The sequence below is a fragment of the Labrys monachus genome, assembly GCF_030814655.1.
Lineage (GTDB): Bacteria > Pseudomonadota > Alphaproteobacteria > Rhizobiales > Labraceae > Labrys > Labrys monacha.
Genome location: NZ_JAUSVK010000001.1, coordinates 1,814,389 through 1,871,358, shown reverse-complemented (window position 1 = coordinate 1,871,358; position 56,970 = coordinate 1,814,389). Strand labels below are relative to the sequence as shown.

At 67.1% G+C, this 56,970-nt stretch carries 50 protein-coding genes (1 of these 50 only partly in view); 18 read left to right on the top strand and 32 right to left on the bottom strand.

Features of this window, described 5'->3' with window-relative positions; genetic code table 11:
- A protein-coding gene (locus J3R73_RS08480; RefSeq protein ID WP_307425008.1) for an NAD(P)-dependent alcohol dehydrogenase crosses the window boundary here: on the bottom strand, positions 1–720 show its 5' portion. The gene continues 333 nt to the left of window position 1, outside the view; only the first 720 of its 1,053 coding nucleotides appear in the window; its start codon is at positions 718–720; its stop codon lies off the left edge, out of view.
- Between the two features lie 510 nt (positions 721–1,230).
- Between J3R73_RS08480 and J3R73_RS08475 the strand changes: the two genes are divergently transcribed.
- The gene (locus J3R73_RS08475; protein ID WP_307425005.1) at positions 1,231–3,099 is read left to right on the top strand and encodes a sigma-54-dependent Fis family transcriptional regulator; all 1,869 of its coding nucleotides are present in this window, start codon (positions 1,231–1,233) and stop codon (positions 3,097–3,099) included.
- A 75-nt stretch (positions 3,100–3,174) separates the two neighbouring features.
- On the opposite strand, the gene J3R73_RS08470 is transcribed toward J3R73_RS08475, so the two are convergent.
- From J3R73_RS08470 to J3R73_RS08460, 3 genes are all read right to left on the bottom strand, one after another.
- Complete coding sequence (locus tag J3R73_RS08470) at positions 3,175–3,528, bottom strand: helix-turn-helix domain-containing protein (protein WP_307425003.1); 354 nt, start codon at positions 3,526–3,528, stop codon at positions 3,175–3,177.
- A complete protein-coding gene (locus J3R73_RS08465; RefSeq protein ID WP_307425001.1) occupies positions 3,509–3,796 on the bottom strand; it encodes a BrnT family toxin in 288 nt (95 codons plus the stop codon). The genes J3R73_RS08470 and J3R73_RS08465 overlap by 20 nt, the downstream gene beginning before the upstream one ends.
- Before the next feature lie 118 nt (positions 3,797–3,914).
- The gene (locus J3R73_RS08460) at positions 3,915–4,958 is read right to left on the bottom strand and encodes a beta/alpha barrel domain-containing protein (RefSeq protein WP_307424998.1); all 1,044 of its coding nucleotides are present in this window, start codon (positions 4,956–4,958) and stop codon (positions 3,915–3,917) included.
- A 384-nt stretch (positions 4,959–5,342) separates the two neighbouring features.
- On the opposite strand from J3R73_RS08460, the gene J3R73_RS08455 reads away from it, so the two are divergent.
- Positions 5,343–6,155 (top strand): DeoR/GlpR family DNA-binding transcription regulator, encoded by an 813-nt coding sequence (locus J3R73_RS08455; protein ID WP_307424995.1) that lies wholly within the window; start codon positions 5,343–5,345, stop codon positions 6,153–6,155.
- A gap of 116 nt (positions 6,156–6,271) precedes the next feature.
- Here the strand turns inward: J3R73_RS08455 and J3R73_RS08450 are convergent, their stop codons facing one another.
- Complete coding sequence (locus J3R73_RS08450; RefSeq protein ID WP_307424992.1) at positions 6,272–7,405, bottom strand: Gfo/Idh/MocA family protein; 1,134 nt, start codon at positions 7,403–7,405, stop codon at positions 6,272–6,274.
- A 196-nt stretch (positions 7,406–7,601) separates the two neighbouring features.
- Here J3R73_RS08450 and J3R73_RS08445 point away from each other — a divergent pair, with 196 nt between their 5' ends.
- From J3R73_RS08445 to J3R73_RS08425, 5 genes are all read left to right on the top strand, one after another.
- Complete coding sequence (locus J3R73_RS08445) at positions 7,602–8,951, top strand: ABC transporter substrate-binding protein (RefSeq protein WP_307424990.1); 1,350 nt, start codon at positions 7,602–7,604, stop codon at positions 8,949–8,951.
- Between the two features lie 4 nt (positions 8,952–8,955).
- Positions 8,956–9,879, top strand: a complete 924-nt coding sequence (locus tag J3R73_RS08440; RefSeq protein WP_307424987.1) for a carbohydrate ABC transporter permease — start codon at positions 8,956–8,958, stop codon at positions 9,877–9,879.
- The gene (locus tag J3R73_RS08435; RefSeq protein WP_307424985.1) at positions 9,876–10,709 is read left to right on the top strand and encodes a carbohydrate ABC transporter permease; all 834 of its coding nucleotides are present in this window, start codon (positions 9,876–9,878) and stop codon (positions 10,707–10,709) included. The genes J3R73_RS08440 and J3R73_RS08435 overlap by 4 nt, the downstream gene beginning before the upstream one ends.
- Before the next feature lie 225 nt (positions 10,710–10,934).
- Positions 10,935–11,744 (top strand): sugar phosphate isomerase/epimerase family protein, encoded by an 810-nt coding sequence (locus J3R73_RS08430; protein WP_307424982.1) that lies wholly within the window; start codon positions 10,935–10,937, stop codon positions 11,742–11,744.
- 28 nt (positions 11,745–11,772) lie between these two features.
- The gene (locus tag J3R73_RS08425; protein ID WP_307424979.1) at positions 11,773–12,855 is read left to right on the top strand and encodes an ABC transporter ATP-binding protein; all 1,083 of its coding nucleotides are present in this window, start codon (positions 11,773–11,775) and stop codon (positions 12,853–12,855) included.
- 250 nt (positions 12,856–13,105) lie between these two features.
- On the opposite strand, the gene J3R73_RS08420 is transcribed toward J3R73_RS08425, so the two are convergent.
- The 11 genes from J3R73_RS08420 to ehuR all read right to left on the bottom strand — a co-directional run bounded on the left by J3R73_RS08420 (position 13,106) and on the right by ehuR (position 25,450).
- Entirely contained in the window at positions 13,106–14,488 is a 1,383-nt protein-coding gene (locus J3R73_RS08420; RefSeq protein ID WP_307424977.1) for an aspartate aminotransferase family protein, read from the bottom strand.
- An 11-nt stretch (positions 14,489–14,499) separates the two neighbouring features.
- Positions 14,500–15,996, bottom strand: a complete 1,497-nt coding sequence (locus J3R73_RS08415) for an NAD-dependent succinate-semialdehyde dehydrogenase (RefSeq protein WP_307424974.1) — start codon at positions 15,994–15,996, stop codon at positions 14,500–14,502.
- Positions 15,997–16,207: 211 nt separating this feature from the next.
- A complete protein-coding gene (ehuA, locus tag J3R73_RS08410) occupies positions 16,208–16,990 on the bottom strand; it encodes an ectoine/hydroxyectoine ABC transporter ATP-binding protein EhuA (RefSeq protein WP_307424971.1) in 783 nt (260 codons plus the stop codon).
- Positions 16,987–17,679: an ectoine/hydroxyectoine ABC transporter permease subunit EhuD gene (ehuD, locus tag J3R73_RS08405; protein WP_307424969.1), complete on the bottom strand. Its 693-nt coding sequence runs from the start codon at positions 17,677–17,679 to the stop codon at positions 16,987–16,989. Before ehuD ends, ehuA begins: the two co-directional genes overlap by 4 nt.
- 13 nt (positions 17,680–17,692) lie before the next feature.
- Entirely contained in the window at positions 17,693–18,358 is a 666-nt protein-coding gene (gene ehuC, locus J3R73_RS08400) for an ectoine/hydroxyectoine ABC transporter permease subunit EhuC (RefSeq protein ID WP_307424967.1), read from the bottom strand.
- A 332-nt stretch (positions 18,359–18,690) separates the two neighbouring features.
- Complete coding sequence (ehuB, locus tag J3R73_RS08395; RefSeq protein WP_307424964.1) at positions 18,691–19,557, bottom strand: ectoine/hydroxyectoine ABC transporter substrate-binding protein EhuB; 867 nt, start codon at positions 19,555–19,557, stop codon at positions 18,691–18,693.
- A 71-nt stretch (positions 19,558–19,628) separates the two neighbouring features.
- Entirely contained in the window at positions 19,629–20,648 is a 1,020-nt protein-coding gene (gene doeB, locus J3R73_RS08390) for a N(2)-acetyl-L-2,4-diaminobutanoate deacetylase DoeB (protein WP_307424962.1), read from the bottom strand.
- On the bottom strand, positions 20,645–21,826 hold the full coding sequence (gene doeA, locus J3R73_RS08385) for an ectoine hydrolase DoeA (RefSeq protein WP_307424959.1): 1,182 nt from the start codon (positions 21,824–21,826) through the stop codon (positions 20,645–20,647). Before doeA ends, doeB begins: the two co-directional genes overlap by 4 nt.
- On the bottom strand, positions 21,823–22,827 hold the full coding sequence (eutC, locus tag J3R73_RS08380; RefSeq protein WP_307424956.1) for an ectoine utilization protein EutC: 1,005 nt from the start codon (positions 22,825–22,827) through the stop codon (positions 21,823–21,825). The genes doeA and eutC overlap by 4 nt, the downstream gene beginning before the upstream one ends.
- Positions 22,824–23,777: a hydroxyectoine utilization dehydratase EutB gene (eutB, locus tag J3R73_RS08375; RefSeq protein WP_307437207.1), complete on the bottom strand. Its 954-nt coding sequence runs from the start codon at positions 23,775–23,777 to the stop codon at positions 22,824–22,826. The genes eutC and eutB overlap by 4 nt, the downstream gene beginning before the upstream one ends.
- A 182-nt stretch (positions 23,778–23,959) precedes the next feature.
- On the bottom strand, positions 23,960–25,450 hold the full coding sequence (gene ehuR, locus J3R73_RS08370) for a MocR-like ectoine utilization transcription factor EhuR (protein WP_370879871.1): 1,491 nt from the start codon (positions 25,448–25,450) through the stop codon (positions 23,960–23,962).
- Positions 25,451–25,514: 64 nt separating this feature from the next.
- Between ehuR and J3R73_RS08365 the strand changes: the two genes are divergently transcribed.
- Together J3R73_RS08365 and J3R73_RS08360 are read left to right on the top strand one after the other, a co-directional pair.
- Entirely contained in the window at positions 25,515–25,994 is a 480-nt protein-coding gene (locus J3R73_RS08365) for an Lrp/AsnC family transcriptional regulator (protein ID WP_307437204.1), read from the top strand.
- A gap of 71 nt (positions 25,995–26,065) precedes the next feature.
- Positions 26,066–27,097, top strand: coding sequence for a LacI family DNA-binding transcriptional regulator (locus J3R73_RS08360; protein WP_307424953.1), 1,032 nt, complete (start codon positions 26,066–26,068; stop codon positions 27,095–27,097).
- Between the two features lie 345 nt (positions 27,098–27,442).
- On the opposite strand, the gene J3R73_RS08355 is transcribed toward J3R73_RS08360, so the two are convergent.
- The 6 genes from J3R73_RS08355 to J3R73_RS08330 form a co-directional block, all read right to left on the bottom strand.
- Positions 27,443–28,825, bottom strand: coding sequence for an FAD-dependent oxidoreductase (locus J3R73_RS08355; RefSeq protein WP_307424950.1), 1,383 nt, complete (start codon positions 28,823–28,825; stop codon positions 27,443–27,445).
- A gap of 48 nt (positions 28,826–28,873) precedes the next feature.
- Positions 28,874–30,109 (bottom strand): LVIVD repeat-containing protein, encoded by a 1,236-nt coding sequence (locus tag J3R73_RS08350; protein WP_307437203.1) that lies wholly within the window; start codon positions 30,107–30,109, stop codon positions 28,874–28,876.
- A 157-nt stretch (positions 30,110–30,266) separates the two neighbouring features.
- Positions 30,267–31,289 (bottom strand): sugar ABC transporter substrate-binding protein, encoded by a 1,023-nt coding sequence (locus tag J3R73_RS08345; protein ID WP_307424947.1) that lies wholly within the window; start codon positions 31,287–31,289, stop codon positions 30,267–30,269.
- A 175-nt stretch (positions 31,290–31,464) separates the two neighbouring features.
- Positions 31,465–32,514, bottom strand: a complete 1,050-nt coding sequence (locus J3R73_RS08340) for an ABC transporter permease (RefSeq protein WP_307424944.1) — start codon at positions 32,512–32,514, stop codon at positions 31,465–31,467.
- A 134-nt stretch (positions 32,515–32,648) separates the two neighbouring features.
- Positions 32,649–34,166 (bottom strand): sugar ABC transporter ATP-binding protein, encoded by a 1,518-nt coding sequence (locus tag J3R73_RS08335; protein WP_307424941.1) that lies wholly within the window; start codon positions 34,164–34,166, stop codon positions 32,649–32,651.
- A 231-nt stretch (positions 34,167–34,397) separates the two neighbouring features.
- Complete coding sequence (locus J3R73_RS08330; protein WP_307424938.1) at positions 34,398–36,494, bottom strand: oxidoreductase; 2,097 nt, start codon at positions 36,492–36,494, stop codon at positions 34,398–34,400.
- A gap of 97 nt (positions 36,495–36,591) precedes the next feature.
- Here J3R73_RS08330 and J3R73_RS08325 point away from each other — a divergent pair, with 97 nt between their 5' ends.
- Positions 36,592–36,864 carry a hypothetical protein gene (locus tag J3R73_RS08325; RefSeq protein WP_307424935.1) on the top strand — a complete coding sequence of 91 codons (273 nt, stop codon included), beginning with the start codon at positions 36,592–36,594 and terminating at the stop codon, positions 36,862–36,864.
- 4 nt (positions 36,865–36,868) lie between these two features.
- Positions 36,869–37,705, top strand: a complete 837-nt coding sequence (locus J3R73_RS08320; protein ID WP_307424933.1) for a sugar phosphate isomerase/epimerase family protein — start codon at positions 36,869–36,871, stop codon at positions 37,703–37,705.
- Positions 37,706–37,731: 26 nt separating this feature from the next.
- On the opposite strand, the gene J3R73_RS08315 is transcribed toward J3R73_RS08320, so the two are convergent.
- The 6 genes from J3R73_RS08315 to J3R73_RS08290 all read right to left on the bottom strand — a co-directional run bounded on the left by J3R73_RS08315 (position 37,732) and on the right by J3R73_RS08290 (position 43,661).
- Positions 37,732–38,142, bottom strand: a complete 411-nt coding sequence (locus tag J3R73_RS08315; protein WP_307424931.1) for a GlcG/HbpS family heme-binding protein — start codon at positions 38,140–38,142, stop codon at positions 37,732–37,734.
- 355 nt (positions 38,143–38,497) lie between these two features.
- Positions 38,498–39,271: a hydroxypyruvate isomerase family protein gene (locus J3R73_RS08310; protein ID WP_307424928.1), complete on the bottom strand. Its 774-nt coding sequence runs from the start codon at positions 39,269–39,271 to the stop codon at positions 38,498–38,500.
- A gap of 24 nt (positions 39,272–39,295) precedes the next feature.
- A complete protein-coding gene (gene otnC, locus J3R73_RS08305; protein WP_307424926.1) occupies positions 39,296–39,931 on the bottom strand; it encodes a 3-oxo-tetronate 4-phosphate decarboxylase in 636 nt (211 codons plus the stop codon).
- Complete coding sequence (gene otnK / locus J3R73_RS08300; RefSeq protein ID WP_307424923.1) at positions 39,928–41,184, bottom strand: 3-oxo-tetronate kinase; 1,257 nt, start codon at positions 41,182–41,184, stop codon at positions 39,928–39,930. The genes otnC and otnK overlap by 4 nt, the downstream gene beginning before the upstream one ends.
- An 88-nt stretch (positions 41,185–41,272) precedes the next feature.
- The gene (locus J3R73_RS08295; protein ID WP_307424921.1) at positions 41,273–42,058 is read right to left on the bottom strand and encodes a FadR/GntR family transcriptional regulator; all 786 of its coding nucleotides are present in this window, start codon (positions 42,056–42,058) and stop codon (positions 41,273–41,275) included.
- A 157-nt stretch (positions 42,059–42,215) separates the two neighbouring features.
- Positions 42,216–43,661 (bottom strand): mannitol dehydrogenase family protein, encoded by a 1,446-nt coding sequence (locus J3R73_RS08290; protein ID WP_307424918.1) that lies wholly within the window; start codon positions 43,659–43,661, stop codon positions 42,216–42,218.
- Between the two features lie 443 nt (positions 43,662–44,104).
- Between J3R73_RS08290 and J3R73_RS08285 the strand changes: the two genes are divergently transcribed.
- The 7 genes from J3R73_RS08285 to J3R73_RS08255 all read left to right on the top strand — a co-directional run bounded on the left by J3R73_RS08285 (position 44,105) and on the right by J3R73_RS08255 (position 51,926).
- Positions 44,105–45,574, top strand: coding sequence for an ABC transporter substrate-binding protein (locus J3R73_RS08285; RefSeq protein ID WP_307424915.1), 1,470 nt, complete (start codon positions 44,105–44,107; stop codon positions 45,572–45,574).
- 119 nt (positions 45,575–45,693) lie between these two features.
- Entirely contained in the window at positions 45,694–46,827 is a 1,134-nt protein-coding gene (locus tag J3R73_RS08280; RefSeq protein ID WP_307424912.1) for a carbohydrate ABC transporter permease, read from the top strand.
- The gene (locus J3R73_RS08275; protein ID WP_307424910.1) at positions 46,824–47,876 is read left to right on the top strand and encodes a carbohydrate ABC transporter permease; all 1,053 of its coding nucleotides are present in this window, start codon (positions 46,824–46,826) and stop codon (positions 47,874–47,876) included. Before J3R73_RS08280 ends, J3R73_RS08275 begins: the two co-directional genes overlap by 4 nt.
- 8 nt (positions 47,877–47,884) lie before the next feature.
- Positions 47,885–48,934, top strand: a complete 1,050-nt coding sequence (locus tag J3R73_RS08270; RefSeq protein ID WP_307424907.1) for an ABC transporter ATP-binding protein — start codon at positions 47,885–47,887, stop codon at positions 48,932–48,934.
- Positions 48,935–49,189: 255 nt separating this feature from the next.
- Positions 49,190–49,906, top strand: a complete 717-nt coding sequence (locus J3R73_RS08265) for an FkbM family methyltransferase (RefSeq protein ID WP_307424903.1) — start codon at positions 49,190–49,192, stop codon at positions 49,904–49,906.
- A 53-nt stretch (positions 49,907–49,959) separates the two neighbouring features.
- Complete coding sequence (locus J3R73_RS08260; protein ID WP_307424901.1) at positions 49,960–50,403, top strand: MarR family winged helix-turn-helix transcriptional regulator; 444 nt, start codon at positions 49,960–49,962, stop codon at positions 50,401–50,403.
- A complete protein-coding gene (locus tag J3R73_RS08255; protein WP_307424898.1) occupies positions 50,400–51,926 on the top strand; it encodes an MDR family MFS transporter in 1,527 nt (508 codons plus the stop codon). The genes J3R73_RS08260 and J3R73_RS08255 overlap by 4 nt, the downstream gene beginning before the upstream one ends.
- Before the next feature lie 718 nt (positions 51,927–52,644).
- On the opposite strand, the gene urtE is transcribed toward J3R73_RS08255, so the two are convergent.
- From urtE to urtB, 4 genes are all read right to left on the bottom strand, one after another.
- On the bottom strand, positions 52,645–53,340 hold the full coding sequence (gene urtE / locus J3R73_RS08250; RefSeq protein WP_307424895.1) for an urea ABC transporter ATP-binding subunit UrtE: 696 nt from the start codon (positions 53,338–53,340) through the stop codon (positions 52,645–52,647).
- A 1-nt stretch (position 53,341) separates the two neighbouring features.
- Positions 53,342–54,103: an urea ABC transporter ATP-binding protein UrtD gene (gene urtD, locus J3R73_RS08245; RefSeq protein ID WP_307424891.1), complete on the bottom strand. Its 762-nt coding sequence runs from the start codon at positions 54,101–54,103 to the stop codon at positions 53,342–53,344.
- A 117-nt stretch (positions 54,104–54,220) separates the two neighbouring features.
- A complete protein-coding gene (urtC, locus tag J3R73_RS08240; protein ID WP_307424889.1) occupies positions 54,221–55,363 on the bottom strand; it encodes an urea ABC transporter permease subunit UrtC in 1,143 nt (380 codons plus the stop codon).
- Positions 55,360–56,952, bottom strand: coding sequence for an urea ABC transporter permease subunit UrtB (gene urtB / locus J3R73_RS08235; protein WP_307424886.1), 1,593 nt, complete (start codon positions 56,950–56,952; stop codon positions 55,360–55,362). Before urtB ends, urtC begins: the two co-directional genes overlap by 4 nt.
- Positions 56,953–56,970: the final 18 nt, after the last annotated feature.

Here is a 56,970-nt window from a genome sequence, read left to right as displayed (position 1 = left end):
CAGCGCCAGCACGGCCTCGACCTCGTTGCCATCGGCCTTGACCAGTTCGTCGGCACCGACCTTGCCCGCCAGCGCCAGCGAGGCGTCCGACTTGTCGACGACGATGATGTCGGCGGCGCACATCGCCTTCAGGCACTGGATGCCGATATGGCCGAGGCCGCCGGCGCCGATGACGACGCAGCGCTCGCCCGGCAGCAGGTGGCGCGTCGCCTTCTTCACGGCGCGATAGGCCGTGAGGCCGGCATCCGAATAGGGCGCGACGTCCTTGGGCGCCAGCGTGCGCGGCAGCGCGACGATGTTGCGCTCCGACGTGCACAGATATTGGGAATAGCCGCCATTGCTGTCGAGGCCCGGAAACGTGCCGGGGCCGTGCATGTCGAAGCCGCGGCGGCAGGCGAGGCAGGTGCCGCCCGAGATCTTCGGGTGCACGATCACGGGATCGCCCACCTTGATGCCCTCGACCTCCTTGCCGACCTCCTCGACCCAGCCCGCATTCTCGTGCCCCATGATCAGCGGTAGCAGCCTGTCGCCGGTCGGATCCATATGCGGCTTCCACACGCCCTCGATGATGTGGAGGTCGGTGCGGCACACCCCGGCGCCGCCGATGCGGACGATGACGTCGGTCGATTTCGCGATCCTGGGATCGGGAACGTCCTGGAGCGTGACCCAGCGGTCGGCGCCGAGCGTCTCGTCATACTGGTTCAGGACCTGTGCCTTCATGGTGCTCTCTCCCGCAGCGGGCGGAATGCCCGGATTGTTTTCGGGAGATGCTGCACGCGGCGTGCCATCCGCGAAAATCGCGCCATTTCAATGTGTTGCGGAACATGATGTCTAGGGAAGGCGTAAAGCGGCTGGACAATGCTGTTCACGACATTGTCCAGATTCTGGTCATTGCCATTTCGGCGAAGAAGAGGAGACTGAGGGGAAAGCTATCATGCGCGAAATTCCCCCGGGCGCCGGATCTGCAGAAAACGACGCGATTTCCTTCTCCCGGTGCGGGAGAAGGTGGCGCGCAGCGCCGAATGAGGGTCTGAACTTCGACGGTTCGAGCGTGACGATCGAGCTATCCGCGTCGACGTTTTAGGCCCTCATCCCCCTGCCGGTACCCCATGCATTTCCGAAGGAAATGCGGAGTCCCGACCGGGAGAAGGGAGCCGGTGCTGCAAACCTGACGCAAGGGACGGAGCGTCCGCGCTCCCTGAACAAAAACAGCCTATCCCAGGAGGATCCATGCAGCCGCTGTCGAACATCGAGCGTGCCCGTTCCGCCCTGGAGGAGGGCCGGCGCATCCCGTCCGGCGCGCTGTCGTCGCTCGTCGCTTCGAGCTGGGAGCGTTGCCGCGATCTCGGCCTCGATCCGGGCATCGAGCCGCGCGACGTCGTCGTTCCCTTCCCGCTGGTGCAGCGCCTGCGCGAGGAGCACAGCGGCCTTCGGAGGCTCGCGCTGGCCGAGATGCAGCTCCTGCATGCCCAGATCGCCGGATCGAACTTCCTGATCGCCTTCGCCGATCCGGACGGCGTGGTGCTGGACACCATCAGCGACCAGCATTTCGCCGACAGCCGCAGCGGCCGCTCCATCATTCCGGGCAGCGCCTGGGGCGAGGCAGAACGGGGCACCAACGCCCTCGGGCTCGCCGTCCGGCAGCGCGAGCCCGTGGCGATCTACGGGCGCGAGCATTATTTCCGCAGCCACGGCCATCTCAGCTGCATGGCCGCGCCGATCCTCGATGCCGGCGGGCAGCTGGTGGGCTTGCTCGACGCCTCCTGCTCCCACGAGGCCCGCCAGCAGCATACCCACGCCCTCGTGCGGATGGCGGCGGCGCAGATCGAAAATGGACTGATCTATCAAGAACGGTCGAATCTCTTCATCTTCGCCTTCCATCCGCGCGCCGAATATCTCGATACCCTCTCGGCCGGCCTGATCGCGGTGTCGCGCGACGGCGCGGTCTCCTCGCTCAACCGCCCCGGCCAGGCCATGCTGGCCGGGCTTCCCGCCGCCGCCGGCTGCCATTTCGAGGATCTCTTCGAAGGCCGCTTCGGCGCAGCGATGGACGGGCTGCTCGACGGCGGCGTGGTGCGCATCCGCGACCGGGCCGGCAGCGCCGTCTTCATGGTCTGCCGGCAGATCGGCGCCCGCGCCCCGGCGGCGGATCTGCCGGGGCGCGGGCGCCTCCCGCCCGGGCCGGCGCCGGCGGCCGCCCCGCCGGCCGCGCCCGGCTTCGTCTGCCTCGATCCTGCTTTGCGCCGCACGATGGAGGGCCTCGCCGACGCGACGCGGATGCGGATGCCGGTCCACATCTGCGGCGAGACCGGCACCGGCAAGGAGCTGATGGCGCGCCATGTCCATGCGGTGAGCGGCCGGCGGGGCGAATTCGTCGCGCTCAATTGCGGCGCCCTGCCGGAGACACTGTTCGTCTCGGAGATCTTCGGCCATGAGCGCGGCGCCTTCACAAATGCCCGCCAGGACGGCGCGCCCGGCCTCGCCCGCCTCGCCGACGGCGGCACGCTGTTCCTCGACGAGGTCGCCGACATCCCGGCCCCGGCCCAGACGGTCCTGCTCCGCTTCCTCGACAGCATGGAGATCCGCGCCGTCGGCGGCCAGAAGACCCGCAAGGTCGACGTGCAGATCGTATCGGCCACCAATGCCGACCTCGCCGCGCTGGTCAGGGAGCGGCGGTTCCGGGCCGACCTGCTGTTCCGTTTGAACGCCTTCACCCTCGCTTTACCCCCGCTGCGCGAGCGGCAGGATTTCGCCGCCGTGGTCCGGCACCTGATGCAGGCGATCGCGCCCGAGGCGGCGATCACCGATGCCGCGATCGAGCGCCTGCGCCGAGGGCCGTGGCCGGGCAATATCCGGGAATTGCAGGCGACGCTGCAGCGCGCCTATCTTCGCGGCCGCATGACCTTCGTCGACGAGGACGCCCTCGACCCCGGCGACGCGGAGGACCAGGAGGCCTGCGACGCCTGCGCCGGCCACCCGCTCAACCGGATCCGTTGCCGGGAAATCCGCGCCGCCTATACCACCGCCGGCAGCAACATCGCCGTCACCGCGCGTACGCTCGGATTGTCGCGCACGACCGTCTACAAGCATGTGCGATAGGCGAGCCGGCCGTCCATTCCATGTCGTAGGGCGCCGACCCCGCATACGGATTCCCTCAGTGGGAATACCGCCGTATCAGGCCGTCAGCGCGTCATCGACGGCCTTCGGATTCTTCTCGATCACCTTCAGATAAGCGAGAGCGACCGAATCCGGCTTGAACCGTCCCTGCTCCCAATCCCTGAGCCGGGAGGGATTGATGTGAAAACGCTTGGCGAACTTGTCCTGGCTCAGCCCGGTCGCCTCGCGAATCTTTCGTACCGAGCGGCCGAGGCGCCCTCGTTCGAGTTCATCGTCAGTCAACGGGGGATTATCGGCATCACCCAACGTGTTTTGCTCGATTTCCCGGGGTGTCATGGCATCGAGACGCGCCTCGTCCTCACCGGAGAGGATGATCGGGGCCGGGCCGGGCCTATATCGGACGATCGCCATAGCTGCGTTCTTCCCTGGCGTTGGCGCGACGTGCCGAGATAATCCGGCAAACGTCGCCACGGAGCGTGAAGACCACCGTGAACAGGCGATCCTGGATGAGCCCGACAGCCTTGAAGCGGATCTCTCCATCGCCGGGACGCGATGCGTCAAACTCGATCCGATTCGCGTCTTCAAAGATACGAACACCGAACTCAAAGGAGATGTGGTGCTTGGCTCTATTTGCCGCCGCCTTCACATCATCCCATTCGAACTCGGCTGGTTCGTTCATGCATGAATACGGGAATCCCGCACACCCATCAAGAGATATATATGGCGGATCGGTTCGACCGCGAAGCCGAAAGCGCAACTCCGGGACGTCGGCGACGTCCCGGGCCTGCCGACAGGCCTCAGGCGGCCTTCAGCTTCGTCGCATGCTGGAGGGGCGCTTCGGTGATGATGTTGTCGTCCTCGAAGCTGCGGGCCGGCTTGATCGACTGCTTCTGCAGCTCGCCGTGATAGGCGCGCACCGCTTCCTCCGGCCCGACGGTGCCGTCCGCGACCTGCCGCATCAGGGAGACCATGGCGAGCGGATCTTCGGCCAGGTTGATCTTGCGTCCGAACAGAGCGAGACGGGCGCCATGCTTCTCCGACTGGTGGACCAGTTCGAACGTGTCGCGCGTCGTGCCCGCGCTGCCGCCGAGCACACCGACGATGATGCTGGAATCATAGCCAGCGAGCTCTTCCAGCGCCTTGGGGCCGTTGAACGGGATCTTGAGGAATTGCGGCCGGTCCGCCTTCATCACGCCGGCGAGCGAACGCAGGATGCAGTCATTGACGAACTCGCCGATCTTGTCCCGCTCGATGCCCGATTCGACGTTCGGATTGAAAACCTCGTAGAAATATTTGAATCCGACCTTGGCGGCTTCCTCACGGAACTGGGAGAACGCTTCCAGGGAGCGCATATCGGCGTCGAGATCGTTGACGAAGGTCAGCGAATAGAGGCCGAGATCGGTACCGGTCACCGGCGCGCCGGCCATCGGCGTATCCGTGCCGTACATCACGCGCGACAGGTTGGCGGTGCGGAACGGGCGGGAGGGATGCTTCACATAGGCCTGGTGGCGCACGCCGCCCCAGCAGTCGGTGGCGTCGTTGGCGCGGATGGCGGGCTTGACCACGCTGTCGCGGAAGACGCCGCGCTCATGCAGGGCTTCCAGATTGGCGGCCGAGACCAGCATGATGTCGACGATGTCCTGCTCGACGACGGCCTGGATGTTGTCGAGGAATTCGGTGCGGGTGCGGTAGCGCTCCCAGGTGCCGTCCTTGTTGCGCTTCGGCCCGAGACCGTTGACGCCCGATCCCATATCGGCGTCCTTGGCGTCGGCGATGATGAAATCGGACTTCCGGTATTTGCCGGCGCGGATATTGGCGAGTTTGGTATCCAGGCGGGTCACGAGACGTTTCCTCTTCGAGCAGGATTGTTGCGGGGCTTGCGGCCCGTGCGGACGCAAGGCACTTCCCTTTCATACCATACGCAAAAGATTTCAATCCAGCGCAAATGTGCGCAGAGACGCGAAAAATCAGAGGGGGGATTCGGATCGCGCGTTGATCACTCCGAGCGGCGGGGGCGTCGGGCTGGCCGCGGCCGTGGCCTTTTCATTGCAAGACATACCAATTATTGTCATTTATCTTCAGGTTCGAACCGAAGCCGGATCGACACCGGCCGGCGAGCGACCGAAGCGAGGATGGATGAAGCAGGGGTGGACAGTCGATCGGGAGGCGGGACGCGCCTGCGCAGGAGCCGGGCGAGGCCGGCGCGAGCCTCGGAGGCGGCGCTGATGGAGAGCCCCGCCAAGCGCGCCGAGCCCATTCCCGCGATGCGCCGCGCCATGATCCTGGAGCGCATCAAGAAGAACGGCGTCGCGTCGATCGTCGAGCTCGCCGAAGACATCAACGTCTCGCCCTCCACCGTCAGGCGCGATCTCGAAAAGCTCACGGACGAGGGCTATCTGGAGCGCACGCATGGCGGCGCGCTGCTCGTCCGGCCGCTGCAGGCGACATTCGAGCGCGAGCCGATCCTCAACGCCCATCTCAACCGCGACCAGAAGCGCGCCATCGGCGCCGAGGCGGCCCTGCGGCTGAACACGCGCGAAAGCGTCATCTTCGACAGCAGCTCGACCGTGATGGAAGCCGTGCGCGCCGCCGCGACGCGCGATCTGTCGCTCACCGCGGTGACGAACAGCCTCGACATCGCCGGGCTCTGCGCCAGCGTCCCGGCCTGGCGCGTCATCCTGCCGGGCGGCAGCCTGCGCGCCGGCTCCCGCATGATCGTCGGCGAACCCGGCGAGAGCTTTCTCACCACCATCCATGCGGATCTGTGCCTGATCGGCGCCTTCGCGGTGACGGGCAGCCTGCTGACCGACGCGTCCCTCGAGGTCGCCGGCATCAAGCGGGCCATGATCCAGTCGGCCCGCCGCACCATCCTTTTGGTCGACAGCTCGAAATTCCAGGCGCCGGGCTTCTGCACCTTCTGCCAGATCTCCGAGATCGACGAGGTGATCACCGATGACGGCATCGGTGCCGACGATCTTTCCGGCCTGCGGGCGAGCAACGTCAAGCTGACCGTCGTTCCCGTCTCCGCCTCGCCGTGACGGCGGCGCGGGGCGGTCACCGATCGCCTCGTCTTCTCCGGCATCCGCCGCCGCGGTTCCATGTCGATCGGTGATCGACACTCCCAACCGCCTCGTCGTCCTCCCCGGCCCCGCGCTCACCCCGCCTGCAGGGCCACCGCATCGTCCTCGGACAGCGCAGGCGGCTGGCTGCCCTCGCCGATGAGGACCGGTCTTCCGGTCCGGCCCGCCTCCAGCATGCCTTCCATGATCTCGAGCACGTGCAGCGCGAGCTCCCCGGATGCGCGCGGCTCGCGTCCCGCGGCCAGGCCCCGTGCGAGGTCTGCGACCCCCAGCATGCGGTAGTTCGCGCGGTCGGGCGCGCCATAGGGCCAGTTGATCGCGCCATAGGCCATGCCGCCGGTCGCGATCTCCTTCCAGGCTTCCCCGCCCCGGCTGATCGCGATGCCCCCGCCGAAGGTGTCGGGATCGGGCAGCCGCAGCGAGCCGGCGCCGCCATGCAGCTCGATCGGCTGGTTGCTGTGGCGGAACACGTCCCAGCTCATGCCGACGGTGACGATCGCGCCGGCGGCGAACTCGACCAGCGCCATGATGGTCGTCGGCGTGCCCACCGCGAAGGAGGTTCCCTGGTTCGGGCCGGGCGCCGTGATGAGGCGCTCGCCGGCCCCGGTCGAGGCCATCGCCATCACCTGCCGCGCCGGCCCGAGCAGGTTGACGAGCATGGTGAGGTAATAGGGGCCCATGTCGAGCACCGGCCCGCCACCCGGCTGGTAGTAGAATTGCGGATTGGGATGCCAGTGCTCCATGCCCCGCGTCATCATGAAGGCGGTGCCGGCGGTGACGCGGCCGATGGCGCCCTCGTCCATCAGGCGGCGGGCGAGCCGTCCGGCCGCACCGAGGAAGGTGTCGGGCGCCGAGCCGATGGCGAGATTGCGCCGCCGCGCCTCCTCGACCAGCTTTCGCCCCTCCGCCGCGGTCACCGCCAGCGGCTTTTCGGTGAAGACATGCTTGCCGGCGCGCAGGGCGGCCATGCTGACGTCGAAATGCGCGTTGGGAACCGTGAGGTTGAGGACAAGATCGATGTCGGCCGCCGCCAGCAATTCGTCGACCCCCGACGCCCGGATCCCGTATTCGCCGCCGCGGCGCTCGGCCGCTTCCGCCGAGACATCGGCGCAGGCGCGCAGTTCCAGCCCGGGGAACAGCGACGCGTTGCGCAGATAGGTCATGGAGATATTGCCGCAGCCGACCACTCCGATGCGCAGACCGCCCATTGCCCAGTTCCTCCCAATTTGCTTCGCAACTTTTTGATCAATTTTGCCCTTTTATGCCAGCAAACTCCACCCCTCAAGCAAGAAAGCGAAAAATCACGCACAAAGATGCAACTATCCGCTTGACGCGGCACGCGGGTTGGCAAAACATGTCACAAAATAAACGGTGATATCTCACCGAACTCAGGGAGGACTTGACATGTCGGACGGCCAATCTGGTTTGGTTCCGGGCGCTGAAGCCACAGCGCCCCTCGCGAAGTCCCTGGACATACTCACCGACCGGCGAAAATTCCTGCTCGGCACGGGCCTCGCCGCCGGCGCCCTCGCGCTTGGCAGGCCGGTCCGCGCCCGTGCCGCCGGCCGGACCGAGATCACCTTCGCCAGCGCCAAGTTCTTCGGCAAGGAGACGATGGCGCAGGTCGTCGACGCCTACAACCAGGCGCAGAGCAAGGTCCACGTCACCTATGTCGAGCTGCCGCCGCCGAGTTCGTCGACCGAGGTGCACCAGGCGCTGGTGCAGCAACTCGCCCGGCGCACCGGCACGCCCGACGTCTTCACGCAGGACGTCGTCTGGATCGCCGAATTCGCCGGCGCCGGCTGGGCGCTGGCGCTCGACCAGTATTTCGATGCCTCCGTCCGCTCCCAGTTCTTCCCCGGCACGGTGGCCGCCTGCACCTACAAGGACAAGCTGACGGCCCTGCCCTGGTATGTCGATTCCGGCATGCTCTATTACCGGACGGACCTGCTCGAGGGCATCGGCGCCAAGCCGCCCGAGACCTGGGACGATCTCGTCGCCACGGCGCAGGCGATCCAGAAGTCCGGCAAGGCCGATTTCGGCTATCTGTGGCAGGGCAAGCAGGCCGAAGTCCTGGTCTGCGACCTCGTCGAGGTCATCGCCTCCAATGGCGGCTCGATCCTCTCGGCGGACGGCAGGAGCGGCACCCTCAACGACGAGAAGGCCGTCGCCGCGGTGCAGTTCCTGGCCGACACCATCAACAAGTCGAAGATCAGCCCCTCCGACGTGCTGAGCTGGGACGAGGAGCCCTCGCGCCAGCCCTTCACCGCCGGCCGCGCCGCCTTCCTGCGCAACTGGTCCTATGTCTACGGCATCGCGCAGGACCCCTCCGCCTCCTCGGTCGCCGGCAAGGTCGGCGTCGTGCCCCTGCCCCATTTCGCCGGCGGCAAGAGCGCGGCCTGCCTCGGCGGCTACCAGTACGGCGTCAACGCCGCCACCAAGAACCGCGAGGCGGCGATCGACTTCCTCACCTGGATGTCCTCGCCGGCCACCCAGCTGCATTTCGCCCTGCAGCTCGGCATCGCGCCGACGCGGCCCGAAGTCTTCGAGGATGCCCAGCTCGGCAAGGAGCAGCCCTTCATGAAGCAGCTCAAATCGGTGTTCACCGGGGCGACGCCCCGCCCGGTCACGCCGAAATACGCGCAGGTCACCCTCGCCATCCAGTCCGGCGTGTCCAAGGCACTGGTCACCGGCAACATCAAGGCCGAACTCGACGCAGCGAATGCAAAGATCACCAGCATCGTCGCGGCATGACGTGATGCCGTCTTCCGCCTCCGAGGCCGGCCCGTCCTTCGGCGCCGGCCTCCGGTCCCTCGAGCTGACGCCGTGGCTGCTGCTGCTGCCGCTGTTCGTCTCGCTCGGGGCCGTGTCGGTGTATCCGATCCTCAACGGCGCCTGGCTGTCGCTGACCAACACCTCGCTGGTCACGCAGGAGAACGCCTTCGTCGGTCTCGCCAATTACCGGACGCTGTGGGCGGACGACGCCTTCTGGAACGCGTGGCGGCACACCATGCTGTTCACCGGCGTCTCGACGGTCGCCGAGACGGTGCTCGGCCTCGGCATGGCGCTCCTCCTGTTCGAGCCCTTCGCCGGCCGCTCCCTGGTGCGCGCGGCGATGCTCGTGCCCTGGGCGATGCCGACGGTGGTGACCTCGAAGATGTTCGGCTGGCTGTTCGACGGGCAGCACGGGCTCGTCAACTATCTCCTGCATTCGGCCGGGCTGATCCAGGGCAACGTCAACTGGTACGGCTCGGTCGACCGCGCGCTCGACACCATCATCATCGCCGACGTCTGGAAGACCGCACCCTTCATGGCCCTGCTGCTGCTCGCCGGCCTGCAGACCATCCCCCGTTCCCTCACCGAGGCGGCCCGCATGGACGGCGCCGGTGCATGGCGCATCTTCTGGCATGTCCGGCTGCCGCTGCTGTTCCCGACCCTGCTGATCGCCGGCATGTTCCGGGCGCTCGACGCCTTCCGCATCTTCGACCTCGTCTATGTGCTCACCGGCGGCGGCCCGGCCGACTCGACGGAAACGCTGTCGACCCTCAGTTACAAGACGCTGTTCTCCACTTTGCAGTTCGGTTACGGCTCGGCGCTGTCGACGGCGATGTTCCTGACCGAGACGGTGATCGCCATCGGTTTCGGCATCTTCATCGTGCGGCAATTGCGGAGGCACGGATGACGATCCGCGAGACCCTGCGCCTGGCCGTCGTCTATGTCGGGGCCGCCCTGATCTTCATCTGGTCGGCCGGGCCGTTCATCTGGCAGGTGTCGACCTCGCTGCAGCTCGACCGCGCCTTGACGGAGGCCATTCCCACCTTCTGGCCGTCGCCGGCGACGATCCAGCACTACACCAACGTCTTCGTCGTCAAGCAATTCCAGCTCTATGTGCTCAATTCGATCATCGTCGCCGGGCTGACGACGCTGCTCTGTCTGGCCATCGGCGCGCTCGCCGCCTTCTCGCTGTCGCGGCTGGAGATCAAGGGCCGGTTCGGCGTGCTCGGCGTCGTGCTGTCGGTCTCGATGTTTCCCCAGATCGCCATCGTCGGGCCGCTCTATCTGCTCGCCTCCGATCTCGGCCTGCTCGATACCTATGCCGGCCTCGTCATCACCTATCTCGCCCTCGGCCTGCCGCTGGTGACCTGGGTGCTGTTCGGCTATTTCGAGACGCTGCCGCGCGAGATCGACGAGGCCGCCCGCATGGACGGCGTCGGCGCCATCGGCCTGTTCCTGCGCATCGTCCTGCCGATGTCGCTGCCGGGCCTGGTGACGACCGGGCTCCTCGCCTTCATCGCGGCGTGGAACGAATTCATGTTCGCCCTCGCCTTCACCTCCACCATCGAGCACCAGACCATCCCCGTCGGCATCGCCAATTTCACCAATCTCTATTACGTGCCCTGGGGCGACATCGCGGCGGCTTCGGTGGTGGTGACGGTCCCCCTGATCCTGCTGGTGCTGTTCTTCCAGCGCCACATCATCGAGGGCCTGACCCAGGGCGCGGTGAAGGAATGAGGGGCGGCTTCCGCAATAGCGCGCTTGTCCTTCTCCCAGACGGGAGAAGGTGGCGCGTAGCGCCGGATGAGGGTCTGACGATCCAAGACCAAGCGCATTTTTCTCGGATTATTTCCTTAGCGGTAGCCCTCATCCCCCTGCCGGGACCTTCTCCCAACCGGGAGAAGGAGACACATCCGTCGTCCGCTTACCCACCCCTATCCATACCTTATGAAGAGAGACCCCATGCTCAAGGCCGGATGCCAGACCTATACCTGGGAAATGCTCGGCGACCGCTGGACCGGCGATGCCGACGATCTGCTGCGCGCCATCGCAGCGGGCGGCTATGCCGGCATCGAGATCACCGACACGATGATCGGCCACTACGCCGATCGGCCGGGGCCCTTCGCCGATGCGCTCGCCCGGCACGGGCTGACGCTGGTCGCCTTCGCCTGCGGCAGCGACAGCGGCTTCACCGAGCCCGACGCCTTCGACGCCGATCTCGCCGCCATCGAGCGGGCGCTCGGCTTCGTCGCGCATTTCCCCGGCGCCCTGCTCTCGCTCGGCAGCGCCACGGTGATGTCGCCCGGCCCGGCGGCGGACAAGTTCGCGGCGGCCGCCCGGCTCTACAACGCCGCCGGCGAGAAGGGCCGGCGTGCCGGGGTCGACGTCGCCGTCCATCCGAGCTCGCACCACAACACGCTGCTCGGCACGCGCGAGGAATACGACACCATGATGGCGCTGCTCGACCCGGCTCTGGTCGGCTGGGTGCCGGATACCGGCCATATCCTGCGCGGCCACCAGGACATCCTCGACACGCTGCGCACCTACAGCGACCGCATCCGCTATCTGCATCTGAAGGATGTCGATGCGGCCGGCCACTGGGCGATGCTGGGCGACGGCGTCTGCGACGTGCCCGCCGTCGTCGATGTCGTCGCGGCCGCGCCGAATTTCAACGGCTGGCTGGTGCTGGAGGAGGAATCGGAGGTGGCGGCGGCCGATCCGGCAGCCGCCGTGCGGCGCAACCGCGAGACCCTGCGTTCCCTGGTGGCTTGAGCATTCATCCGAAAAAGCGAGGCGAAGCATGGCAACCGTCGAGCTGAAGGGGTTGCGGAAATCCTTCGGGGCCCTGGAGATCATCAAGGGCATCGACCTGTCGGTCGAGGACCGCGAATTCGTGGTGTTCGTCGGCCCGTCGGGCTGCGGCAAGTCCACGCTGCTGCGGATGATCGCCGGCCTGGAGAAAATCTCGGCGGGAGACCTGCTGATCGACGGCAAGCGCTCCAATGCCGTCGCGCCGGCCCAGCGCGGCCTCGCCATGGTGTTCCAAAGCTATGCCCTCTATCCGCATATGACGATATCGGAGAATATGGGCTTCGCGCTGCGCATCGCCGGCATTTCCCGCGCCGAGCGCGCCGCCAAGGTACAGGCGGCGGCGGAAGTCCTGCAGCTCACGCCGCTGCTGCAGCGCCGGCCCAAGGAATTGTCGGGCGGCCAGCGCCAGCGCGTCGCCATCGGCCGCGCCATCGTGCGCAATCCCAAGGTGTTCCTGTTCGACGAGCCGCTCTCCAACCTCGACGCGGCGCTGCGCGTGCAGATGCGCATCGAGCTCATGCGCCTGCACGAGGCGCTGAAGGCGACGATGATCTACGTCACCCATGACCAGATCGAGGCGATGACCATGGCCGACAAGATCGTGGTGATGAACGGCGGCCGCATCGAGCAGGTCGGCGCGCCGCTGGAGCTCTACAACCGCCCGCGCAACCTGTTCGTCGCCGGCTTCATCGGCTCGCCGCGCATGAACACCCTGCCGGCCAGGATCACCACCGTCGACGGCGACGGCGTCGGCCTGTCGCTCCCGGGCGGCGTCGCCCTCCGCATGCGCGTGCGTCCCGGCGCCCTCGCCGTCGGCGCCGACGTCACCTTCGGCTTCCGCCCCGAGCATCTGGCTTTCGCACCGGACGGCGAAATCCAGGGCGAGACCGCGATCGTCGAGCATCTCGGCGGCCTGACGGTGCTGCATGTCGCCATCGCCGAAGGCCACACGATCGTCGTCCAGACCGACGGCAAGGACCCGACACCCGCCCACGCGCCCGTCCGCATCAGGCTCGATGCCGCGTCGAGCCATGTCTTCGGGCCCGATGGGGTGGCGCTGGTGGCGATGTGAAGGACTGGATCGGACATCTCCCCCTCATGGATTTCGCTCGCGCAGCCCCTCATCCGCACCTTCTCCCCGCAAATGCGGGGCGAAGGGACGGCAGCGTCGCGACGGTTCTGCGAGACGAGAGCCTCGCCGACCTGTCGCGACACGGAAGTCCCCTCTCCCCGCAAGCGGGAAGAAGATAGAGGTAAGGGGCCGCGCCAAGCCCGGCCCGAAATGCCGCTTGAGACAAAGGTCCCCGCTGGGCGTTACCGACTCACCCCAGCACGTCCCTCACCGCCTTCTGTGTCGCCTCCACCACGATGTCGGCCTCCTCGCGCGTCAGGCACAGCGGCGGGGCGAAGCCGAGGATGTCGCCCTGCGGCATGGCGCGGCCGATGACGCCGGTCTCCAGCAGCCTGGCGACGACGCGCGGCCCGACCTTCTCGGACGCATCGAAGAAGGCGCGGTCGTCGCGATCCCGGACGAACTCGACCGCCGCCAGCAGCCCCTCGCCGCGCACCTCGCCGACATGGCGGTGGCCGCCCACCGCATCCGCCAGCCCTTTCCTGAAATAGGCGCCGACATCGCGCGCATTGGCGACGAGGTCCATCTCGTCGACCACTTCGAGATTGGCGACGCCGGCCGCCGCGCAGAGCGGATGGGAGGAATAGGTCCAGCCATGGCCGATGGCGCCGAATTCGTCCGAGCCCCTCTCCAGGATGCGCCAGACCTTCTCCGACACGATCACGCCGGAAAGCGGCGCATAGGCCGAGGTCAGCCCCTTGGCGATGGTGATCAGGTCCGGCTTCATGCCGTAATGATCGGAGCCGAACATCGAGCCGAGACGGCCGAAGCCGGTGATGACCTCGTCGGCGATCAGGAGGATGTCGTATTTGGCCAGCACGGCCTGGATCCTGTCCCAATAGCCCTTGGGCGGCGGCACGATGCCGCCGGTGCCGAGCACCGGCTCGCCGATGAAGGCGGCGATGGTGTCCGGCCCCTCGCTCAGGATCATCCCCTCCAGCTTGTCGGCGCAATATTGCGAGAACTGCTCCTCGTCCTGCGACCGGTCGGGCCGGCGGAAGAAATAGGGCGCTTCCGTGTGCAGGATCGGCGGCTTGGGCAGGTCGAACAGAGTGTGGAAGGCGGCGAGGCCGGTGAGGCTGCCCGACATCAGGCCGGAGCCGTGATAGCCGCGCCAGCGCGAGATGACCTTCTTCTTTTCTGGGCGGCCGAGCACATTGTTGACGTACCAGACGAGCTTGATGTTGGTCTCGTTGGCGTCCGAGCCCGACAGGCCGAAGAAGACGCGGCTCATGCCGGCCGGAGCCCGATCGATGATCATCTTGGCAAGGCGGATCGAGGGCTCGGAGCCATGGCCCACATAGGCGTGGTAATAGGGCAGCGCCGCCGCCTGCTCGGCGATGGCGTCTGTGATCTTCTTCCGGCCATAGCCGACATTGACGCAATAGAGGCCGGCGAAGGCGTCGAGGCTGCGCTTGCCGGCGCGGTCGACGATATAGACGCCCTCCCCGCCGGTGACGATGCGGTTCGGCATCTCGCCGCGCGCATGCTGCGCCATGTGGGTGGAGGGGTGGAAGAAGTGATCGCGGTCCCAGGCGGTCAGTTCATTGTCGGACAAGGTGTGGTCGAGCATGCCGGCTCCTTTCAGGAAGCGAGGTCGAGGCAGGTGTATTTGAGGTCGGTGAAGGCTTCGAGCCCGTGGCGGGAGCCTTCGCGTCCGAGGCCCGACTGCTTGACGCCGCCGAAGGGGATCGGCGCGCCCGTGAGCTTGACGCGGTTGATCGCCACCATGCCGTAGTCGAGCGCCCGGCTCATGCGGAGCGCCCGGGCGTTGTCGCAGGTGACGACATAGGCGACGAGGCCGTATTCGGTGGCGTTGGCGCGCGCCGTCACCTCGGCTTCGGTGTCGAAGGACGTGACGCAGGCGACCGGCGCGAAGGCTTCCTCCTGCATGATCGCGGCAGCGTCGGGCACGTCCGCGAGCAGCGTCGGCATCACGAAGAGCGGGCCGGGCGCGGCTTCGCCGCCGACCAGACGCCGCGCGCCGCGCGCGAGGGCGTCCTCGATGCGCTCCCGGGTACGCGCCACAGCGCGCTCATGCATCAGCGGGCCGATCTCGACGCCCTCCTCCAGGCCGCCGCCGACCTTCAGCGCGGCGATGCGCTCGGCGAAGGCGGCGCAGAAGGCCGGATAGAGCGCGCGCTGCACATAGATGCGGTTGGCGGCGAGGCAGTCCTGGCCGGAGGTCGCGAATTTGGCGCTCAGGGCGATCTCGACCGCCTTGCCGAGTTCGGCATCGTCGAACACGATCAGCGGCGCATTGCCGCCGAGTTCCATCACCAGCCGCTTGACCGTCGGCGCGCATTGGCCGGCGATGAGGCGGCCGATCTGCGTGGAGCCGGTGAAGCTCACCGCCCGCACCCGCGCATCGGCGCACAGCCTTGCCGCGATCGGCGCCGCCGCGCCGGTGACGACGTTGAAGACACCGGCCGGAATGTCGGCCCGCTCGGCCAGTTCGGCCAGAGCGAGCGCCGAGAGCGGCGTGTAGGACGAGGGATGGGCGACGACGGTGCAGCCGGCGGCGAGCGCCGCCGCAGCCTTGCGGGTCAGCATGGCGGAGGGAAAGTTCCAGGGCGTCAGCAGCGCGGCGACGCCGAGCGGCTCGCGCGACACCATCATATGGGCGCCGGGCAGATGGCTGGTGACGCTCTCGGCGTTCACCCGCTTGCCCTCTTCCGCATACCATTCGATGAAGGAGGCGGCATAGTCGATCTCGCCGCGGCTCTCGGCCAGCGGCTTGCCCTGCTCCAGCGTCATCAGCAAAGCAAGGTCCTCGCGGGCGGCGCGGACATGGTCGTACCAGGCGCGCAGGCGGCCGGCGCGATCCTGCGGCGCCAGCGCCTTCCAGGCCGGAAAGGCGCGCGCCGCCGCGTCGACGGCGCGCGTGGCGTCGTCGGCGCCGAGGCCGGCGACATGGGCGATGACGATGCCCGAGAAGGGATCGCGGACCTCGAAGCTCGCCGCATCCGGCGCCTGCGTCCAGCGCCCGTCGACATAAGCGAGCTCCCGCAGCAGCCGCCCGTCCGCAAGGCGGCCGAGAGCGGGGTGGACATGGCGTTTGAGCGCAAGCGCGGCTGTCATCGAAGCATCTCCGGGGACCTGTGCCGGCAGTCTAGGCCGGACCGGCGCGAGAGGGTCTCGGTTCGGGCCGGCCGGCGCCGTCGAAGTCTCGGGATCGCGGGGCGGACGCCGATAGATCGTCGGCACATCGAGGAAAAGAAGGAGGCAGGCGAGACGTGGCCGGTGCCTGATCCGGCGCTGCCCCGCCGACAGACCCCCGCGCACCCGGGATTTACAGCACCGATTGCAGGAATTCCCGCGTCCTCGCCTGTTCCGGGCTGGTGAAGATCTTCTCCGGGTCGCCCTGCTCGGCGATGCGGCCCTTGTCGAAGAAGCAGACCCGGTCCGACACCTCGCGGGCGAAGCGCATCTCGTGCGTCACCAGCAGCATGGTGAGGTCGTGCTCATGGGCGAGCGAGCGGATGACGCCGAGCACCTCGCCGACGAGCTGCGGGTCGAGCGCCGAGGTCGGCTCGTCGAACAGCAGCACGCGGGGCCGCATGGCGAGGGCGCGGGCGATGGCGACGCGCTGCTGCTGGCCGCCGGAGAGTTGGCTCGGATAATGGTCCTTCTTGTCGGCGAGGCCGACCAGGCGAAGCAGCTCGACGGCGCGGCATTCCGCCTCGGCGCGGGCGAGGCCGAGCACCGCAAGGGGCGCCTCCACCACATTGCGCAGCACCGTCATGTGCGGGAACAGGTTGAAGCTCTGGAACACCATGCCGACATGGGTGCGGATCTGGCGCAGATGCCGTTCGCTGGCGCGGAAGGCGCCACGCCCGTTCGGCTCATGGTAGGAGATGCCGCCGAGCTCGAGCTTGCCCTCCTGGAACGGCTCCAGCGTCATCAGGATACGCAGCACGGTGGACTTGCCGGAGCCGGAGGGGCCGATCAGCGTCACCTTCTCGCCGGGGGCGACGGTGAAGTTGAAATCGTCGAGCACGGTGAGGGTGCCGAACCGCTTGGTGACGTTGCTGAAGCGGATGATGGGCTCGGCGGGAGGGGCAATATTCGTCATCGCATGGCGATCCCGCTCTTGGGCAATGCCCGCTCCAGCACATGGATGCCGGCCGAACACAGCAAAGTGAGGATGAGGAAGATGAGGCCGACCAGCGACAGCGGCACCAGATATTCGAAGGTGCGGTCGCCGATCAGATTGGCGAGGTTGACCATGTCCAGCACGGTGACGACGGAGAGCACCGGCGTCTCCTTGAGCATGGAGACGAGGTAATTGCCGAGCGCCGGGACGACGCGCGGCACTGCCTGCGGCACGATGATGTCCCTGTAGGTGCGGGCCCGGCTCAGGTTGAGCGCCACCGCGGCCTCCCACTGCCCCCTCGGCACCGCATCGAGGCCGGCGCGATAGACCTCCGACGTATAGGCCGAATATTGCAGGCCGAGGGCGAGGGCCCCGGTCAGGAAGGCAGGCAGCTGGATGCCGTAGACCGGCAGCACGTAATACAGGAAGAAGAGCTGGATCAGCAGCGGCGTGTCGCGGATGAACTCGATCACCACCGCCATCGTCCAGGCGACGGCGCGGATGCGGCTGCGGCGCAGCAGCGCGAAGGCGAGGCCGAGGATCATGGCGATGACGAAGCCGGCCGCGGCCGCCTCCAGAGTGACGATCAGGCCGATGCCGAGGATCGGCAGGATCGACCAGGCGAAAGCGAGGCTGGAGGAGGTGTCCCAGGCATAGCCGTACATCATGGCGCCATCCTCCTCAGCCGTGCACGGTGCGGGGGAAGGCGGCGCCGCGCCGCAGCGCCGTCTCCAGCCGGCGCATGAAGGCGGTGAGCACCAGCGCCATGATGAAATAGCCGATGAGCGTCAGCGTGTAGATCCTGACGCTGTCGAGCGTGATGTTGCGCAGCATCTGCGCCCGGAAGGCGAGGTCGCTGATGGTGATCAGCGAGACCAGCGAGGTATCCTTCAGGTTCTGCACGGCGAGATTGCCGAAAGAGGGCATCATCTCGACGAGCGCCTGCGGCAGGCAGATGCGCAAGAGCGTGTGCATCCGCCCGAAATTCAGCGCCCGCGCCGCTTCGTGCTGCTGCGGCGGCACCGCCTCCAGCGCGCCGCGCACCACTTCGGCGCCATAGGCCCCGATATTGAGCGCGAGGCCGACGATGCCGGTCAGCATCGGATCGAAGGAAATGCCGATCAGCGGCAGCGCGTAATAGAGCCAGAACAGCTGCACCAGCAGCGAGGTGCCGCGGAAAACCTCGATATAGACGAGCGCGACCGACGATACGATGCGGTTGCCCTCGATCCGGGCGATGCCGGCGGCGAATGCCAGCAGCGCGCCGAGGGCCGTCGAGGCCAGCGCGATGATCGCGGTGACCTCGGCTCCCTTCAGCAGGGCGGGCAGATAGTGCAGCCAGATCACGAAAAGCCTCCTGCCAGGTCGATGCCGTTTCACCCTCCCCTGGAGGTCTGGCGAAATTCGCTTTGCGAATATCGCCAAGGGGTCGGCCTGCAAGGCCGGGGTGGGGTGATGGCGCGACCCCGGGATCATGCGAACAAAGACATGAAGTTTTGCGAAGAAGTCACCCCACCCCGACGCTTCGCGTCGACCCTCCCCCTCCAGGGGAGGGTGAGGGGCGCACCTTTAGTCAATCAACGAGACGGGCGTTGCGCCGATTTCAACTCGCAATAACGATCAGCCCGTCCCCTTGGGTCGAGCCGCAAAGCCAGACGGTAGGGCCCGAACGCCCCCCCTCACTTGCCGGCGCAGAGATCCTCGACGCTCTTGCTGCGCGCCGCTTCGACGCTCTCCGGGCTGAGGCCGTAGGAGGTCAGGATCTTCTTGTAGTCGTCGGTCTTCTTGAAGGCGATCAGCCCGTTGTTGAAGGCCTCGTAGAGGTCCTTGTCCTCCGGCCGGAAGTCGAAGCCGCCATAGGAGCGGGCCGGCTTGCCCTTGATGACGGGATCGCTGAACGGCTCGGCCTGTTCCACGCCGGTGCCGCCGGCCTTGACCAGTTGCGCCACCGTCAATTCGGTCGCGGCATAGGCGTCGGCACGGCCGGTCTGGATGGTCGAGAGCGCGTCGGCATTGGCCTGGATCATCACGATCTGGCTGTCGGGCACGCCGAGGTCGTGCAGGAAGTCGAGCTGGTCGGCGCCCGAGACGATCGCCACCTTGATCGAGGGATCCTTCTTGATGTCCTCGTAGGAATGCAGCTTCTTCGGATTGCCGGTGGGCACGAGCAGCCCTTCGCCATAGCTCGAATTCGGCACGGTGAAGGTCACCTGCTTGCAGCGGTCCGGCAGGATGTTCTGCTCGGCGGCGACAAAGTCGAAGCGCTTGGCCTTGAGGCCGGGGATGAGCGAGCCGAACGGCGTCACCGACCAGTCGATCTCGTTGACGCCCAGCGACTTGAGTACGGCGGTGGCGACGTCCGGCCCGATGCCCTTGGCGCCGCCGTTCTCGTCCATGTAGCTGTAGGGCACCTCATTGGCGCTGGCGCCGCGGATATAGCCGTTGCTCTTGACCTCCTCGAGCGAGGTGGCGAGCGCGGGAGCGGCGGCGCCGAGGCCGGCGGCAAAGGCGATGACCGCGAGGCCGGTGAGACGGATGGATGTCATGGTGTGGTTCTCCTGTCTTCTGGTTGGAACGATCCGGTTGGATCCGGTCTGCTGGGTTGTTGTCGGGACCGTCAGGCGCGATCCTCCACGGTCGCGACGACGGCGAGGCAGTCGCCGGCCTTGACGAGGCCGGGGAAATGGCGGGCGGCGAGCAGGCCGTCCAGCGCGGCGCGATGCTCGGCCGGCGCCTGGCCGGTGCGCCCGATCGGGTGGATGCGGGCGATGACCTCGCCCTTGGCGACGGGATCGCCGAGATCCCGGAGGAACTCGACCAGGCCGTCCTCGCCGCTGAAGCCGAAGCAGTCGGACGAGGGCATGTCGAGCCAGCGCGTCGGCGCGGTCTCCGGTGCCCCCGCCAGGATGCCGGCATGGCGGAGCAGGTTCGCCGCGCCGCGCCGGGCGATGCCGGCGGAGCGGGCCGTCGCCGTGCCGCCGCCGCCGAGTTCGGTGGTGACGAAGACCTTGCCCATCGCCTCCGCCGCGGTGTCGTACATGCCGACGGCGTCGATCTCGATCATCCGCATCGACCACGGCGCCGAGAAGGCGGCGACCGCGGCGAAGCAGCGCGCTTCCTGCGCCTTGTCCGGGAGTTCGTGCGCCGCGGCATAGGGCAGGAAGTCGAGCGTGCGGCCGCCGGAGTGGAAGTCGAGCACGATATCAGCCATCGGCAGCAGGGTGCGGGCGAAGTAATCCGCGATCTTCTCGGTGACCGTGCCGTCGGGCCGCCCCGGGAACATCCGGTTGAGATTGCCCCTGTCGATCGGCGAGGTGCGCGTCCCCGCCCGGAAGGCGGGATAGTTCATGGCCGGCACGATGATCACCCGGCCCGTCACCGCCTCGGCGTCGAGGGTGCGCGCCAGATCGAACAGCGCGATCGGCCCCTCATATTCGTCGCCGTGATTGGCGCCGGTCAACAGCGCGGTCGGCCCCTGCCCGCGCTTGACGACCGTGACCGGGATCATCACCGAGCCCCAGGCCGAATCGTCCCGGCTCCAGGGCAGGCGCAGATGGCCGTGCTGCACGCCGTCCGCCTCGAAATCGACGGTGGCGGCGATGGGCGACGGGCGAAGGGCGGGCGCGACGGCGTTCATGGCTTGACGAAGAGCTGGCGCGGCACGTCGGCGAGGCATTCGACGCCGGTCTCGGTGATCAGGATGCTCTCGGTGATCTCCAGGCCCATCGTCTCCAGCCACAGGCCGGTCATGAAATGGAAGGTCATGCCGGGGCGCAGCTCCGTGCGGTCGCCCGGACGCAGGCTCATGGTGCGCTCGCCCCAGTCGGGCGGATAGCTGAGGCCGATGGAGTAACCGGTGCGGTTGTCCTTGACGATGCCGTACTTCCTGAGCACGGCGAAGAAGGCGTTGGCGATGTCCTCGCAGGCATTGCCGGGCCTGGCCGCCGCCAGCCCCGCTTCCATGCCCTCCAGCGTCGCCTTCTCGGCATCGAGGAAGGCCTGGGTCGGCTTGCCGAGAAAGACCGTGCGTGACAGCGGGCAATGGTAGCGCTTGTAGCAGCCGGCGATCTCGAAGAAGGTGCCCTCGCCCGACTTCATCGGCAGGTCGTTCCAGGTGAGATGCGGCGCGGAGGCCTCCTCGCCCGAGGGCAGCAGCGGCACGATGGCGGCATAGTCGCCGCCGATGCCGTCGACGCCGCGGATGCCGGCATCGAAGATCTCGGCGACGAGATCGTTCTTGCGCATGCCCGGCTCGACCGTCTCGACGATACGCCTGTGCATCGCCTCGACGATCTTCCCGGCCTTGCGCATATAGTCGATCTCGGCGGGACTCTTGACCGCGCGCTGCCAGTTCACCAGCGACTGCGAATCCTTGAAGCGGGCATGGGGAAGATGCTGCGTCAGCGAGGCATAGGCGGCGGCGGTGAACCAGTAATTGTCCATCTCGACGCCGATGACGCCGCGCGACCAGCCGCGCTCCTCCATCACCTGCGCGAGCAGGTCCATCGGGTGGCGCTCGGTCGACTGCACATAATGATCGGGATAGCCGACGATGTTGTCGTGGCCGAGCCAGGCCGTGCGCCTGGCGCCGTTGGCGTCCTGGCCGCGGCCATACCAGACCGGCTCGCCCTCGCCGCCGACGACGACGCATTGATGCACGTAGAAGGACCAGCCGTCATAGCCGGTCAGCCAATGCATGTTGGAGGGGTCGGTGACGATGAGCACGTCGAGGCCGGCCCGCGCCATGGCGGCGCGGGTGGCGGCGAGGCGGCTGGCATATTCGTCGCGGCTGAAAGGGAGAGTGGGTCCCGTCACGCGGTTCCTCCGATCGGATCTGTGGTCTCGAAAATGCGGCCGGCCCCGGCGGCGAGCGCGCGGCGATGGGCCAGCGTGGCGATGGCGGTGTCCTGCACGCCGGTGCCGGTGAGGTCGCACAGCGTGATGTCGGCATCGCTGCGTCGCCCCGGCGCCTGTCCGGCGATCACCTGTCCGATCTCGGCGAAGACCTCGTCCGGCCCGGCCATGCCGGCGCGGATGGCATAAGCGAGCTCGCCGAGGCGGCGGGTCTGCGACAGGCTGTCGGCGACATAGACGGCCTTGAGGAAGACGGCGGGATCGATCTCGTTCTTGTGCTCGGCATCCGAGCCCATGGCGGTGACATGTTGGCCCGGCACCAGCCAGTCCGCCTCCAGGATCGGCCGTTCGGCCGGCGTCGCGGTAACGATGATGTCCGCGCCGGCGCAGGCCGTCTCGGCCGTCGCCACGGCTTCGACGACGATACCCAGCCTTTGCGTCAGTTCGGCGGCCGCCGCCCTCGCCCGCTCCGGATCGCGCGCCCAGATGGCGGCCCGCTCGATCGGCCGTACCAGCGTCAGCGCTTCGAGCTGCAGGCGGGCCTGTTCGCCGGCGCCGAGGATGGCGGCGCGGCGTGCATCGGTGCGCGCCAGATGGCGGGCGGCCACCGCGCCGGCCGCGGCGGTGCGCATCTGCGTCAGATAGCCATTGTCGAGCAGCAGCGCCTCGACGAGGCCGGTGCGGGCGCTGAACAGGATCATCAGGCCGTTGAGGCTGGGCAGGCCCAGCTTCGGATTGTCGAAGAAGCCCGGGCTGACCTTGATGGCGAAACCGTCGAGGCCGGGGACATAGGCCGTCTTGACGTCGACCTCGCCGCGATGCTCGGGGATGTCGAGGCGCAGGATCGGCGGCATCGCCACCGCCTTGGTGGCCAGCGCCAGGAAAGCCTCCTCGACGCAGGCGACGGCATCGGCGTCGAGCGGCACGATGCGGCGCAGATCGCTCTCGGTCAGGATGATCACGCCATGTCCCCCCGCAGGATGCGCCGATGCAGGCCCTCGTCGATGTTTCGGCCGGAGACCACCAGCACGGTCGGCCCCTCGGCTTTCGCCTTGCCGGACAGCAGGGCGGCGATGCCGACGGCGCCGGCGCCCTCCACCACCTCGTTCTCGGCGGTGAAGGCATGGCGGATGCCCGCCGCGATCTCCTCCTCGGTCAGGAGGAGGACGTCGTCGAGAAGCGCGCGGCACATCGCGAAGGTGTGGCGATTGGCGAGGCCGATGCCGCCGCCGAGCGAATCGGCGAGCGTCGCCACCTCCTCGACCGGCACCGGCCGGCCGGCGGCGAGGCTCGCCTGCATCGCCGCGCCCCTCGCCATCGACACGCCGACGAGGCGGGCCCGCGGGCGCATGGCCTTGACCGCGGCGGCGACCCCCGCGGCGAGCCCGCCGCCCGACAGCGGCACCAGCACCTGCGCCACCTCGGGCAGGTCGGCGAGGATCTCCAGCCCCAGCGTCCCCTGCCCGGCGATCACCGCCGCATGGTCGAAGGGCGGCACTTCGACCAGCCCCTCTTCGCGCACGAGGCGGTCGACCTCGATCTGGGCCTCGTCCTGGGAGCGGCCGACGATATGGATCTCCGCGCCGAGCGCACGCACGGCCTCCACCTTGTTCGAAGGCACGAGGCTCGACATGCAGATCACCGCCCGGCCGCCCTCGGCGCGGGCGGCATGGGCGAGCGCGCGGCCGTGATTGCCGGTGGAGGCGGTGACGAAGCCCGGGCCCTGCCCGCCCAGCGCCAGCACGGCGTTGGTGGCGCCGCGCAGCTTGAAGCTGCCGGTCGGCTGGCGGGTCTCGAGCTTGAGGAAGACGGGGAAGGCGCCGGACAGGGCGGGCGAGCGCGCCATCGGCGTGCGAGCGACCCTGCCCACGATGCGCGCCTCGGCGGCGCGGATGGCGTCGAGGCCGACCATCGGCGGAAGCGGCGCGTTCAAGGCCGCGCTCCGCAGCAGGCGCTAGCGCGCGCAACGCCGCCGGAGCACGCGCCTGTCGGGGCGACCACAACCACCATCCATCATTCCCCTCGTGAAAGCCCGGGGATGGTGTAGCGATACAAATTTCATGTCAATTATTATATTGTAATGACACAAGCTCCCTAGGCGATCGAGCGCACGTCGAACACCGGCGGCAGCTGCTCGAACGTCGCCCGGACCGCGCCCAGCGCTTCGGCGAGCGCGGCATGCGACAGCTGCCCGCCCAGGCAGATGCGGATGCCGCTGGCGACGGTCTCGCCGGCGATGAACGGGTCCGACGGGGTGACGGCGATGCCGCGCTGCGCCAGCGCCCGCACCAAGCCCTCCTCGGTCCAGCGCCGCGGCACGGCGAGCCACGCGCAGAGCGACAGCGGATGGGTGGCGGCGACGAGATCGCCGAGCTTCTGGGCCACGATCGCCTGCCGGGCGCGGGCCTCCTGCCGCTGCACCCGCACCAGGGCGTCGGCCGTGCCGTCCTCGATCCACAGCGAGGCGATCTCCGCCGGCAGGTTGGTGGCGCTCCAGCTCGTCACCCGCATGATGCTGGCGACGCGGATGCTGTAGGTCGGCGGCACCACGAGATAGCCGACGCGCAGGCCCGTCATCACCGTCTTGGTCATGCTGGTGACGAAGAAGCCGAGATCGGGCAGCATCTGCGTGATCGACGGCAGGTCCTCCTCCAGCAGCGGCTTGTAGACCTCGTCCTCGATGACGAAGACGCCGTGGCGCGCGGCGATGTCGGCGATGGCCCGGCGCCGCTGCGTCCCGGCGACATGGCTGGTCGGGTTGCCGAAGGAGGGGATCAGCACCAGCGCCTTGACGTCGCCGGCGGCGCAGGCCGCCTCGAAGGCCGGTGGCAGGATGCCTTCGGCGTCGGTCGGCAGGCTGCGCAGGGTGAAGCCGAGCACGGTGGCGAGGCCGATGATGCCATGGTCGGTCAGGCTCTCGGTGAGCACCACCTCGCCTGGATGGACCACCGCCGCCACCGCGAGGAACAGCCCGTGCGCCGCCCCGTTGGTGATCAGGATGCGGTCCATTTCGGCGTCGACGCCGAGCCGGCGCAGCCAGGCCTGACCGGCCGCGCGATGGCGGTCGAGCCCGGCGATCGGGCGGCAGGGCCGCATGAAGACGCTGTTGTCGGCCTCGCCGAGCCGCGCCATGGCGTGGCGGGAGGCCCGTTCATGCGCCTCGGTATAGACGGCGCGGACGATGGAGAGGTCGGCGGCCTGGCCGGCCTCGCGGTCCAGCATGAAACGGTCCGCCCGCTCGGTGACGCGCTCGCGCACGAAGGTGCCGCGGCCGACCTCGCCGCGCAGATAGCCGCGCCGCTCCGCCTCCTTGTAGCTGAGGCTCACCGTCTGCACGGACACGCCGAGATCGTGGGCGAGGTCGCGATGCGTCGGCATGCGGACACCCGGGCGCAGCACCCCGGCATCGATATCGGCGATGATGCGGTCGGTGAGGAGCCTGTGCTTGGTGGCGCCCTTGCGCCGGGGCAGGACGGGCCGCCACGACGCGGCCTCGGCCAGCGGCTCGCGCGAAGCCCCTTGGGCGGGGTATCCCTCGCGGGACTGGACTCGGCTGCGAAACTGGTCAGAATCAAAGGGCGTCATGAAATTGTCCTGATACAATATCCGGCGCTGATCTGATTATATCATTCAACCCGCCCGCGCCATGCTGAAACTCGACAAGATCGACCTGAAAATCCTGGCGGCGCTGCAGCGTGACGGCCGCATCACCAAGCTCGGCCTGGCGGTGGAGGTCCATCTGTCCGCCGCCGCCTGCTGGGAGCGGCTGCGGCGCCTGGAGAAGGCCGGCGTCATCGCCGGCTACAGCGCCTGCATCGATGCCGGCAGGCTCGGCCGTTTCGCCACCGTGCTGGTCGAGATCATGCTGAAGAGCCATCGCCAGGCCGATTTCCAGCGCTTCGAGGCGATGGTGATGCGCGAGAGCGCCATCGTCGGCTGCGACGCGGTGGGCGGCGGCGTCGACTATGTGCTGCGCGTCGTCGCGGCGGATATCGACGCCTATCAGCGGCTGGTCGACCGGCTTCTGGCCGAGGATGTCGGCATCGACCGCTACTTCACCTACATCGTCACCAAGACGATCAAGGCGTCGGGCTTCCCGCTTGATCTCCTGCAGGAGGAAAAGGCGTGAATGCGCCCTGACTCCGGCAATAAAATCGTTTAACGCTGATATTCCCGGCGTGAGAGAGGTCGAAACACCGCATGGCGACGATCAAGGACGTGGCGTTGAAGGCCGGGGTTTCCACCGCGACCGTTTCCCATGTCATCAACGAATCCCGCACCGTCAGCCCCGAGACCAAGAAGAAGGTCAAGCAGGCGATCAAGCTCCTGAAATACCGGCCGGACGGCATCGCCCGCAGCCTGCGCGTCAGCCAGACGGGAACCATCGCCGTGCTGATCGCCGATGTCGCCAACCCCTTCTTCGCCGATTTCGTCCGCGGCGTCGAGGACACCGCCCACCAGCGCGGCGAGCGCTACAATCTCCTGCTCTGCAACACCGAGGAGAATCCGGAGCGCGAAAGGCGGGCGCTCGACCTCGTGCTCGAGCGCCGTATCGACGGCATCGTCATGGCGCCGACCGGCGGCAATGAGGAGATGCTCGCCGACCTCGTCGAAAGCGGCCTTCCCCTCGTCTTCGGCGACCGTCGCCTCAGGGGCGTCGCGGCGGACGCCGTGCTGACCAACAATGTCGAGGCGGCCGGCGAACTCGCCCGCCATCTTCTCTCCCTCGGCCACCGCCGCATCGGCCTGCTCAAGGCCGATCTTTCGGCCTCGGCCATCCATGAGCGCATCGAGGGCTTCCTCGGCGCCGTGGCGGCGGCCGGCGCTCCCGTCGATCCCGCCCATATCGTCACCAGCGCCTCGAACATCCCCGCGGCGATGCAGGGCGGCCTCGCTCTGCTGCAGATCGAGCCGCGCCTCGACGCCGTGTTCTGCACCAACAACTTCATGACGCTCGGCATGATGCAGGCGCTGATGGAACGGGGCCTGCGCTGCCCCGACGACATCGCCGTCGTCGGCTTCGACGATTTCCCCTGGGCCACGGCCTTCCATCCCCGCCTGACCGTGGTCGCCCAGCCCGCCTACGAGATCGGCCGGGAAGCCGCCACCTTGCTCTTCGACCGCATCTGCGGCCGCCGCACCGGCCCGGCCGTGCAGATGGTGCTGAACGACACCCTGCTCATCCGCGATTCCTGCGGCGCCCGGGCGCGCGGCCGTCCGGCTCGCTCTTGAAGCACTGGGCTTGCGGGTGAGAGAGACGCGGATTGGCGCGTTTCATGTGCCGGCGCCGTGAAAGATGAAGAGGCGCCTGGGAAGCTCCGTGTCTCACATCTGGCAGAAGGAAACGCGGCGCTGCCGGCCCTTCTCCCCGTTCTCACGGGGAGAAGGTAAGGATGAGGGGCTGCGGCTCTCTCCGGAAAAGACGTGGACGATACGACAGCCACCGCGGCGCCGCCCCTCTCCTCTATCCTCTCCCCGCAAGCGGGGCGAGGGGGCATCGGCGTCGCGGCGGGCCTCGGAAGCTCCGTGTCTCGCATCCAGCAGAAGGAAACGCGGCGCCCGACCGGCGCCCCGGCCCTACCCCGCCTTCTTCAGCACGTCCGGCACCGCCTCGCCCGGCGTGCCGAGCCAGGCGCCGTGTTCGCGCAGGCGGGCCTGGATCTCGCCGACGGGTATCGCCGAGACCGATAAGCCGCGGGCGGCGGCCGTCGCTGCGGCGATCGCGGCCGCCTCCCCCGTCATGGTGCAGGCCGGCACGTTGCGGGTCGAGCCGAAGGCGATCTCGTCCACCGAGATGCACCGCCCGGCCATGATCAGATTGTCGATCGTCGCCGGCAGCAGGCAGCGATAGGGAATGCCGTAGCCGATGCCGACATGGTCCATGATGGCGCGGCTGCCGCCGGGCTCGTGCACGTCGACGGGGGAATTGCACAGGCCGATGGCGTCTTCGAAGCGGCCATTGCCGCGGACATCGGCCTCGGTCAGCACGTAGCGGCCGGTGATGCGGCGCGTCTCGCGGATGCCGAGCTTCGGCGCGACCTCGAGGAAGATGGCGTTCTCGAAGCCCTTGACATAGCGCTGCAGGAAGTCGAAGGCGCAATAGGCCTGCTTGCGGATTTCGATCTCGGCGCGGCTGAGGTCGCGGTCGTCGAGGCCGTTGCCCTGGAACCGCGTGACGTTCACCGAGATCTCGCCGGGGATCAGCCCGGTCTTCATGGTGATGTGGTCCTTGGGGATGATCCAGTCGAAACCCTCGGCGACCTTGTCCTTGATGCGCTGCTGGAAGCCGGTCAGCAGCACCGCCATGATATAGTCCTCGTTGCGGTCGCCCGCCTCCTTGGGATAGACGACCTCCCACATGTCGGCCCGGTTGGCGTTGCAGTCGGCGATCAGCGCGGGAACATTGACGCCGAGCACGCGGAAATAGGAGGTGATCGGCTGGGTCAGCCCGTCGCCGTCCCGCCCCAGCATGAAGTTCGCGCCCGCCAAGGCCGCGACGTCGCCATCGCCGGAGGCATCGATGAAGGCCTTGCCGAGCACGAGGCTCTCGCCCGATTTGGTGCGGATGACGAGGCCGGCCATGGCCTTGTCCTTCATCACCGTATCCACCACGGTCGCCCGCAGCAGCACCTCGATGCCGGCCTCCTCGACCATCTCGATGATGACGCGCTGCATCACCTCGGCGTCGAACGTGCCGGTATAGCGGCCCCAATAGGATTCCCGCACCCGGCCGTCGGCGCCCTTGTACCCGACGCAGCGGTCGAGCATCTCGTGGAAGATCGCCGAATTGATCAGGCCGGTCGGCTTGGTCAGCCGGCCGCCGGTGATCAGGCCGCCGAGGAAGCCGGTCCCCTCGAGCAGCAGCGTCCTGGCGCCTTCGCGGGCGGCCCGGATGGCGGCGACGATTCCGGCCGAGCCGGCCCCGGTGACCACGACGTCGTATGAACCGAAGAGATTCACGGGAATATCCTTTGAGACAATGATTTCGGCATGAGGGAGGCCGGCCGCTCAGCCGTTGAATTCCATGATGTACAAACCGGCATTGTAGTCGGTGACATAGGCCAGGCCGGCTCTGTCGACGAAGATGTCGCAGGACTGGATGATCGCCTTCTTGCCCGGCCGCCTGTCGGCCATCGACCGCGGCGCCGGCGGCACCAGCGCGCCGACTTCCTTGGGCTGGCGCGGATTGGCGATGTCGTACACCCTGACGCCGGCATTCTGCCAGGTCGAGAAGATGATCGACGAGCTCTGGAAGGTGCCCGGCCGGTTCTCGTGGATGTTGTGGGGCCCATAATGGGCGCCCTTGCGGGGATAGTCCTCGTCGATGGGCACCGGCATCGAGGCGACGGGCACGGGATTGGCCTTGTCCTTGATGTCGAAGATCCAGATGTTCTTCAGCCCGTCCCCGAAATCGTCGAGCACCGCCTCGTCGACGACGACGAGCAGGTCGCGGTCGGCCAGCGGCAGGCAGTTATGGGTGCCGCCCTGGAACGGCGGCGACCAGTTGCGATGGACGACCAGTTCGGGTTTGGCCCGGTCGGCGACATTCATCACCACCAGGCCGGCATCGCGCCAGGCGCCCCAGGCCGTGTCGCCGTCGACGATGGCATGGTGGAGGCCGAATTTGCGGTTGGGCTCCCAGCCCGGCTTCTCGCCGGCGGCGAGATTCATGCCGGGCAGCCAATAGCGTCCGGCCTCGCGCGGCCGGGCGGGGTCGGACATGTCGACGGTCATGAAGATGAAGTCGGAGAACCCGTCGAGCAGCGCGGAGACATAGGCCCAGCGCCCGCCCGTATACCAGATGCGGTGGATGCCGCCGGACACCGGCATGAAGCCGATGCGGCGCGGCTGCCCCGGCACGGAAATATCATAGACGGCGAGGCCGGCATCCCAGTCGCGCGCCTGCTTCGGCGCGGCGGTGCCGAGCGCCGTGCCGGCCGCGGCCTTGTAATAGCTCGCCTCGTCGGAGAAGGCGGAATCGGCGAAGACGTCCTTGCCGTGGATGACGAGCAGCAGATTGTCGGCGACCTGCAGATGCACGTTCCAGGTATTCGCGGGCGCCGCGACGTAGCCCGCGGCCTTCGGGTTGGCGGCATCGCGCACGTCGACGATCGAGAAGCCCTGGCTGAAGAGATGCCCGATATAGGCAAAGCCGTTCTCGACCATGATCTGGACGCCGTCCCCGCGGCCGCCCTGGTCGCAATGGCCGATCAGCCGCATGTTGCGGGCAAGGTCGGGCGTCATGATGTCGGCGGTGGCGGTCACGGCATGTCTTCCGGTCTGTTGAAGGGGGGGGCCGGCGGGGAAAGCGGAAAGGTGCCGGTCGGGGACCGGCACAGCGGGGGCGGGCCTGCCGACCCGCCTCCTTTGCCTCCTCGTCCCGGGAGGCCGCCTCGGGCGTCTACGTCTTCTTGACGCGGTTGCCCCAATTGTCCGGGCTGTCGACGTTTTCCTTGTAGATCATCACCGGCTGGATCAGCGTCTCCTTGTTCACCGGCTTGCCCGAGAAATGGTTCTCCATTTCCTTGATGATCGACTCGCCCATCGAGAACGGATTCTGGCCGACATCCGCGTCCTGGAGGCCGTCGCGGATGCGCTGCAGGCCGAGCGGCGTGCCGTCGAAGCCCACGATCGGGATATGCCCGGCCTCGCCGGCGAGCTTCAGCCGGTCGATCTGGCGCAGAGCGGCGACGACGCCGCGGATCATCTCGTCATTGTGCGCCCAGATGCCGGCGACGTTGGGGTCGCGCGTCAGGGCGTCGAGCGTCAGCGAATTGGCGTTGTCGGCCGTCCATTCCGCCTTGAGCACGTCGATCTTGAGGTCCGGATATTTCTCGGCCGCGCGGTCGTGGAAGCCCTTGTAGCGCTTCTCGGACTGGCCCGAACCGATGGCGCCGCGCACTTCCAGCACACGTCCCTTGCCGCCGGTGAGCTTGGCGATGGCATCGGCGCCCGCCGCACCGCCGGCCACGTCGTCGAAGGTGTTGTAGGCGACCCACTCGCCCTCCGGCGGCAGGTTTTCCAGCATGAACAGCGGAATATTGGCCTCGTTGGCCTGGCGCACGCCGCCCTGCAGCAGCTTGGCGTCGACGGCGTTGAGCAGGATGATGTCCGGCTGCTTGCTGACGACGTCGAGAAGCTGGGTGGTCTGGGTGCTCGGGTCGCCCTTGCCGTCATAGACGGAGATGTTGACGCCCTTCTGCGCCGCGAGTTCCTTCACCCGGGCGACGAGCGTGACCTGATACTCATATTGCAGGCCGAAGGCGATATAGGAGAGGTTCTTGCCCTTGATCGGGCTGTCTTCCGCAAAGGCGGGAGAGGTGAAGGGCAGCCCGGAAGCCAGGGCCGCCGCACCGGTCGCCAATGCCGAAGCCCGGACCAGGAAGTCTCGGCGCGTCGTACCCGTTCTGTGTTTTCCATCCATGACCTTGTTTCCTCCAGTGGACGTTTCTTGTTGGATTTCCATCCGGTGCCGGCATGCCGGTCGCCGGCCCGCCCGCTCCGCCGGCAGGAAGGCGAAGCTTCGCCGTTCGCCGCGGATGCTGCGTCTTCGATGGGCGCCTTCCCGATCGTCCCGTCGCCGGGGCGGCCCTTTCCCGTCAGGACGGCTTCGCCGGCTTGCCCGCCTTGGTGGCGATGATCCTCTTGCGCATGCCGGCCTCCAGATAGTTACGCCGGTAGACGTCGAGCGCGGCGGCGGCGGCGATCACCAGGCCGCTGACCACGGAGTCCCAGTTCGGCGGCACGTTGAGCAGGTTGACCGTGTTCTGCACGAGGCCGAGCAGAATGACGCCGAGCAGCATGCCGCCGATATTGCCCTCCCCGCCGAACAGGCTGACGCCGCCGATCACCACCGCCGCGATGACGGCGAGTTCCATGCCCTGGGCGGCCGTCGCCGCGCCGGCCTCGAAGCGCGCGGTGATCAGCAGGCCGGCCACTGCCGACATCAGGCCGGAGATGACGAAGGTCGCGATGATCACCCGCTCGGTGTTGATGCCGGCGAGCCGGGCCGCGAGCGGATTGCCGCCGGTGGCATAGACCGAGCGCCCGAACCGGGTGCGCGACAGGATGATCTGGGCGATGACGGCGAGGACGATGGTGAGGACGATGACGGCGGGTATGCCGAAGATGCGTCCGGCCTGCAGCGCGACGAACAGATGGGGGACCGGGGCGATATTGGTGCCGCCCGAGAAGATATAGGCGAGGCCGCGCCCGATCGTCATGGTCGCGAGGGTGGCGATCAGCGCCGGGATCTTCAGCTTGGTCACGGCGAGGCCGTTGATCAGCCCGATGCCCATGCCGGCCGCGAGCGCCGCGACGATCGCCAGGCCCGGCGTCCAGCCGTAGAAGTCGACGAGGCCGACGGACAGCACCGAGGAAAGCACCAGGACGGAAGCCACCGAAAGATCGATGCCCGCGACCAGGATGACGAAGGTCTGGCCGATCGCCACCACCGCGATGATCGTCGCGGTCTGCAGCACGTTCTCGATATTGCGGACGGTGGCGAACACCGGGCTCATGAAGGTCATGATCGCGCAGCCGAACAGGATGACGGCCGCCAGCCCGATGCTCTGCATCAGGTCGATGAACGAGATCTTGCCGCGCAGCGCCGGCAGCCCCTTGAACCGGCCTTGCACATTTTCGCTCATCGATGGGTTCTCCAGTGCCATGATTGTCTCCCCTAGAGCAAAATGCGTTCAAGCCGAAGCGGTTCGCCAGATCAACACATTGATATCGAAAGCATTTTGCGATTCCGGGCGATGCGCTCCGAAGACGGAACGCCCTAGCCCATCGTCGCAAAACTCATGATGGTCTCGCCGGTCGCCTCCGCCCGCGGCAGCGACGCCGTGATGCGCCCCGAGCGCATCACCAGCACCCGGTCGCTGAGCGACAGGATCTCCGGCAGCTCGGAGCTGATCAGCAGGATGCCCATGCCGCCGCGGGCGAGGCGCAGCACCAATTCGCTGATCTCAGACTTGGCGCCGACGTCGATGCCCTTGGTGGGCTCGTCGAGGATCAGCACCTTCGGGTTGCGGGCCAGCCAGCGGGCGAGCACCACCTTCTGCTGATTGCCGCCGGAAAGGGCGGAAACCCGCGTCGAGGAAGACGGCGTCTTCACCGCCAGCGCCTTGATCTCGCGATCGGCGATGCGCTCCTCGCGCGAGATCGACAGGAAGCCCCAATGGGTCAGGCGTTCGAGCAGGCTGAGCGTGACGTTGGTGCGCACGCTCAGGAGGCTGACGAGCGCCTGGCGGCGGCGATCCTCCGGCACGAGCCCGACGCCCGCCTCGATCGCCGCCTTCGGGTCGTTGGGCGGGATCTGCGTGCCGGCGATCTCGACCGCGCCGCTGTCATAGCGATCGATGCCGAAGATGCAGGCCGCGAGCTCGCTGCGCCCGGCGCCGACCAGCCCGGACATGCCGACGATCTCCCCGGCCCTGACCTCGAAGGATATATCGCTGAGCACGTTCTCGCGCTCGAGATGGCGCACGGAGAGCACGACGTCGCCGATCGGCCTGGCGTCGGCGACGGTCTCGCGCACCTCGCGCCCGACCATCATGCGGATGACCTTGTCGTGGTCGAGCTCGGCGATCGGCCGCGAGCCGACCAGCCGTCCGTCGCGCAGCACGGTGACGCGGTCGGCGATGCGGAAGACCTCCTCCAGCCAGTGCGACACGAAGACGATGCCGAGGCCCTTGGCCTTGAGGTCGTTGACGACAGCGAACAGGCGGTCGATCTCCGGCGGCGACAGCGAGGTCGTCGGCTCGTCCATCACCAGAACCTTGGAATCCTCGGAGATCGCCCGCGCGATCTCGATCAGTTGCTGGTCGGCGGGAGACAGACGGCCGGCCAGCGTCGAGGGGGCGAGATGCGGCGCCACCCGCGCCAGGGCATCGAGCGCCCGCTGGCGCTGCCGGTTCACCGATACGAGGCCGCAGCGCGTGGGCCAGCGCCCCAGCATGATGTTCTCGGCCACCGTCATGGCCGGCACCAGATGCGCGTCCTGGTGGATGGTGGCGATGCCGATGCGATGGGCGGCGGCGGGATCGGCATGAAGAGGCACGCCGTCGACGGTGATGTCGCCGCGGTCGGGCGCATAGAAGCCGGCCATCAGCTTGATCAGCGTCGACTTGCCGGCACCGTTCTCCCCGAGCAAGGCGGTGACCTCGCCGGCACGCACGTCGAAGTCGACATTGTCGAGGGCCAGCACCCCGGGGAAGGATTTCGTCACGCCCCTCGCGACGAGGATCGGCCGGGGCTCGGCCGGCTGCGCGAGAGCGAGGTTTTCGGCGGCGATCATCGCTCGCCCTCCCCCGGCAACGGACGGACCGCCCCTGGAGGCGACAAAGGCGCATGGCAAGCGCGCATCGTTATTCTCCTCCCAAAACCCCTCCGCCATTGATCGTCAGGCGGTTCGGAGCGGCTCGAAACGGGGGCGTCGTACCCCTCTTCATCGATCCGCAGCCACGCTATTAGCCATGCCGCCATCTGTCAACTGGTCAAGACAGTGGACCAGTAAATTTCTCTCGACCTAGAGTCGCGCCCCCAGCCGATGGGCCTCCAGGATGTTGCTCTCGATCAGCCGCGGGGCGACGCAGTCGCCGACACGCTCGATCGGGATCCCGGCCAGCAGGGCCGAGGACCGGCAGCGATGATAGAGGTCCTCCCGCGAGCGGCGTCCGATGACGGCCACCACGGCATCGAAATCCTCGATGACGACATCGCCGCCGGGCACGAGCAGATAGCGCCCGAAGCCCCGCGTGCCCGCCGCGCTGAACACCGGCGAAAAGGTCGCTCGCCCCGGCGCGATGGATTTGAGCGCCAGCCCGCCGCGGATGGCGATGTTCTTGATCGCGGCGCGCCGGTAGAACAGCGTGCGGGCGCCGCTCTCGATGTCGCCGCCCACCATGAAGTCCGGCGTGGCGACCTCGACGCTGCAGCCATTGTCGGCAAGGAATTCGGCCGTCCCCGCGCCTTCCCAGTGTCCGTTGTTGTCGATCACCAGCACCCGGCCGGCGAGCCGCACCGCACCGGACATCACGTCGTCGCCGGAATGGACGAAAGGCAAAGCGAGGCCGGGAATGTCCGGCTCGACCTGTCGCCCGAGCTCGAGCGCCGGCGAGCGGCCGGCGCCTTCCTCCGGTGCGGCCGGCAGGTTCGGTTCGGAACCCGTGGCGATGACGATGCGGTCGGCCCGTTCCCGTGCCAGGATCTCGGGCGTCGCCGCGACCCCGAGCCGGATGGCGACGCCGAGATGGCGCAGCATGGCTTCGAGATGGTCGGTGACGCCGGCGATCGCCTGGTGCTCGGGTTGCCGGGCGGCGAGGGCGACCTGCCCGCCGAGGCGCGCGGCGCGTTCCAGCACGACGACGTCGTGGCCCCGCCGCGCGGCGATCTCCGCCGTCTTGAGGCCGGCCGGGCCGCCGCCGACGACGACGATCTTCCGGCGCCGGCCCGCCTCGACGGCGAGGGGCTCGTCGATGTCGCGCTCGCGGCCGGCGGCCGGGTTGTGCACGCAGCGTATGCCCTTTTCCTGGCCGACCTGGTAGATGCAGGCGTCGTTGCAGGCGATGCAGGGCCGCACGAGATGGGCCTCGCCGCGCCGCAGCTTGTCGGGCGTGTCGGGATCGGCAACGAGCTGGCGGGCGAAACCGATGAGGTCGGCCTCGCCGTCCGCCAGCATGGCCTCGGCGAGCCCGGGCGGCGCGATGCGGCCGAAGGCGACCACCGGCAGGTGGCTCTGCTTCTTCAGCGCCGCGTTCAGGCCGCGGAAGCTGCCGGCCGCCACCGCCGCCGGCGGGATCTCCATCCAATAGCTGGAGAACGAGCCGGCGTCCGAATTCAGATAGTCGACGCCGCCGGTGCTCTCCAGATGCGCCGCCATGCGCAGCCCATAGGCGAGATCGTAGCCGAAGGTGGTGAACTCATCGAGGCAGATCCGCACGCCGACCGGGAAATCCCTGGCCGTGGCCCGCTTGACCGCGTCGAGCACCTCGACCGAAAGCCTCATCCGGTTCTCGAACGATCCCCCGTAACCATCTGTTCTCCTGTTGAAGAACGGCGAGGCGAACGAACGCAGCAGCCCGTCATGGGCGACCTTGATCTCGACGCCGTCGAAACCGCCTTCCATGGCGTTGCGGGCGCTGGCGGCAAAACCGCGGATGGTCGCCTCGATATCCTCCGGATCCATCGCCTTGGTCGAGAAATGGCTCGACGGCTCCGGCATCTGCGACGGGGCCCACAGCAGATGCGGCGGACGCTCCAGCGAGGTATGGCCGCCATGGGTGAGCTGGCCGAAGATCTTCGTTCCATGCGCCTGAACGCGGCCGGTGAGACGGCGGTAGAAGGGAATGACCGCCGGATCCCAGGCGCTGACGAAGCGGCGGGACATCTTGCCGGCGGGATGCACGGCCTGGCTCTCGAAGACGGTCAGCCCGGCGCCGCCGCGCGCCCGCGCCTCGTGATAGGCGACATGATCCTCCGACGGCATGCCGTCGAGGCCGCCCAGCGCCGTGAAATGCGGCTGGAACACCACACGGTTCCTCAAGGCCACGCCGCGGATCCGGAACGGCGAGAACAGGCGGGGGAAGGACACGGCCTCCAGCGGCTGGGCGGCGGCGATGCTCACGGCAAAAGCCTCCCTGCCGGCAGCAGAGCCGCCATCCCCGCAGGGAGGACCCCACCGGGGGCCCCGAGCCTCGTCACTGGAAACTGCGCAACCAAGAATGCCCCTCCCGACTCCACACGCCCTTCGGCATTTTATTAATCGTTTACGTAGCAAAAATGTCGCCAGTCCTCCGGTGATGTCAAGCACAATCGCCGCCGGAGAAATCCATAGATTTTACGTTGAATTGCTCGAAAACGAAATTTTTAAACGTTTGCTTCGCCGCTTCGCCGACACGCATGCGAACGCTCCGGGCGTCACGATCATCGGAGCGGCGATTGACAGAGCGGCACAATTCGACAATCGTTTACGCAACGATGAAACGGGAGGATAAACGAATGAAATATGCTTTCAATACATGGGCTTATGGAAGCTTTCCAACGTGGCTGCCATCATACACGCTGGACGAGACGATCCGCCGTCTCGCAGGGATCGGCTATGACGGCATCGAGATCGGCTGCGCCGCGCCGCATGCATGGCCGGCCTATCTCGGCCCCGAGCGACGGCGCGAACTGCGTCGGGTGATGGCGGGCGAAGGCCTGCCGGCGGTGAGTTTGCTGCCCGCCCCCGGCGGTGGCCCGGGCCACAACCCCGCCTCGCCGCTCCGCGAGGAACGCGAGGCGACGGTCGCCCATTATGGCGAGGTGGTCGACCTCGCCGCCGATCTCGGCGCCCCCCTCGTGCTCTATATTGCCGGATGGCAGGTGTTCGGCACGACCCGCGAGGAGGCGCGCGCCCACAGCCTCGACTGCGTGACGCGCATCGCCCGCCATGCTGCCGGCAAGGGCATCGCCATCGCGATCGAGCCGACGGCGGCGGACAGCAACCTCATCGACACGCCGCACCAGGCGCTCGAACTGATGAGGGATTGCGGCGAGGCCAATGTCCGCGTGATGTTCGACACCTATCATGCGCTCTACCGGGACGATGTCGGCGCCGATCATGTCCGCATCCTCGGCAAGGATCTCGTTCATGTCCATTTCGCCGGGCCCGACCGCGCAGCGCCGGGCGACGGGCCGGTCGATTGGCTGGGCATCATGCAGGCGTTGAAGGATTCCTCCTATCCCGGTCATATCACGATGGAAATCGGCTTCAACACCCGCAAGGCCGACCCGGATATGATGGCGCGGCAATCGCTCGCCTACCTCAAGGGCCTCGAGGCGCGGCTGACCTGACGGCCTGCGCGAAAGCGGCGGGAGGATCAGCGGGTCAGCACCGCCGCCCCGATGCGGCCGATGTCGCCGTCCTCCTCGTCGCTTTCGCCGCTCACGCCGACCGCGCCTATGATCTCCTCGCCGGCCTTGAGGAGCACGCCGCCGTCCAGCGGAATGCCGTTGGGGATGCAGAGCAGCGCGTAGCGGCCCTGTCCCTCGACGACGTCCTGGAACGCCTTGGTCGGGCGCTTGAACAGCACCGCCGTGCGCGCCTTCAGCGTGGCGATCTCGACGCTGCCGATCTGGGCGCCGTCGTCCCGGTGCAGCAGGACGAGATGGCCGCCATCGTCGACGATGGCGATGACCAGCTTGAGCCCGCCCTTCCTGGCCGCCGCCTCGCAGGCGGCGGCAACCGCCTTGGCCGCCTCGATGGTCAGAGCCGTCTTGGTCGCAAGCATCGTTCCCTCCCTGAGAATATCGTCTTATCGTTCTGTTCTATAAGAATTTTTCCGGGACGGGCTGCCCGTGAGCCACCCGAGCCCTTGCCTGGGACCGCCCATAGGCGCCGCCTTCTCCCGGGCCGGGACTCCGCATTTCCTTCGGAAATGCCTGCGGTACCGGCAGGGGGTTGAGGGTTTCAACGTCGCCGCAGATCGCTCGATGGCCGCGCCCGACTTGGAGAAGTCCAGGCCCTCATCCGGCGCTGCGCGCCACCTTCTCCCGAATGGGCCCGAATGGGAGAAGGAAAATCGCGCCCTTCTCTGCAAATCCAGGCTATGTATTTTCGTATTTTCAATTCGTTATACCGCTATCCTAAAGCGATACATTGAGCGTTTTCACCCAGGCCAGCCCCTCGTCCGTACCGGCCCGCGGCTTGTATTCGCAGCCGACCCAGCCGGCATAGCCGAGCCGGTCGATCTCGGCGAGCACGGCGCCATAGGCGATCTCCCCCTCGTCGGGCTCGGCCCGGCTCGGCACCGCTGCGATCTGGATGTGCCCGATCATCGGCAGGAAGCGCTCCAGCCGCTTGAGGACATCGCCCTGGCTGACGCCGACATGGTAGACGTCGAACATGATCCTGAGGTTCGGCGCGCCGATCTCCTCGATCAGCGAGGCGGCCTCCTCGATGGTCGAATAGAAATAGCCGGGCTTGTCGCGCTGGTTGATCGGCTCGAGCAGCAGTGTCAGGTCCGGCGCCTTGCGCACGGCCTTGCGGAGATTGTCGACGAACACGGCCCTCGCCCGCTCGCGCGGCCCGGCCGGCACCCCCGCCATGACATGCAGGGAGGACAAGCCGGCCACCCGGGCGTAGCCGACGGCCTGGTCGAGCGCCTTCTCGAAATCCGCCTCGCGTCCTTCCACCGCACCGAGCCCGAAATCCCCCTTGGAGAGGTCGCCGGGCGAGGTGTTGAGGCCGAGCAGCACCAGGCCGCGGCGGCGGCAGGCGTCCCCCAGCGCTTCGGCCGGCACATCGAAGGGCCAGTGGAATTCGACGGCCTTGAACCCGGCGTCGGCCGCGGCCGCGATACGGTCGAGCACGGGCCGGTCGGGCCAGAGGAACCCGAGATTGGCGGAGAATTTCGGCATGGAATCACCTGGTTTCGAAAGGCATCATCTGAGCTTGAAATGGCGGTCGAGATCGGCGATCGCCGCCTCGTCGAGCAGGCGTACCGGCATGCCGCGCGTGATGATCGCCAGTTTCGCCGCCTCCTCGACCTCCTCGATGGCGAAGACGGCCGCATCCAGCGTCGCTCCGGCCACCACCGGTCCGTGGTTCTGCAGCAGCACGGCGGCGTGCTCGGCGGCGAGCGCCGCGATCAGCGGCTTGACCTCGGCGGCGCCCGGCCGCGTATAGGGCACCACGGGCACCCGGCCCGCCCGCATCACCACATAGGGCGTGATCGGCGGAATGGCGTCGGCCGGATCGACATCGGACAGGCAGGACAGCGCCGTGGCATAGGTCGAATGCAGGTGCACCACCGCTTTGGAGGCCGGGCGCTGCTCGTAGAAGGCGAAATGCAGCGGCAATTCCTTGGTCGGCGCGTCGCCCGAGACATGCCGGCCCTGCGGGTCGAGCTTCGACAGCGTCGCCGGGTCCAGAAAGCCCAGGCAGGAATTCGTCGGCGTCATCAGGTAGCCGTCGTCGAGGCGCACGGAGATGTTGCCCGAGGAGCCGGCCGTCAGCCCGCGCTCGAACAGGGACCGGCCCCATTTCACCATGTTTTCGCGGATCGCCTGCTCGCTCATGCCGTTCCCACCTGTCCGACTGCCTTGGCGAAGAAGTCCGCTCCGCCGAAATTGCCGCTCTTCAGCGCCAGCCCGAGCGGGCCGCCGCGTTCGGTGACCAGCGCGGGCACGCCCGGGGCGATCTCGCTACCGATCTGCAGGCTGCGGAGCCCCAGCGCCTCGACGACGGCGCCGGACGTCTCGCCGCCGCCGACCACGATGCGCTTCATGCCGTCCTCCGCGACCGTCCGCGCCAGGTCGCCGAAGAAGGTCTCGATGGCGGCGGCGACCGCCTCCCTGCCGAATTGCTTCTGGGCCTCCCGCACCGCGTCCGGCGCCGCCGTCGAATAGACGATGGGCGCCTCGCCCGCATGGCTGCGCACCCACTCGACGGCCCGGCCGAGCGTCATGCGTCCGTCCATCAGCTCGGCAGGATCGACGGCCAGCCCCGGCCTGTCGGCGCGATAGGCCGCCACCTGGGCCTGCGAGGCCGACGAACACGAGCCGCACAGGACGATGGCGGGTCCGTGCACCGCGGGAAGCGTCATCGGCTCGCCCGACAGGCGCCCCTTCGCCCGGAAATTCTGCGGCAGGCCGAGCGCGATGCCCGAGCCGCCCGTCACCAGCCTGTGCCCGGCGACCGCCGCGCCGATGGCGAGCAGGTCCTGATCGGCCACGGCGTCCGTCACCACCAGGCGCCGCGCCGCCGCCGCCTCGGCATCGATCGCCGCCGCCAGCGCCGCGCCGCCGGCCCGCACCGTGTCGAGGGGCACGTGGCCGACCTCGCCGCGGGTCTGCCGGCGCAGCCAGCGCCGGATATCGGGGTCGGTCATCGGGGTGAGCGGATGCTTCTCCATGCCGGATTCGCTGAGCAGCCGGTCGCCGACGAACAGATGGCCCATGAAGAGCCGCCGTCCCGCCGCCGGAAAGACCGGGCAGACGACGGCGACGCCGGTGCCCAGCAGGTCCAGCAGCGCCTCGGCGACCGGGCCGATATTGCCTTCGGGGGTGGAATCGAAGGTCGAGCAATATTTGAAGATGATCTGCTCGCAGCCCTGGGCGAGGAGCCAGCGGGCCGCATCGAGCGACTGGCGGACGGCCTCGGCCGGCGCGATCGAGCGCGTCTTCAGGGCGACGACGCCGGCCTCGCAGCCGGCCGGCGCCGCGCCCGTGCCCGCTCCGACGAACTGCATCGTCGCCATGCCGCCTCGGGCCAGCGTGTTGGCGAGATCGCTCGCGCCGGTGAAATCGTCAGCAACCGCTCCAAGAAGCATGTGCAATCCTAAGGAAACAAAGGGAATTCTTGCCGAGAAGCGGGGCGGCCGGCCGCCCGGCCCCGATGGAACGCGGCGCGCACGGACATCACACCGCCTCCTTCTCGTCGCCCTGCGGCGGCACCCCGGCCGGACGGGGCGTCTTGGTCCCGGCCGTGGCATCCACCGCCCGGCTGGTGTCGTGGATGCGAAGGATATGGTTGGCGAAGGCCGCCGACACCGCCTGCGGATTGCGCATCTTCAGGGCGTTGACGATGAAGCGGTGGTCTTCCAGGCTCTTGCCGATCGCCCCCGGCTTGCCCATCGCGATGCGGCGATGGTCGAGCATATAGGTGTAGAGGTCGACCACGAAGTCGGCGAGCAGGCGGTTGCGCGATGCGTAGTAGATGGTGAGGTGGAATTCGCGGTCGCAGATCAGGAAGCGGACGGGATCGGCGAAGGCCAGCTCCTGCGCCTTGAGCGAATCCTCCAGGCGCCGGATGTCGTCGGCGCTGAGATAGAGGGCGGCGTCCGCGACGACGGCGGTCTCGACCAGCAGGCGCGCCGCATGCACGGCATCCAGGCTGTAGCCGTTGATCGAGGTCGGGCTGGTGACGCCGATGCGCTGCGTGCCGACATCGACATTGACGTTGGCGATCCGGGTCCGCGCGCCCTGGGAGACCTGCACGATGCCCTCGCCCGCCAGGCGCTGCACGGCGCCCCGCACGGTTTCCCGGCTCACCATCAGCATCGTCGCCAGTTCCCGCTCGCTCGGAAGCTCGTCCCCCACCTGCAGGATGCCGGACGCGATCAGGGAGACGATCTTGTCGCGGATCATCTCCTTGGCCGTCTGCTTGTGGATGACTTCGTGGAGGGGAGAAAGAGGAACCGCCATCTATCCGGCCTCGCCGACAACTGGACTGTTAAGCAGTCCAGTTAAAACATTTAGTCCCGGCTGTCACGTCCAAAATCAAGCGCCCGTCTTTCGTGGGAGGCGCGACGACCCGCCTCCCGCGACGGGCGGATCCGCCCGTCGCCGCCGGCGAGCGACCTCAGGCGACGAGCTCGTCGAGCACGCGCGAGACGCCCTTCTCCGCGATGGCCTGGGAGAAGCGGGCGAAGGCTTGCCGGAAGGCGCCGCTCTCGGCCAGATGCAGGTCCCGGAACGGGTGCAGGCGCAGCACGGCGAGCGGGTCGCGGCTTCTCGCCAGCGTCCAGTCCTCCTCGCTCAGCTGCGGCTCGTCCACCGGGAAGGACTGGCCGCGACCGTCCCGGCCGAAGAGATAGCGGGCGAAGCAGGCGAGCATGAAGGCCTCGCGGTCGAGCGCCCCTCCCCCGGCGATCAATTGGCTGATCGTCTTCGAATGGAAGACCATGATCTTCGAGGCGCCGTCATGGGCGACGCGCAGCACCTGGTCGTTGATGCCCTTGTTGGCGAAGCGCTCGATCACCTGCTCGGTGAAGTCGTGGGGCGACACCCCGGCCGGCGGCGTCACCAGCGGGATGGCATCGATGCGCCAGAAGTCCCGCAACAGCTTCACCAGCCGGTGGTCGCCCATCGCCTCGTTGATCAGGCGGTAACCGAGCAGCACCGCCGGATAGCACAGCATCATATGGGCGGCGTTGGAGAGCCGCCCCTTGATGGATTCGAACAAGGCGACATCGTCGCGCATGGTGACGCCGAACCGCTTGAACGGCGGCCGGCCGTTGCAGAAACGGTCCTCCATCACCCAATTGGTGTAGACCTCGCAGATCGCCGGTACCGCATCCTCGATGCCGCTGAACCCGTTGACCATGCGCCGGTCGTCGGCGCTGACGCGCGGGGCGATGCGGTCGACCATGGAGTTGGGAAAGGCGCCTTCCCGCTCGATCCAGTCGGCCAGGCCCGGATTGGTCGCCCGCGCCAAGGCGAGCACGATGGCGCGGGTGGTGTCGCCATTGCTGCGCAGATTGTCGCAGGACATCACGGTGAAGGGCGGAAAACCGGCATTGCGGCGGCGCTCCAGCGCCTCGACGATGAAATCGAAGGCGGTGCGCGGCACGCCGTTCGGATCGTGCTCGGCCAGCACCTTGTCGCGGTCGTAGCCGCCTTCGGTGATGGTGAGCGACACGATGCGTGTATCCGGCGAGCTCATGCGCAGCAGCACCGCCTCGGGATCGCCGGGGGCATGCAGATAGTTGATCATCGCGCCGACGACGCGCACCCTGGCCGAGCCGTCGGCGGCGAACTCCGTCACGGTGTAGAGATAGTCCTGCTTGCGGTAGGTCGCCGCCTTGGCGCGCCCCGCCTCGCCGGGAACGATGCCGACGCCGCAGATCGCCCAGCCCTCATTGCCCCGCTCCTCAAGGCAGTCGTCGATGACGAGGGCCTGGTGCACCCGATGGAAATTGCCGACGCCGATATGCACGATGCCCGCCCGCAGGGATCGGCGATCGAACCGGGGAACCCGCACATGCGGCGGCAGCGAATCGAGGGCTCTCTCGGACAGTTCGATCATTTCTACGCATCCTTACGCGACGACGGGCGGTGCATGTCCGCAGCGAAGCGGCGGAATCCGTCTCTTGAGCGTCTTGCGGCTGCAATACTGCCCCGAATCGGCGCCGCTGCAACCGGCAAAACGGGCCGCCCCCGGAAAAAGCCCGGCGGACGCTCACGGATGTTCCGATCGGGTTCCCGGGGCCCCGAACCTCCCTCCGCTCCGGAAAACGCCTCGTCTGCGGACGGAGAGAGCGGACCGGGCGTCCGAGCACCCGCGGGAAGGCAGGCGGAGCCGGCATCGGCCCGGCTTCGGACCCCTGCGGACAATGATCGGACATTTGACGTTTCGCAATCGCTGGTGCCATACTCGCAGCAGCGTTCGTCCGGCGGCGCCCGCCATCCGGAGCGATGCAGTCAACGACCTGTATAAGAACAACAAAATTGAAATTCTGGAGGATTGGAATGACTTCGAGAAGTCGCGCTATCGGTGGCCTCGCGGCGGCTGCCCTGCTTTCTTGTGTCGCAATACCCGCGTTCGCCGGCGAATTCGACGGCGTGACGGTCAACGTCATGACCCAGACGGGCGCGATTCAGGAACCGCTGCAGAGGCGTGCGCCGGAATTCGAGAAGCTCACGGGCGCCAAGATCAACGTCATCGCCGTGCCGTTCTCCGATCTCTACCAGAAGGTGCTGACCGACTGGGCCAGCGGCACCAATTCCGTCGACGCCGCGGTCTTCGCGCCGCAATGGATGGTCGACTACGTCGCCGGCGGCTATCTGGAGGATGTCGGGGCGCGCATCGCCAAGGACAAGGCGATCGAGTGGAACGACATCGCGCCGTTCTTCCGCGACTTCTCGTCCAGCTATGGCGGCAAGACCTATCTCGTGCCGCTCGATGGCGATTTCCACATGCTCTATTACCGGACCGACATCTTCGACAAGGCCGGCCTGAAGCCGCCGACGACCTGGGATGAATATCTCGAGGACGCCAAGAAGCTGAACGGCATGGAAGTCGACGGGCAGAAGATCTACGGCTCCTGCATCGCCAAGAAGCGCAACGCCCAGAGCTACTGGTTCGTCACCGACGTCGTCGGCTCGATGACGCAGTCGAAGGGCACGGCGCAGGGCACCTTCTTCAACACCAAGGACATGTCGCCCCTGGTCGACAACGAGGCCTTCCGCAAGAGCCTCGACTTCCTGAAGGAATCCGGCAAATACGGCCCGCCGGACGAGCTCAACATGGATGTGAGCGACACGCGCCCGCTGTTCACCTCGGGCAAATGCGCCCTCAACCTCGACTGGGGCGACGTCGGCGTCCTCGCCATCGATCCCGCGACCTCCAAGGTCATCGACAAGACCGGCGCGACCATCATGCCCGGTTCGAAGGAAGTGCTGAACCAGGACACCGGCAAGCTCGAAGCCTGCACCAAGGATAATTGCCCCTATGCGATCGACGGCGTGAACCATGCGCCCTTCGCCGCCTTCGGCGGCTGGAGCGGCGGCATCAACGCCAAGGCCAGCGACAAGGTCAAGGATGCGGCCTACGCCTTCTTCTCCTATCTCAGCCAGCCGGCCCAATCCAATGTCGACGTCACCATCGGCAAGACCGGCTTCAATCCCTACCGGATCTCGCAGCTGACCTATAACGACTCCTGGAAGAAGGGCGGCATGAGCGAGAAGGCGGCGGCGAGCTATCTCGGCGCCATCCATGACAGCCTCAACAGCCCGAACATGATCCTCGACCTGCGCATCCCGCAGAACCAGAAATACCAGCAGGTCGTCCTCGACGAGGCGATCTCCCGCTTCCTCGCTGGCGAGATCGACAAGGAAACCGCGATCAAGACGATCTCGGACGGCTGGAAGGACCTCAACGACCAGATCGGCACCGAAGACCAGCTCAAATTCTACAAGAGCACCCTCGGGGCCAAGTGACGTTCGACTGACGCCGCCGACAGCGGCACCGGCGGCGTCCCCGCCGGTGCCGCAGCGGTGGCGGCAACGCCCCTCCCCGCGCTTGGGCAACAGCCCGCTTCAACGCATCCCGGACGATTATGGTCGCAAACGTTACCGTTCCCAACGAAACCGATCGGCAGGAAAGGGTGGCGCAATGGGTCGATCGTCACTCGGGCAGCATCATGGTGCTGCCCGCCGTGCTGATCCTGCTCGCCTTCGCCATCTTCCCGCTGATCGTCTCGGCCTATCTGTCGCTGTCGCGCTTCGCGCTCTTCGCCGGCAGCTTCAAGCTCACCTTCATCGGCCTGTATAATTATTCGCGCCTGTTCGTCGGCGCGCAGCAATATCACTTCCTCGGCACGTTCAAGCCGTTCGGGCCGCTCGAACTGACGCTGTTCGCCGTCGGGATCGTGGTCCTTCTGGCCTGGCTCGCCCGCTATGCCATGAGGGGCTTCGCGCTGTTCGGCTTCATCGGCCGCCTGATCGCGGCCGGCCTCGCCGCCGGGCTGTGGTATGTCGTGCTCGGCACCGTCGTCGCCGGCGGCTTCCAGGGCACGCTGCTCAACACGCTGCTCTACGTGTTCGTCGGTGTCTTCGTACAATTCCTGCTCGGGCTCGGGCTGGCGCTGCTCTGCGCGCAGCCGATCCGTGCCCGCAGCTGGTTCCGCGTCATCTTCTTCATCCCGATGATGGTGACGCCGGTGGGCGTGGCCTACATCTTCCGCATGCTCGCGGACATGCAGAAGGGGCCCTTCGCGCCGCTGAGCCACATCTTCGGCGTCAGCCAGTGGTCCTGGGCCACGGAGGCGTGGTCGGCCCGCCTGATGGTGCTGGTCGGCGACACCTGGCAATGGACGCCCTTCATGTTCATCGTGCTGCTCGCCGCCATCGAGAACCAGCCGCGCGACCAGCTCGAAGCCGCCCATCTCGACGGGGCCAACCGCTTCCAGATCCTGCGCGACATCACCTGGCCGGCGATCGCCCCGGTCGCCGCGACGGTGGTGCTCATCCGGCTGATCGAGGCGTTCAAGATCATCGACATGCCCAATGTGCTCACGGCCGGCGGCCCCGGCCTCGCCACGGAATCGCTGACGCTGCACTCCTTCATCGCCTGGCGCACCCAGGATCTCGGCGGCTCGGCGGCGATCGGCTACCTCCTTCTGTTCGTCTCGACGATCACCTGCGTGTCGTTCTTCAACTTCGTGGTCCGGGCCACCCGGAGGTACCAATGACGGCCATGCCCGACGACCGCCCGCTGATGCGCCGGCTGTTCGAGCCGCGCAGCCTCGACACGCTCGCGCCGGTCCCGAAGATCGCCACCTACGGGCTGCTCTTCGCCTGGTCCCTGATCGTGCTGTTCCCGCTCTATTGGGTGCTCGTCACCTCGCTGAAGATCCAGATCGAGGTCGATGCCGGCCCCTATTACATCCCCTTCGTCGACTTCACGCCCTCGCTCGACGCCTGGAACTTCATGCTGTTCCAGAACAACACGCTGTGGCCCTATGTGAATTCGGTCATCGTCGCCCTCACCAGCACGCTCCTCGCCCTGCTGATCGGCGCGCTGGCGGCCTACGCCCTGGTGCGCATCCGCTTCCAGGTGAAGCTCGCCGCCATCCTCTCCTTCATCGTGCTGCTGGCGGCGGTGATCGTCGCGGTGGCGGCCTTCGCCGTGCCCTGGCAGGCGGCGGTGGCGGTGGCGATCGCCCTCTTCCTGCTGACGCTGTCGACGATCGGGCGCCGCTTCAAGGCGGCGCTCGGCAACAACGACATCGAATTCTGGATGATCTCGAACCGGATCATGCCGCCGATCGTGGCGGTGCTGCCGATCTACGTCATGTTCCAGCACCTCAAGCTGCTGGACACGCAGATCGCTTTGATCTCCACCTACACCGCCGTGAACCTGCCGATCGTGGTGTGGCTGACGCGCGACTTCTTCGCCGGCATCCCGCTCGACCTCGAGGAGAGCGCGGAGATCGACGGCGCGTCCAAGTTCCGCGTGTTCTTCACCATCGCCCTGCCGCTGGTGCGCTCCGGGCTGGCGGCCACCTTCATGCTGGTGCTGATCCTGGCCTGGAACGAATATCTGCTCGCCCTCTTCCTCTCCAACGCCAACGCCCAGACCATGCCGGTGCTGGTGTCGGCCCAGAACACGACCCGCGGTCCGCAATGGTGGTACATGTCGGTGCTGATCGTGATCATGATCGTTCCGGTGATCGTCATCGCCGGCTTCCTGCAGAAGCATATCGCGCGGGGCCTCCTCGTCGGCGCGGTCAAGGGTTAGATCGGACGATGCAAGTTACGTTGTCGAACATCCACAAGTCCTTCGGCGCGGTCGACGTGGTGAAGGGCCTCGACCTCGAAGTGAAGGACGGCGAGTTCCTGGTGCTGCTCGGCGCCTCCGGCTCGGGCAAGACCACGGCACTGCGCATGATCGCCGGCCTGGAGACCGTCTCCTCCGGCACGATCCGCATCGGCGACCGCGACGTCACCAGCATCCTGCCGAAATATCGCGACATCGCCATGGTGTTCCAGTCCTATGCGCTCTATCCGCACAAGACGGTGTTCGCCAACATCGCCTACCCCCTCGCGGTCCGCAAGCGGCCCCGGGCCGAGATCGAGGCGAGCGTGCGGGACGTGGCGCGCCAGGTCCAGCTCGACGGGCTGCTCGACCGCTATCCCCGCCAGCTGTCCGGCGGACAGCGCCAGCGCGTCGCCCTCGCCCGCGCCATCATCCGACGGCCGGCGGCCTTCCTGATGGACGAACCGCTCTCCAATCTCGACGCCAAGCTGCGCGGCTATATGCGCGCCGAACTCAAGCACATGCAGCACGAGCTCGGCATCACCACCATCTATGTGACGCATGACCAGGTCGAGGCGATGACGCTCGCCCATCGCGTCGCCCTGCTCGACAAGGGCGTGCTGCAGCAACTCGACACGCCCGCCAACATCTACAACCACCCTGCGAATCTCTTCGTCGCCGGCTTCATCGGCTCGCCGCCGATGAATTTCCTCGAAGGCGAATTGAAGGACGGCCGTTTCACCGCCTCCGCCGGCAGCTTCGACACCGGCAGCCGGCTCTCCAATCCCCGCGCCGTGGCCGGTATCCGCCCCGAGGACGGCCGGGTGACGGCGCCGGGACAAGGCAAGCTCGTCGGCGAAGTCTTCGCCACCGAACTGATCGGCGACCACGCCCTCGTCACCTGCCGCGCCGGCGGCTCGAACGTCATCGTCAAGGTGGACAAGGATTTCCAGCGCCCCATCGGCGAGAAGATCGGCATCGGCTTCGACGAGAAGACGCTGCATCTGTTCGACAGCCGGAACGGCAACCGGCTGGCGTAGGCCGACGTGCAACTTCGCTGACAACCGGCAAATACAAGACGAGTTAGGTTCTGCCTCTAAAAATTCGACCTGTCATTCCAAGACTGAACGGCGGCTCCGGCTCTCAGCCGTAGTCGCTAGCCGCGCCAATTCAACTGCGGTTCTACAGATTGAATTGGGTCGCCCGTGACATTGTAGACCGCGATGGTAAAGTTGATAGTGTTAATTGCCAGAGACAACAATCTCTACATTTGCGTCTCTTCAACGGAGCTCTAAATGTTACACCATCTTAAGTCTTTTATTCCACTACGCGTCAAGCATTGGCTCAGGTGGAACTCGCCACATGCCATTGATGAATTTATACGGAAATATTTGGGAGACCAATGTATTCTTGTGCAGATCGGATCCAACGACGGCCGCCAGGGCGACCCTTTATATAAATGGATTAAAAGGAAGAAAAATTGGCGGGGTCTGCTTGTAGAACCCGTTCCATACCTTTTTGATCGACTGAAGCAAAACTATCGTAAAAAGCAGGGGCTATTATTCTTTAATGCTGCTATTTCTGACGAGAGCGAACACATAACGCTCTGGTCTGTAGATCCCAAAGCTGTCAATTCACTTGATCTTCCCTATTGGTTCGATCAGCTTGCCAGCTTCGACCGCAATCATATTACGAGCCATTTGGGGTCGAAGATCGAACCTTACATAATACAAATATCCGTTCCAGCCGTATCACTAACCGAAGCAATAAAATTAAACATGATAGAAAAAATAGATCTACTTCATATAGATACCGAGGGATATGATTATAATATTCTACGGCAGTTGGATTTTTCTCGATTTAGACCGACCATTATAATGTACGAACACAAGCATTTACAGAAATCAAACTATATATCTGCGCAGTTTCTTCTTAGATCAGAGGGATATATATTGGAAGAGCACGGAGGATATACCATAGCACTATACGAGGGAGCTCCTCGGCTAGGGTGAATGGTACACCGCAAGTGTAGTTTCTATGTAAGCGGCCAATATTATGCGGGTCCATGCCCTTCTCACCTTCTCATGCGACGACGCGCTGCTCCTCGTCGATGAACTGCGTCCCGCTCCATCGGCTCTACCGGCGCCTGCGCCAGGAGAGCGTCGATACGCATGAAGGGATTTCGCCCTTCCAGAACCTGCTGCTCGTCGCCATTCTGAAGCATCCCGGCATCGGTGTCGGCGAACTCGCGCGCATGGAAAAGCTGCGCGGGCCGACGATCAGCGGCCATATCGGCCCCATGGAGACCGCCGGTCTCGTCCGTGCCGTCCCCGATCCGCACGACAGGCGGCGCGCAGGCCTCCACCTCACCGACAAGGGGCGCGACCTCATCGAAACCCTGCGCAATCGCCGCCGCGACTGGCTGGCCGGCCAACTCGCCCTGCTGCCGCCCGAGGCCCGTCAGGCCATCCGCGGCGCGATCGGCCCGCTCACGGCGCTCACACAATGACGGCGCAACGCGACGAAACGGCGCTTGCCGGCCCGCCGGACCGGCGCGAGATCCGGGCCGTCTTCCTCGGCCTGATGATCGTCATGGGCCTCGGCGCCATCGACCAGAGCATCGTCGCCACCGCTTTACCCCGCATCGTCGCCGATCTCGGCGGCATCGCCCATTTGTCGTGGGTGGTGACCGCCTATGTGCTGGCGTCCACCGCCACCATGCCGCTCTACGGCAAGCTCAGCGACCAATATGGCCGCAAGCCGATGATCCTTGCAGCCGTCCTCGTCTTCCTTGCCGGATCGGCGCTGTGCGGCATGGCCCGGAACCTGCCGGAACTCATCGTCTTCCGGGCGATCCAGGGGCTCGGGGCCGGCGGCCTCCTGCCGCTCAGCCAGATCATCATCGGCGATCTCGTCGCGCCGGCCGAGCGCGGCCGGCGGCAGGGCTCGATCGTCGCCGTCTTCGCGGTCTGCAGCGTCGTCGGTCCCGTCATCGGCGGCGTGATCACCGACCTCCTCTCCTGGCATTGGATCTTCTATGTCAACCTGCCGATCGGCGCCGTCGGCCTGTTCGTCATCACCCGGGCCCTGCGCCGGCCGCACCGTATCCAGGCGCGCCGGATCGATTATCTCGGTTCCCTGCTGATGACGGCAGCGACCACCGCCCTCCTCCTCGTCCTCGCCCTCGGCGGCACCGAATGGCCGTGGGATTCGCCGGAGATCGGCATCTGCGCCGCCCTCGCGGCCGGGCTCGGATGCTGGTTCGTCGTCCATGTCAGGCGCGTGCCGGAGCCGGTCCTGCCGCTCGACCTCTTCGCCAACCGGACCTTCGTCGTCGCCTCCGCCGTCATGGCGCTGGCCTCCATGGGCCTGCTCGGGTCGAGCGTGTTCTTTCCCCTGTTCTTCCAGGCGGTGATGGGGGTCAGTCCGGCCTATTCCGGCTTCCTCACCGGCCCGCTGATGGTCGGCGTCGTCGTTTCCTCGATCGTCAACGGCCGCCTCCTGCTGCGCTCCGGCCGCTACAAGCCCGCCCAGATCGCCGGCCTGTCGCTGGCCGTTGTGGCTTTCGCCGTCCTCGCCTGGGGCGCGGCGACCGCCCGGGGCTTCCTGGTGATCGAGCCGGCGATCACCGCGCTCGGCCTCGGGCTCGGCCTGGTGATGCCGAACATGACCATCGCGGTGCAGAACGCGCTGCCGGTTCCCCATCGCGGCGTCGGCACCGCGACGCTCGTCTTCTTCCGCTCGCTCGGCGGCCTCATGGGCGTGACCGGATCGGGGGCCATCCTCGCCCATGCCCTGCAGGCGGGCGGCGGCGCGCTCTCCTCCGCGCCCGACGCCGGCCCCGGCGGCATCGCCACCCTGTCGCCCCAGGCACAGGCGGCGATGATCGAACTCTATCGCCACGCCATCGCCACGACCTTCGAACTGGGCGTCGCCATCGTCGCCGCGGCGCTGGTCGCCCTGCTCTTCATGCCCGAACTGCCGCTCGGCGGCCATCCCGCGGCGAAACAGCAAGCGCCGGCGGAGGGATGATCGCTCTGCGGCTCTGCCGGCACCGTCAGATCGTCCATCGGCAATTCGTCAGCGATCCGAGAGGTTTAAGTCAGGCCCGAACCGGGTTGGCGTGTGAAGCGGCGCCGGGCTGGGCCGGCATGTCGTGGGAGGCGCTTCCGCTTTTCGTGGGAAGCAGACCCCTGCCGGCTGCCACGCCTCACACGCCGGAAGCCCTGAAACGATTGTCGGTGATCGTCCAGTCGCGTGTGAGGCATCGGGCTTCTGCACGAAGGCGCGGCAGCCGAAACTTGTGCGCACATTCCCATCGTTGCGCCGCCCCTCATCCTACCCTTCTCCCCGCAAGCGGGGCGAAGGAAATGGCCGGCATCGAGCCATAGAACGGGGCTGCGAGATGGGCGTTTTACAAGCCTATCGCGACGTCGAGGTCTCCTCGCCCCGCCTGCGGGGGGAGGATAAAGGTGAGGAGCTGCGCCACGGCGTGTTGAATGCGTCGTGGAGAAAGAGCGCCGCCGGAGGCAGGACGGCTTTTCGTGGGAAGCGGATACGACCGAACGCGCCCAAACATCTGCGAGAAGGCTGTTTTCTGCTTCCGCCCCGCCCAGCTATTCGACTCGCGAGATCGGCGTACAGCGACTTGCGCCGTACTCCACCGCAGCCGACCCCCGTCTCAAGGAAACCGATCGCGGCCAGAGCGGGCCCGTCCGTCCCACGAATCGCCGTCGCGTCGCGCCTGCCCTCACACCGACATGCGCTTGCGGACCTCATCCTCCACCATGCTCTCGCGCGTGCCGGACATCACGATCTCGCCGCGGTCCATCACGTAGAAATCATCGGCGAGTTCGCGGGCGAAATCGAAATATTGCTCGACCAGCACGATGGCGATATTGCCCTTCTGGCGCAGATATTGGATCGCCCGGCCGATATCCTTGATGATCGAGGGCTGGATGCCTTCGGTCGGCTCGTCGAGGACCAGGAGGGTGGGCCGGGTGACGAGCGCCCGGCCGATGGCGAGCTGCTGCTGCTGTCCGCCGGAAAGGTCGCCGCCGCGGCGCCTCAGCATGTCCTTCAGCACGGGGAACAGGGAGAAGACGTCCTCGGGAATGAAGCAGTCGGCCCGCTTGAGCGGAGCGAAGCCGGTTTCCAGATTTTCCTTCACCGAGAGCAGCGAGAAGATCTCCCGCCCCTGCGGCACATAGGCGACGCCGCGCCGGGCGCGGTCATGCGCCGTCAGCCCGGTGAGGTCGGCGCCCTGCCAGGCGATGCGCCCGCGGGTGATCGGCTGGTGGCCGACGAGCGCCCGCAGCAGCGAGGACTTGCCGACGCCGTTGCGGCCGAGGATGCAGGTGACGCGGCCCGGCACCGCCTTGACGGAGACGGAGCGCAGCGCCTGCGCGGCGCCGTAATGGAGGTCGAGATCGCTTACTTCCAGCATGTCAGCGCCCCAGATAGACTTCGATGACGCGCTCATTGGCGCTGACCTGGTCGAGCGTGCCCTCGGCGAGCACCGCGCCCTCGTGCAGGCAGGTGACGCGCACGTCGAGATCGCGCACGAACCCCATGTCGTGCTCGACGACGACGACCGAATGGTCCTTGGCGATCTCCCTGAGGAGGATGGCGGTCTGCGCCGTCTCGGCATCAGTCATGCCCGCCGCCGGCTCGTCGACCAGCAGGAGCTTGGGATCCTGCGCCAGCAGCATGCCGATTTCGAGCCATTGCTTCTGGCCGTGCGACAGAGAGCCGGCCAGCCGGTAGCGCAGGGAGGAAAGGCGGATCTTCTCAAGCACCTGGTCGACCTTGGCGGCGATCGCCGGGGTCACGCGCCAGAACAGGTTGGCCATCACGCCGCGGCCGCCCTTGAGCGCCAGCAGGATGTTCTCCTCGACGGTCTGGTTCTCGAACACCGTCGGCTTCTGGAACTTCCGTCCGATGCCGAGCTGGGCGATGTCGGCCTCGTCGCGCTTGGTGAGGTCGATCTTGCCCTCGAACAGCACGTCGCCCTTGTCGGGGCGGGTCTTGCCGGTGATCACGTCCATCATGGTGGTCTTGCCGGCGCCGTTCGGGCCGATGATCGCCAGCATCTCGCCGGGCGCGACGATCAGCGACAGGCCCCGCAAGGCGCGATAGCCGTCGAAGGCGACCTCGACGCCGTCGAGATAGAGGAGGGTGTTGGTGAGGCTGGCGTGGTCTGTCGTCATGCTGCGATTCCCGGGTGCGCGGACGTCCTCGTCCGCCTCTTTCCATCCTGCTGGCTCAGCGTTTCCAAGAGCGGACGAGGACGTCCGCGCACCCGGGAAGCCTTCATCGCGCCCTCCTCATTCGGCCGCGGCTTCGGCGACCTTGGAAGGTTTCGCCGGCTCGGAGGGCGGGCGGCGGCGGGCCTTCCATTGTCCCAGCGTGCCCACCACGCCCTTCGGCAGGAACAGCGTGACCACGACGAAGAGGCCGCCGAGCACGAACAGCCAGTAGGGGGCGAAGATGCCCGAGGTGAAGATCGTCTTGGCGAGGTTCACCAGCACGGCGCCGAGCGCCGCGCCGACCAGCGTGCCGCGGCCGCCGACCGCGACCCAGATCACCACCTCGATGGAATTGGCCGGCGTGAACTCGCCGGGATTGATGATGCCGACCTGCGGCACGTAGAGGGCGCCCGCGACGCCCGCCATGCAGGCCGAGACCACGAACACGAAGAGCTTGTACTGCTCGACGCGGTAGCCGAGGAACCGCGTGCGGCTTTCGGCGTCGCGCACCCCGAGCAGCACCTTGCCGAGCTTGGAGGTGACGATGAAGCGGGCGACGAGGTAGCCGAGCGCCAGCGCCGCGATGGTGAGGACGAGCAGCACGGTGCGGGTCGAAGCCGCGGTGATGTCGTAGCCGAGGATGTCCTTGAAGTCGGTCAGGCCGTTATTGCCGCCGAAGCCCATGTCGTTACGGAAGAAGGCCAGCATCAGCGCATAGGTCATCGCCTGCGTGATGATGGAGAGGTAGACGCCGGTGACGCGCGAGCGGAAGGCCAGCCAGCCGAACACGAAGGCGAGCACGCCGGGCACCACCAGCACCATCAGCATCGCATAGGGGAAGAAGTCGAAGCCGTACCAGGTCAGCGGCAGGTGCCTCCAGTTCAGGAACACCATGAAATCGGGCAGGACCGGGTCGCCATATTGGCCGCGCGGGCCGATCTGGCGCATCAGATACATGCCCATCGCATAGCCGCCGAGCGCGAAGAAGGCGCCATGGCCGAGCGAAAGGATGCCGCAATAGCCCCAGACGAGGTCGAGCGCGATGGCGAGGAGCGCATAGCACAGATATTTGCCGATCAGGCCGACCACCCAGTCGGGGACATGGAAGGGCGAGGTCTCCGGCAACCCCATATGGCAATAGGGAAGCGCGACGGCGAGCAGCAGGAGGATGCCCAGGAAGACGAGGCCGCGGCGGTCGGCGAGGAGCCTGGTCGTGATCATTGTTCCACCGCCCTGCCCTTGAGTGCGAACAGTCCGCGCGGGCGTTTCTGGATGAAGAGGATGACGAGCACCAGCAGCGCGATCTTGCCGAGGACGGCGCCGGCGAAGGGTTCGAGCAGCTTGTTGGCGATGCCGAGCGTCATCGCGCCCACCAGCGTGCCCCAGAGATTGCCGACGCCGCCGAAGACCACGACGAGGAAGGAGTCGATGATGTAGCCGGTGCCGAGATTGGGCGAGACATTGTCGATCTGCGAGAGCGCCACGCCCGCCAGGCCGGCGATACCGGAGCCGAGGCCGAAGGTCATGGCGTCGACCCAGTTGGTGCGGATGCCCATCGCCGACGCCATGCGCCGGTTCTGCGTCACCGCGCGCATCTGCAGGCCGAACCGCGTGAAGCGCAGCACGAACAGCAGGGCGGCGAAGACGAGGCCGGCGAAGGCGACGATCCACAGGCGGTTCCAGGTGATGTCGAGCCCGCCGAGGGCGAAGGAGCCTGTCATGAAGGCGGGCGCCCCGACATCCTGGTTCGTTGGCCCGAAGAGGGTGCGGACGGCCTGCTGCAGGATGAGGCTGACGCCCCAGGTCGCCAGCAGCGTCTCCAGCGGGCGGCCATAGAGCCAGCGGATGATGGTGCGCTCGATCAGCACGCCGACCGCGCCGGCGAAGAGGAAGGCGAGCGGAATGGACAGGAGCATCGAATAGTCGAACAGCGCCGGCGCATAGGTGCGGATCGCCTGCTGGACGACGAAGGTGGTGTAGGCGCCGAGCATCACCATCTCGCCATGTGCCATGTTGATCACGCCCATCACGCCGAAGGTGATGGCGAGGCCGATCGCCGCGAGCAGCAGCACCGAGCCGAGCGAGAGGCCGAACCACAGGTTCTGCGCCGCGCTCCACAGGATGAGGCCTTCATTGATCGACTTGACGCCGGCCGCAGCCTCGTCCCGCAGCGCCGGGGGCGCATCGTCGGGCAGGGATTGCAGCAGGCCGAGCGCATCCTGGTCGCCGCGCGTCGCGATCAGCTTGGCGGCGGTGATCCGATCCGCTTCCGCAGCGCCCGGGGAGAGGAAGACGATGGCGGCGCGGGCGCGCTCCAGCGCCGTGCGGACAGACGCGTCGGTCTCGGCGGCGAGCGCCTTCTCCAGCAGGGGCAGAGCGGTGGCGTCGCGCGACTTGAACACCGCATCGGCCGCCGAGAGCCGCGTCGCCGGGTCGGGCGCCATCAGCGTCAGGGCGCCCTGCGCGGCGTCGATGGCGCGGCGCACGCGGTTGTTGAGCTTGACCTTCTTCAGGCCGGGCGGCGCGGCGCCGGCCTTGTTGCCGGTGGCGCCTTCGATGAGATCCTCGCCCTTGAGGTAATAGAGCCCTTTGGTCGCCGGATCGTAGCTGAGCTTGCCGTCGGCGAGCGCCGCGATGATGGCAGGGGCCTGCGGATCGCCGCTGGCGGCGAGCGCGGTGACGCCCGCATCGATCTCGTCATATTTGTCGGTCGCGAGCTTGGATTGAACGGCGCCGTCGGCGAGCGCCGCCGAGACGCCCGCCAGCAGCAGGAGAAGGATCAATCCGGAGATGCGAAGAAGCGCTTGCATGGCTCGATTTTCCTGGGA

Bases quoted from the DNA above. Each gene is read 5' to 3' on its own strand.
- eutB (WP_307437207.1), bottom strand. From the start codon at position 23,777: ATGGTCGGCCTCGACGCCATCCGCGCCGCCGAGGCGCGCATCGTGGGC.
- J3R73_RS08320 (WP_307424933.1), top strand. From the start codon at position 36,869: ATGAAATATGCTTTCAATACATGGGCTTATGGAAGCTTTCCAACGTGG.
- J3R73_RS08350 (WP_307437203.1), bottom strand. From the start codon at position 30,109: ATGACGCCCGACCTTGCCCGCAACATGCGGCTGATCGGCCATTGCGAC.
- urtE (WP_307424895.1), bottom strand. From the start codon at position 53,340: ATGCTGGAAGTAAGCGATCTCGACCTCCATTACGGCGCCGCGCAGGCG.
- J3R73_RS08310 (WP_307424928.1), bottom strand. From the start codon at position 39,271: ATGCCGAAATTCTCCGCCAATCTCGGGTTCCTCTGGCCCGACCGGCCC.
- J3R73_RS08440 (WP_307424987.1), top strand. From the start codon at position 8,956: ATGCCGTCTTCCGCCTCCGAGGCCGGCCCGTCCTTCGGCGCCGGCCTC.
- ehuA (WP_307424971.1), bottom strand. From the start codon at position 16,990: ATGACGAATATTGCCCCTCCCGCCGAGCCCATCATCCGCTTCAGCAAC.
- J3R73_RS08445 (WP_307424990.1), top strand. From the start codon at position 7,602: ATGTCGGACGGCCAATCTGGTTTGGTTCCGGGCGCTGAAGCCACAGCG.
- J3R73_RS08270 (WP_307424907.1), top strand. From the start codon at position 47,885: ATGCAAGTTACGTTGTCGAACATCCACAAGTCCTTCGGCGCGGTCGAC.
- otnC (WP_307424926.1), bottom strand. From the start codon at position 39,931: ATGAGCGAGCAGGCGATCCGCGAAAACATGGTGAAATGGGGCCGGTCC.
- J3R73_RS08275 (WP_307424910.1), top strand. From the start codon at position 46,824: ATGACGGCCATGCCCGACGACCGCCCGCTGATGCGCCGGCTGTTCGAG.
- ehuB (WP_307424964.1), bottom strand. From the start codon at position 19,557: ATGACATCCATCCGTCTCACCGGCCTCGCGGTCATCGCCTTTGCCGCC.
- J3R73_RS08345 (WP_307424947.1), bottom strand. From the start codon at position 31,289: ATGGATGGAAAACACAGAACGGGTACGACGCGCCGAGACTTCCTGGTC.
- J3R73_RS08435 (WP_307424985.1), top strand. From the start codon at position 9,876: ATGACGATCCGCGAGACCCTGCGCCTGGCCGTCGTCTATGTCGGGGCC.
- ehuR (WP_370879871.1), bottom strand. From the start codon at position 25,450: ATGACGCCCTTTGATTCTGACCAGTTTCGCAGCCGAGTCCAGTCCCGC.
- J3R73_RS08360 (WP_307424953.1), top strand. From the start codon at position 26,066: ATGGCGACGATCAAGGACGTGGCGTTGAAGGCCGGGGTTTCCACCGCG.
- J3R73_RS08325 (WP_307424935.1), top strand. From the start codon at position 36,592: ATGCCCCTCCCGACTCCACACGCCCTTCGGCATTTTATTAATCGTTTA.
- J3R73_RS08470 (WP_307425003.1), bottom strand. From the start codon at position 3,528: ATGGCGATCGTCCGATATAGGCCCGGCCCGGCCCCGATCATCCTCTCC.
- urtD (WP_307424891.1), bottom strand. From the start codon at position 54,103: ATGACGACAGACCACGCCAGCCTCACCAACACCCTCCTCTATCTCGAC.
- J3R73_RS08295 (WP_307424921.1), bottom strand. From the start codon at position 42,058: ATGGCGGTTCCTCTTTCTCCCCTCCACGAAGTCATCCACAAGCAGACG.
- J3R73_RS08285 (WP_307424915.1), top strand. From the start codon at position 44,105: ATGACTTCGAGAAGTCGCGCTATCGGTGGCCTCGCGGCGGCTGCCCTG.
- J3R73_RS08255 (WP_307424898.1), top strand. From the start codon at position 50,400: ATGACGGCGCAACGCGACGAAACGGCGCTTGCCGGCCCGCCGGACCGG.
- J3R73_RS08280 (WP_307424912.1), top strand. From the start codon at position 45,694: ATGGTCGCAAACGTTACCGTTCCCAACGAAACCGATCGGCAGGAAAGG.
- J3R73_RS08340 (WP_307424944.1), bottom strand. From the start codon at position 32,514: ATGAGCGAAAATGTGCAAGGCCGGTTCAAGGGGCTGCCGGCGCTGCGC.
- J3R73_RS08290 (WP_307424918.1), bottom strand. From the start codon at position 43,661: ATGATCGAACTGTCCGAGAGAGCCCTCGATTCGCTGCCGCCGCATGTG.
- J3R73_RS08455 (WP_307424995.1), top strand. From the start codon at position 5,343: ATGGAGAGCCCCGCCAAGCGCGCCGAGCCCATTCCCGCGATGCGCCGC.
- ehuD (WP_307424969.1), bottom strand. From the start codon at position 17,679: ATGATGTACGGCTATGCCTGGGACACCTCCTCCAGCCTCGCTTTCGCC.
- doeB (WP_307424962.1), bottom strand. From the start codon at position 20,648: ATGAACGCCGTCGCGCCCGCCCTTCGCCCGTCGCCCATCGCCGCCACC.
- J3R73_RS08425 (WP_307424979.1), top strand. From the start codon at position 11,773: ATGGCAACCGTCGAGCTGAAGGGGTTGCGGAAATCCTTCGGGGCCCTG.
- J3R73_RS08415 (WP_307424974.1), bottom strand. From the start codon at position 15,996: ATGACAGCCGCGCTTGCGCTCAAACGCCATGTCCACCCCGCTCTCGGC.
- J3R73_RS08465 (WP_307425001.1), bottom strand. From the start codon at position 3,796: ATGAACGAACCAGCCGAGTTCGAATGGGATGATGTGAAGGCGGCGGCA.
- urtC (WP_307424889.1), bottom strand. From the start codon at position 55,363: ATGATCACGACCAGGCTCCTCGCCGACCGCCGCGGCCTCGTCTTCCTG.
- J3R73_RS08475 (WP_307425005.1), top strand. From the start codon at position 1,231: ATGCAGCCGCTGTCGAACATCGAGCGTGCCCGTTCCGCCCTGGAGGAG.
- J3R73_RS08260 (WP_307424901.1), top strand. From the start codon at position 49,960: ATGCCCTTCTCACCTTCTCATGCGACGACGCGCTGCTCCTCGTCGATG.
- J3R73_RS08430 (WP_307424982.1), top strand. From the start codon at position 10,935: ATGCTCAAGGCCGGATGCCAGACCTATACCTGGGAAATGCTCGGCGAC.
- J3R73_RS08265 (WP_307424903.1), top strand. From the start codon at position 49,190: ATGTTACACCATCTTAAGTCTTTTATTCCACTACGCGTCAAGCATTGG.
- urtB (WP_307424886.1), bottom strand. From the start codon at position 56,952: ATGCAAGCGCTTCTTCGCATCTCCGGATTGATCCTTCTCCTGCTGCTG.
- J3R73_RS08315 (WP_307424931.1), bottom strand. From the start codon at position 38,142: ATGCTTGCGACCAAGACGGCTCTGACCATCGAGGCGGCCAAGGCGGTT.
- otnK (WP_307424923.1), bottom strand. From the start codon at position 41,184: ATGCTTCTTGGAGCGGTTGCTGACGATTTCACCGGCGCGAGCGATCTC.
- J3R73_RS08450 (WP_307424992.1), bottom strand. From the start codon at position 7,405: ATGGGCGGTCTGCGCATCGGAGTGGTCGGCTGCGGCAATATCTCCATG.
- J3R73_RS08335 (WP_307424941.1), bottom strand. From the start codon at position 34,166: ATGATCGCCGCCGAAAACCTCGCTCTCGCGCAGCCGGCCGAGCCCCGG.
- J3R73_RS08420 (WP_307424977.1), bottom strand. From the start codon at position 14,488: ATGCTCGACCACACCTTGTCCGACAATGAACTGACCGCCTGGGACCGC.